Source organism: Variovorax sp. F042 (assembly GCF_057814215.1).
Genome location: NZ_JBVASX010000002.1, coordinates 163,699 through 219,007, shown reverse-complemented (window position 1 = coordinate 219,007; position 55,309 = coordinate 163,699). Strand labels below are relative to the sequence as shown.

Genomic DNA, 55,309 nt, shown 5'->3' with positions numbered 1-55,309 from the left:
GGGGCTTCGGCGCCGGTGTCGACCGCAAGAACCATGCGCCCTTCGAGGAGCGCTTCGGTTTCCCGTTGGTCGAGGCCTGGGCCATGACCGAGACCGGCGCGGCCGCCTGCATCATGGCCAACCGCGAGCCGCGCCTCGTGGGCACCAGCTGTTTCGGGCGGCAGGAAGACTTCGTCGAGATCCGCCTCATGGGTGAGGACGGCAGCGACGTCGGCGTCGATGCACCGGGCGAACTGCTGGTGCGTTCGGCCGGCAATGACCCGAAGCGCTATTTCTTCTCCGGCTACCTGAAGGACGAGGAAGCCACGCGCGAAGCCTGGGCCGATGGCTGGTTCCACACCGGCGACCTGGTGCGCCGCGACGCCGAAGGCAACTTCTTCTTCGTCGACCGCAAGAAGAACGTGATCCGCCGCAGCGGCGAGAACATCTCGGCCGTCGAGGTCGAGAGCGTGCTCAACCAGCACCCGGCGGTAAAGACCTCGGCCGTGGCAGCCACGCCCGATGCGGTACGTGGCGACGAGGTGCTGGCCTGCATCGTGGTGCGCGAAGACATCGACGCCTCGCAGCGCACGCAAGTCGCCGCCAGCATCGTCGAACACGCACTGGCCCAGCTGGCGTACTACAAGGCACCCGGCTACGTGGCCTTCGTCGATGCGCTGCCGCTCACGCCTTCGCAGAAGATCCAGCGCGGCCAGCTGCGCGAAATGGCGCAGTCGCTGCCGGGCCAGGGCCATTGCGTCGACACACGCGCCATGAAGAAGAGGCAGGCATGACGACGAAACGACGGCTCTCCTACGAAGGCGTCGCGGTCGCGGTGCCCGTGACCGTGCCCTACGTGCGCTACTCCACGCGCACCGCGCACTGGTTCATCGGCCAGGCCATCGAGGCGCTGGTCGATGCCAGCGTCGTGGCCAAGGAGCAGATCGACGGCCTGTGCCTCAGCAGCTTCTCGCTCGCGCCCGACACGGCCGTGGGTGTCACGCAGCACCTGGGCCTGTCGCCGCGCTGGCTCGACCACGTGCCCACCGGCGGCGCATCTGGCGTGATGTGCCTGCGCCGCGCGGCGCGGGCGGTGCAGGCGGGCGATGCCGACATCGTGGCTTGCGTGGGTGCCGACACCAACCACGTCGATTCTTTCCGACAGACGCTGGGCAGCTTCAGCAACTTCGCGCGCGATGCGAGCTACCCCTACGGCTCTGGCGGCCCGAACTCGATCTTCGCGTTCATCACCGCCAACTACATGCGCACCTACGGCGCGAAGCGCGAAGACTTCGGCCGCATCTGCGTCGACCAGCGCACCAACGCGCTCGGCAACCCGAACGCGATGTTCAAGAAGGGCCTGACGCTCGACGAGTACATGGCCGCGCGGCCCATCTCTGACCCGATCCACCTGTTCGACTGCGTGATGCCCTGTGCGGGCGCGGATGCCTTCCTCGTGATGAGCGAGGAGCGCGCGCGCGACCTGGGCCTGGCGCACGTGGTGATCCGCGGCGCCATCGAGCGCCATAACGCCTACGCCGAAGACCCCGTGATGGTGCAGGGCGGATGGCGGAAGGACCGCGACGACCTGTATGCGCAGGCCGGCATCCAGCCCACCGAGCTCGACTTCGTGCAGACCTACGACGACTACCCCGTCATCGTGATGATGCAGTTCGAGGACCTGGGCTTCTGCGAGAAGGGCGAGGGCCCGGCCTTCGTGCAGTCGCAGACCATGACCTTCGACGGCAGCTTTCCGAACAACACGAGCGGCGGGCAGCTCTCGGCAGGGCAGGCCGGCGCGGCGGGCGGATTCCTCGGCATGGTCGAGACGATCCGCCAGCTGACTGATCAAGCAGGCCCACGCACCGTGCCCGATGCACAGCTGGGCCTGGTCGCCGGCTTCGGCATGGTGACCTACGACCGCTGCCTGTGCACAGGCGCCGTCATCCTGGGGAGACCGGAATGATGTACCCCCACGTTTGCCGCTTCGCGGCTGCACTGCCCCCCGAGGGGGCTGCGCGCCTGCCTTGGGGCGGCCCGGCGGAGGCGCTATGACCATGCCGATGATGCGCCCCCCGCGCAAGAACCCGGTGCTGCGCACCCGGCAGATGAACCTGCCGCCCGGCGCGCGTGGCCGCGTGGCGCTCGGCCTTACGGCTGCTGCCGCCGAAGGCCGCTTCGAACTGCAGACCTGCGAGGACTGCGGCACGGTGCAGTACCCGCCGCGCGAGGTCTGCCACAAGTGCCTCTCGGCCGCCTTGCGCTGGCGCCAGCAGAGCGGCGAGGGCGAGCTGCTCGGCAGCACCACGCTGCACCACAGCAACGACCTGTTCTTCCGCGAGCGGCTGCCCTGGCGGCTGGGCCTGGTGCATCTCGATGCCGGGCCAACGCTCATGGTCCACCTGCACGGCGAAGTCGGCGATGCGCCGCAACGCGTGCGTGTCGGCGCCCGGCTCGACCGCGCGGGGCAGGCCGTTCTCATTGGTTTTCCGAATGAAGGGAGTGCCCATATGGCCGACGACAAGATGCTTCGCGAAATGACCAGTGATCCGAAGTTCCGCAAGGCGCTGGTGACAGACGGCAAGACCGAGACCGGCCAGGCCATCGTGCGCGCGCTGGTGAAGGCTGGCGCCGACATCGTCTGGGTCGGCCATGCCGAGCCCTGGAAGAAGATGGGCGACGGGCTCGACGACATCTCGGCGCTGCCGCAAGTCACGCTGGTGCCGCTCGATCTGACCAACGGCCGCCAGGTGACGGAGCTTGCGGGCTCCATCGGCGGCAAGGTCGACATCGTGATCAACAACGCCGAGGTGCACCGCACCTTCGGCATCGGAGCGCGGCGCGGCACCGACGTGGCCAAGGCCGAGATGGACATCAACTACTTCGGCCTGCTTCGTCTGGCGCAGGAGTTCGGCCCCGCGCTGAAGGGCCGCTCGGCCGACGGCGCAACCGGCGCGACGGCCTGGGTCAACCTGCTGTCGATCTACGCGCTCAGCAACTTCCCGCCGCACGGCACCTTCAGCGCCTCGAAGGCGGCGGCGCATTCGCTTGCGCAGTGCCTGCGCGCAGAGATGCGGCCAGCCGGCATCCGCGTGATCAATGTGTTCCCGGGGCCCATCGACGACGAATGGAACCAGCACACGCCACCACCCAAGCTCGCACCCACAGCGCTGGCCAACGCCATCGTGAAGGCGCTGCGCGACGGCGTGGAAGACGTCTACCCCGGTGACGTGGCGCAGGAGTGGCTGGAACGCTGGCGCGACAACCCCAAGGTGCTCGAGCGCGAGCTCGCGGCGGGCGGCTGAGACAGGAGCCATACGAATGACCACGACAACCGAACTGATGTCCGCCGCCGAAATCCTCGGCGGCCTGGTGACCGCAATGGCCAGTGGCCGCATCCGCGTGATCGACCTCACGCAGACGCTCACGCCCGAGTTCCCGCAGATCGCGCTGCCGCCCGAGATGGGCCAGTGCTGGCCCTTCCGCATCGAGGAAGTGTCGAAGTACGACGAGCGTGGCCCGGGCTGGTACTGGAACAACTTTTCCTGCGGCGAGCACACCGGCACGCACTTCGACGCGCCGATCCACTGGATCTCGGGCCGTGACCTGCCGAACAACTCGGTCGACACCATTCCCGTGCAGCACTTCGTGGCGCCGGCCTGCGTGATCGATTGTTCGGCCGATGTGCAGTCGAACGACGACTACCTGCTGAGCGTGGCCGACATCGAGCGCTACGAGGCGGCGCATGGCCGCATCCCGAAGGGCGCTTGGGTGCTGATGCGCACCGACTGGTCCAAGCGCAGCGACCCCGAGGCCTACCAGAACTTCGACGAAACGGGCCAGCACACGCCGGGCCCGAGCACAGAGGCCGTGCGCTTCCTGGTCGAGCAGCGCGACGTGCTGGGCTTCGGCTCCGAAGCCATCGGCACCGATGCGGGGCAGGGCTATCACCTGCGGCCACCGTACCCGTGCCACTACTACATGCACGGCGCGGGCCGCTACGGGCTGCAGTGCCTGAGCAACCTCGACCTGCTGCCACCGGCCGGCGCGGTGCTGATCTGCCCGCCGCTGAAGATCGAAAAGGGCAGCGGCAGCCCGCTGCGCGTGCTGGCACTGGTGGGAGCCTCGGCATGAGCGCGGCGCCCAAGGTCGCGGCCGTCACCGGCGGCAGCGCCGGCATCGGCAAGGCGATCTGCGAGGACCTGCTCGCGCAGGGCTACGAGGTGGTGTCGCTCGCGCGCCGCAAGGCCGAGATCGACCACCCGAAGCTGCACAGCATCGAGGTCGACCTGAGCGACCGCGCCGCCACGGGCGAGGCGGTGCGCGAACTGGTCGAACGCTTCGCGCCGACCACCATCGTCCACAACGCAGGCGTCATCCGCGCCGCGCTGCTGCCCGAAGTGAAGCTCGACGACCTCGACGCGCTGGTCGACCTGCACCTGGGCTGTGCCATTCAGCTCGTGCAAGGTGCGCTACCCGCGATGCGTGCGCAGCGCTTCGGCCGCGTGGTGCTGCTGTCGTCACGCTCCGCGCTGGGGCTGGCCACGCGCACCAGCTACTCGGCCACCAAGGCCGGCATGCTGGGCATGGCGCGCACCTGGGCGCTGGAGCTTGCCGCTGACGGCATCACGGTGAACGTGGTGGCGCCGGGGCCGATCCGTACCGACATGTTCTACGACGTGGTCGAGGCCGGCAGCGAGAAGGAACGAGCGCTTGCAGCCTCGGTGCCCGTCAAGCGCCTCGGCGAATCGGCCGATGTGGCACGCGCCGTGCGTTTCTTCGCCGATGCCGAGAACAGCTTCGTCACGGGCCAGGTGCTGTATGTGTGCGGCGGCACCAGCGTCGGAAGTCTCGCCCTCTGAGTTTTTTGCTTTCCTCACGTTCATCCAAAACCACCTCTGGAGCCTCGCCATGAAAGTCCTGAACCGAATTCGCACACTCGCGGCCATTGCCGCGGGCCTCGGCGCGCTGAGCGCCGCGGGCGCGTGGGCCGCCGATCTCAAGGTCGGCTTCATCACTTCGATGTCGGGGCCGGTGTCGTCGCTCGGCATTCCGTACGACAAGGGCATGAAGGCGGCAGTCGCCTACAAGTCGGAGGTCGCAGGCCGCAAGGTCCAGGTGATCCAGCTCGACGATGCGTCAGACCCGTCCACGGCCGCACGCAATGCGCGCAAGCTGATCGAGGAAGACAAGGTCGACGTCATCATCGGCACGGCCGGAGCGCCGGGCTCGCTGGCCATTGCCGGCGTGGCGCGTGAAACCAAGACCCCGCTGATCTCCATCGCCAATGCCGACTTGGCCGGCGAAGAGGGCGCATGGATGGTGACGCTGCCGCAGCCCGCGCCGCTGATGATGGGCGCGATGGTCGAGAAGATGAAGCAGGCCGGCGTGAAGACGGTGGCCTACATCGGCTACTCCGACGCCTGGGGCGACCTGGTGTACGACGCGCTCATGAAGTCGGCGCCCACGGCAGGCATCAAGGTGGTGTCGAACGAGCGTTATGCGCGCAGCGATTCGTCGGTGGCCGGCCAGGTGCTGAAGATCGTGGCGCTGCGCCCCGACGCGGTGATCACCGGTGCGTCGGGAACGCCCGGTGCGTTGCCGTACCTCGCGCTGACCGAGCGCGGCTACAAGGGAAAGATCTACGGCATGCATTCGCTGATCAACCCCGACTTCATCCGCGTTGGTGGCCCGTCGGTCGAAGGCCTGCTGGCGCCCACGGGCCCGGTGGTGGTGGCCGAGCAGCTGCCCGACAACAACCCGATGAAGAAGATCGCGATGGACTTCCGCGCTGCCTACCAGAAGGCCAACGGCGCGGCGCCCACCGACACCTTCTCGGCCTACAGCTTCGATGCGTGGCTGATCTATCTCGACGCTGCGCAACGCGCGTTGGCCAGCAAGGCTGAGCCTGGCACTCCGCAATTCCGGCTGGCGCTGCGTGATGCCATCGTGAGCACCAAGGAGCTGGTGGGCACGCATTCGGTCTACAACTTCAAGCCCACTGACCGCTATGGTTCGGATGACCGCTCGCGCGTAGTCGTGAAGCTCGAAAAGGGTCAATGGAAGCTGGTGCCCTGAGATGAAGAACAAGCTAACCCACATCCTTGGCGCAACAGCGCTTGCGCTGGCAGCTTCGCAGGCCATGGCGGCTGACCTGAAGATCGGCTTCATCAGCTCGCTCTCGGGCCCCGTGGCCGCGCTCGGGATTCCTTACGAAAAGGGCATCCGGGCCGCCATTGCCGAGCACCCGGAGATTGCCGGTCGCAAGGTACAGCTGATCGTGCTCGACGACGCTTCTGATCCCACCACAGCTGGGCGCAACGCACGCAAGCTGGTGACCGAAGACAAGGTCGACGTGCTCATCGGAACCTCCGGCGTGCCAGGCGCCATGGCCATCGCAGCGGTGGCCAAGGAACTGAACACGCCATTGATCTCGCCCACGCCGGTCACCATCGCCGGCCCCGAGGGCGCGTGGACGGTGACGGTGTCGCAGCCGTTCCCGCTCATGGTCGCTGGCGTGGTCGAGCGCATGAAGAAGTCGGGCGTGAAGACGGTGGCCTTCATCGGCTTCTCGGACGCACTGGGTGACCTGGCCTACGACTCGCTGGTGAAGAGCGCCGACGCCGCCGGCATCAAGGTGGTGGCGAACGAGCGCTATGCGCGCAGCGATTCGTCCGTGGCCGGGCAGGTTCTGAAGATTGTCGCGTCGCGGCCTGATGCAGTGTTCGCCGGCAACTCGGGCACGCCCGGAGCGCTGCCCTACATCGCGCTGGCCGAGCGTGGCTACAAGGGCAAGATCTACGGCACGCACGGCCTCATCAACGCCGACTTCGTGCGCGTGGGTGGCGCTTCCATCGAAGGCCTGCAGGTGCCGAGCGGACCGGTGCTGGTGGCCGACCAGTTGCCCGACAGCAACCCGATCAAGAAGGTGTCGATGGGCTTTCGCAACGCCTACCAGAAGGTCAATGGCGCGGTGCCGACGGATGCCTTCTCGTCGTACACCTACGACGCCTACCTGCTGCTGGCCGATGCGGCCTCGCGCACCAAGGGCGAGCCGGGCACGCCGCAGTACCGCACGGCGCTGCGCGACGCCATCGTGAGCACGAAGGAGCTGGTGGGCACGCACGGCATCTACACCTTCAAGCCCGACGACCGCTATGGCTCCGACCAGCGCGGCGTGGTCATCGTGCAGATGACAAAGGGCCAGTGGAAGCTGGTTCCGTAGTTTCCGCCGAACCACCGAGCACATCGCCATGACCATCTATCGCAACCGCCCCGATCTCGTCGCGGCGCTGGTGCAGGACGACCGGGTGCACCGCGACCTGTACCTCAGCGAGGAGCTTTTCGCGCTGGAACAGGAGAACCTGTTCGCCAACACCTGGGTCTTCCTCGGCCACGCGAGCCAGGTGCCCGAGGCCGGCGACTTCGTCACGCAGGACATTGCGGGGCGGCCGCTGCTCATGGTGCGCCAGCCCGATGGCGATGTGCACGTGCTCTACAACCGCTGCGCCCACAAGGGTACGCAACTGGTGACGGACGAGAGCGGCAACACCGGCCGGTTCTTCCGCTGCCCGTACCACGCGTGGACCTACAAGCTCGACGGCGCGCCGCTCGGGCTGCCGCTGAAGAACGGCTACGAGGGCACGCAGCTCAAGGCCTGCGAGTCGGGGCAGGGGCTCTCGGTGGTGAAGCACGTGAAGGTGTACCGCGACTTCGTGTTTGTGCGGTTGTCTGACACCGGGCCTTCGTTCGAGGACTACTTCGGCGAGGTGCTGGGCGCCATCGACAACATGGTCGACCGCTCGCCCGAAGGCAAGCTGACAGTGGGCGGAGGTGTGCTGCGCAACATCGTCCACTGCAACTGGAAGATGTACCTGGAGAACATCAACGACACGGTGCACCCGATGTCGACGCACGAGTCGGCCACCAAGGCGGCCGAGGCGCTGTGGGAAGGCCACGCGCCCACGGACCCCAAGCCAATGGCGATGGAGCAGATATTGCCCTTCGGCTCGGGCTACGAGTTCTTCGACAAGATGGGCGGGCGTGTGTTCGCCAACGGGCACAGCGTGCTGGGGGTGAACTTCAGCATCCACTCCAACTACGCGCAGCTGCCCGAGTACGAAGCCGCGATGCGCGCCGCGCACGGCGAGGCGCGGGCCACCGAGATATTGCAGCGCTCGCCGCAGAACTCGGTCTTCTATCCGAGCCTGTCGGTCAAGGGCTCGCCGCAGGCCATTCGCGTGATTCGCCCGCTGGCGGCCAACCGCACGCTGATCGAGGCCTGGAGCTTCCGTGCGGCGGGTGCGCCCGCGCTGCTGTTCGAGCGCGCCATGAGCTACAACCGCCTCGTGTTCTCGCCGATGTCGGTGGTCGCGCACGACGACGTGCACCTGTTCGAGAGCATCCAGCAGGGCCTGCGCGCCGCCGGCAACGAGTGGGTGAGCCTGCACCGCAATTACGACCCGGCCGAGACGCAGCAAACCACGGTCACCACCAACGGCACCAACGAACTGCTGATGCGCAACCAGTTCCGCGCCTGGGCGAAGTCCATGGCGGCGGGCATGGAGGCTGCGGCATGACGGACCCGCGCGATTTCGTCGCCCACGAGGCGGCGCTGCTCGACGAGCGGCGGCTCGACGACTGGTTGGCCCTGTTCGCCGAAGACGGCCACTACTGGGTGCCGCTGCTCGGTGCGGCGCAGGCCGACCCGTTCTCGCACAACTCGCTGGCCTATGAAGACCGGCTGCTGCTGCGGCTGCGCGTCGACCGCCTCAAGAACCCGCGCGCGCATTCGCAGCATCCTGCGAGCCACAGCCAACATGTACTGCAGCCCTCGCGCATCGAGCGCGAGGAGGGCGACGAGGCATGGCTGCGCACGCCGTTCCTCTACGTCGAGGCGCGCGGCGAAGACCAGATCCTGCTGAGCGGCACCGCCCGCCATCACCTTGTTCGCACCTCCACCGGCTGGCTGATCCGCGAGAAGCGCATCGACCTGCTCAACGCCCCGCGCGCGTTGCCGGCCATCCAGTTGTTCATCTGAGTTACCCACCTGTCCATTCCAACAATCCTCACCGGAGCTACGACATGAAGAGCCTGATGCAGATCCTGACGCGCGGCACCCTCGCCGCGGCGCTGACCGCCTGTGGCATAGCGAGCGCGTTCGCGGCCGACCTCAAGGTCGGCCTCAGCGTGTCGCTGTCGGGGCCGAACTCCTCGCTGGGCGTGCCCTATGCCAAGGGCATGCAGGCCGCGCTGGCCTACAAGGGCGAGGTGAACGGCCGCAAGATCCAGTTGGTCGTTCTTGATGATGGCTCCGACCCGACCACGGCCGGGCGCAACGCGCGCAAGCTGATCGAGGAAGAGAAGGTCGACGTGCTCATGGGCACATCGGGCGTGCCGGCCGCCATTGCGATGGCGCAGGTGGGCAAGGAAGCGAAGACGCCGATGATCGGCCTCACGCCCATCCTGCTCGACCCCAACGAGAACCCTTGGGTGATGACGGTGGCGCAGCCGACGCAGTTGATGATCGACGCGGTCGTCGAGCGCATGAAGCGCAACAACGTGAAGACCGTGGGCTACATCGGCTTCTCCGACGCCTGGGGCGACCTGGTCTACGACGCGCTGATGAAGGCCGCGCCCGGCGCCGGCATCAAGGTGGTGAGCAACGAGCGCTATGCGCGTGCCGACGCCTCGGTGACGGGGCAGGTGCTGAAGATCGTGGCGTTGCGGCCCGATGCGGTGATGACCGGCGGCGCCGGCACGCCGGGGGCGCTGCCGTTTCTCGCGCTGCAGGAGCGCGGCTTCAAGGGCGGCGTGTACGGCCAGCACGGCCTGATCAACCCCGACTTCGTGCGCGTGGTCGGCGCGGCCGGCCAGAACGCGCTGATGCCCACCGGCCCGGTGATCGTGGCCGAGCAATTGCCGGACAGCTACCCGACCAAGAAGATCGCGACAGACTTCCGCGCCGTGTTCCAGAAGGTCAACAACGCACCGACCAGCGACGCCTTCTCGGCCTATTCGTTCGACGGCTGGCTGGTGTTCGTCGATGCCGCCTCGCGCGCCATGAAGAAGGCGGAACCGGGCACGCCCGAGTTTCGCGTGGCACTGCGCGATGCCATCTTCAGCACGAAGGAAGTGGTGGGCACGCACGGCGTCTACACCTTCAAGCCCGGCAGTCTCTACGGCGTGGACGAACGCGCCCGCGTGATCGTCAAGCTCGACAACGGCCAATGGAAGCTCGCACCTTGAACCTCTCGCCTTTGTCTTTCCGGAGGGCCGCGCGATGACATGGGACGTGGCGCTGATTCTCCTCACCGACGGCCTGGCCAACGGGGTCGTCTATCTGCTGGCCGGGCTGGGGCTGGTGTTGATCTTTTCCGTCACGCGGGTGGTGTTCGTGCCGTTCGGCGACATCGCGGCCTTTGCGGCCCTGTCGCTCGCGGCCTTCGAAACCGACCGCGTGCCGCCGACCATCGGCATGGTCGCGGTGCTGGCCGCGCTGGCCCTGGCCACCGAGATCGGCAGCCTGCTGCGTCGCGGCGAGGCCGCGCGCATTCCGAAGGCGGTGCTGATGTGGGGCGTGCTGCCCGCCATTCCGTGCGTGCTCGCATGGCTGGCGGCGCGGCCGGGCGTGCCGGTGGCGGTGCACATCGCGGTGGCGGTGCTGCTGGTGGTGCCCATCGCGCCGCTGCTGGCGCGGGTGGTGTTCCAGCCGATCGCGGATGCATCGGTGCTGGTGCTGCTGATCGTGTCGCTGGCGCTGCATTTTTTGCTGTCGGGGCTGGGCTTGCTGTTCTTCGGGCCCGAGGGTTCGCGCACCACGCCGCTGACCAGCGCCGTGTTCACGCTGGGTGATGGCTTCACGGTCAGCGGGCAGGTGGTGTTGATGGTGGGAGCGGCCATCGTGTTGAGTGGGCTGTTCTTCCTGGTGTTCGAGCGCACGGTGGCAGGCAAGGCGCTGCGCGCCACGGCCGTGAACCGGGTGGGCGCGCGGCTGGTCGGCATACGGCCGGTGCGCACGGCGCTGCTGGCGTACGGCTGCGCCTCGCTGCTGGCGGGGCTGATCGGCGTGCTGATCGCACCGGTGACGACGATGTATTACGACTCGGGCTTCATCATCGGCCTGAAGGCTTTCGTGGCCGCGATCATCGGCGGGCTCGTGAGCTACCCGATGACGGCCATTGGCGCGCTCGCGGTTGGCGTGGTGGAGAGCTTTGCCTCGTTCTGGAGCGGCGCGCTGAAGGACGTGATCGTGTTCAGCCTGCTGATTCCGGTGCTCATGCTGCGGTCTTTCATGGCCACGCACGCCGAAGAGGAAGAAGACGAGGTGGACCAATGAATGCGAACCGCAACAAGCGCCGGGCGTGGATCGCCGGGCTCGTCGTCGTGCTGGCACTGGTGCCGGTGCTGGCGGGCAGCTTCACCGTTTCGCTGCTCAACGACATCGGCATCGGCGCGCTGGTGGCGCTGGGCCTTGTGCTGCTCACGGGCGTGGGCGGCGCCACATCGTTCGGGCAGGCGGCCTTCGTGGGCATCGCGGCCTACGCCACCGCATGGCTGACGACGACGCAAGGCATGTCGCCCTGGATCGGGCTGCTGTTCGCGCTGCTGCTCACGGGGCTGTCGGCGCTTGCCATCGGCATGCTCACGCTGCGGCTCGGCGGGCACTTTCTGCCGCTGAGCACCATCGCTTGGGGGCTGTCGATCGCGATGCTGTTCGGCAACGTCGATGCGCTCGGTCGGCACACGGGGCTGTCGAACATTCCGGCGCTGCAGGTCGCGGGCTGGTCGCTGGCTGATCCGCGTGCGATGTACTACCTGATCTGGGTGGTCGTCGGTCTGGGCTGCCTGTTCAGCTACAACCTGCTGCAGTCGCGGCCTGGACGTGCCATTCGCGGGCTGCGCGGCGGTGCGACGCTGCTGGCGAGCGTGGGGGCGGATGCGTACCGCGTGCGGCTGTCGCTGTTCGTGACGGCCGCACTGTTCGCGGGGCTGGCGGGCTGGCTCTATGCGCACATGAACCGCTTCGTGAGCCCGTCGCCCTTCGACGTGCGCGCCAGCATCGAGTACCTGCTGATGGCGGTGGCCGGCGGTCTCGGTCAGCTGGGTGGTGCGCTGGTTGGCGCCGCGCTGGTGCTGGTGCTGAAGAACGGCCTGCAAGACGTGCTGCCGATGCTCACGCAACGCGCCGGCCAGCTGGAGGCCGTGGCCTTCGCCGCGCTGTTCATCCTGCTGCTGCACTTTGCGCGCGGCGGCGTGATGGGCCTGCTGCGACGCTGGACGCGTCGTCGCGGTGCTGCGCAAGGACCGTCGCGCCACGAGGCGCCGCCGGTCGAACCGTTGCCGCATCGCACGCTGCCCGAACGCGGCTCGCAGGTGCTGTCGGTGAACGGCGCAGTCAAGCGCTTCGGCGGGCTGGTTGCGGTGAACGACGTGAGCTTCGAAGTGAAGGCCGGCGAGATCGTCGGGCTGATCGGGCCCAACGGTGCAGGCAAGTCGACCATGTTCAACCTGCTGACCTGCACGCTGCCGATGAGCGCGGGCCAGGTGCGCTTCCTGGACCACGACATCGCGGGCATGCCGCAGCGCGAGGTGGCGCGGCTGGGGTTGGCGCGCACCTTCCAGCACGTGAAGCTGCGCCCGCACATGAGCCTGCTGGACAACGTGGCGCTGGGTGCGCACTCGCGCACGCGCTCGGGCATCCTGAAGGCGGGCCTGCGGCTCGACCGCACGGAGGAAAGCCAGATCCTGCAGGAGGCCCAGCGCCAGCTCGACCGCATCGGCCTGGGCGACCGCGCGCACGAACTGGCGGGCAGCCTGCCGCTGGGCACGCAGCGCATTCTGGAAATTGCGCGCGCTCTGGCCGCCGACCCCGTGCTGCTGGTGCTCGACGAGCCGGCTGCCGGCCTGCGCCGCAAGGAAAAGATGGCACTCGGCGATTTGCTGCGCAAGCTGCGCGAGGAGGGCGTGACCATCCTCATCGTCGAACACGACATGGACTTCGTGATGAAACTGGTAGACCGGCTGGTGGTGATGAACTTCGGCTCCAAGCTCGTGGAGGGCGTGCCGTCGGCGGTGCGCGCGGACGAGCGTGTGCAGGCGGCTTACCTGGGGAGCGTTGTATGACCGCGATGCTGGAGATCGGCGATCTGCATGTGTCTTACGGGCAGGTCGAGGCGGTGCGCGGGGTGTCGCTCGACTTGCAGCCGGGCCAGATCATTTCGGTGATCGGGCCGAACGGCGCGGGCAAGACCACGCTGCTGGCCGCGGCCATGGGCCTGCTGCCCTGCAAGGGCACGCTGCGCTTCGAAGGCGAAGACCTGCAGGGATTGGACGTGGAGGCGCGCGTGGAGCGCGGCCTGTGCCTCGTGCCCGAGAAGCGCGAGCTGTTCGGCGAGCTCACCGTGCTCGACAACCTGCAGCTCGGCGCGTACGCCAAGCGGCTGCGCGGCGATGCAATGAAGAAGCGGCTGCAGTCGGTGTACGACCGCTTTCCGCGGCTGGCGGAACGGCGCTCGCAGCGCGCGGACACGCTGTCGGGTGGCGAACGGCAGATGCTGGCGGTGGGGCGCGCGCTGATGTCGGCGCCGCGCCTGCTGATGCTCGACGAGCCCAGCCTCGGGCTGGCGCCGCTGATCGTGCGCGACATTCTGACCATCGTGCGCAAGCTGCGGGAAGACGGCGTGTCGATCCTGCTGGTGGAGCAGAACGCGCGCGCCGCGCTCGAAAGCTCGGACGAGGGCTATGTGCTGGAGACGGGCGAGATTGCGCTGTCTGGCGCTTCGGCCGAGCTGGCGAGCGACCCGCGGGTGCAGGCCACCTACCTCGGCGGAGGCACGCACGATGACGAGTGACCCGCGCGCCGTACCGCCCGCCCTGCGCACGCTGCCGGCGATGCTGCGGCGGCAGGCCGGGCTGTTCGGCTCGCGTGCGTTGCTGCGGATCGCGGGGAGCGAGTGGACGCATGGTGATGCGGCGCGGGCTGCGGCTGTGCGTGCTGGGGCATTGGCGGCGGCTGGCCTGGTACGCGGCGACCGCATTGCGGTGATGTGCGGAAACCGTGTCGAGTTTCTCGAAAGCTTTCTCGGTGCAGGCTGGTTGGGGGCATCGATGGTGCCTGTCAACACGGCGTCGATGGGGCCGCAGATTGAATACTTCCTGGCGAACAGCGAGGCGAAGCTGCTGGTGATCGAGGCGGGCTTCCTGGAGCGGCTGGCCACGGCGGACTTGTCGTGCACAGCGTTGCGCGAGGTCTGGGTGGTTGGGGAAGCTGCATCCAATGCGTGGCGAGCGCCTGAAGGTGTGCGCGTCGTGGCGTATCCCGAGGGCGGGGAGCCCGTTGATCCGGCTGCGGTGCAGCCCGGCGACCCGCTCGCGATCCTCTACACCTCCGGCACCACGGGGCCGGCCAAAGGCGTGATCTGCCCGCATGCGCAGTATTTCTGGTGGGGCCTGAACAGCGCTGAAGTGCTCGGCGTCGGCGCCGACGATGTGTTGTGCACCACGCTGCCGCTCTTTCACATCAACGCGCTCAACACCTTCGCGCAGGCCGCACTGACGGGCGCACAAGTTGTGTTCGAGTCGCGCTTCTCGGCCTCGGGCTTCTGGCCGACGATGCGCTCGAGCGGGGCGACGGTGGTGTATCTGCTGGGCGCGATGGTGCCGATCCTGCTCGCGCAGCCGGAAGGCCCTGGGGAGCGCGACCACCGCGTGCGCATCGGGCTGGGGCCCGGCGTGCCGTCTGCCGCAGGCGCTGCGTTCAAGGCGCGCACTGGCGTGTCGCTGCTCGAAGGCTACGGTTCGACGGAAACCAATTTCGCCATCGCCACCACGCCCGATTCGCCGCGCGGCGGTGTCATGGGCTGGCTGCGCCCGGGCTTCCAGGCGCGCGTGGCCGATGAAGACGACGTGGCGCTGCCGCCCGGCGAAGCGGGCGAACTGCTGCTGCGTGCGGACGAGCCGTACGCCTTCGCGAGCGGCTACTTCAACATGCCGGAGAAGACGGTCGAGGCCTGGCGCAATCTCTGGTTTCACACCGGTGACCGCGTGGTGCGCGATGCCGACGGCGCATTCCGCTTTGTCGACCGCATCAAGGACGCGATCCGCCGGCGTGGCGAGAACATCTCCTCGTTCGAGGTCGAGCAGGTGCTGCTGAGCCACCCGGGCGTGGCCTCGTGCGCGGTGTACCCGGTGCGCTCCGAGTTGGCCGAAGACGAGGTGATGGCTGCGCTGGTGGCGCGCGAGGGCGTGTCGATCGATCCCGCCGAACTCGCGCGCTTTTGCGAAGGGCGCCTGCCGTACTTCGCCGTGCCGCGATACATCGACCTGCTGGCCGACCTGCCGCGCACCGAGAACGGCAAGGTGCAGAAGTTCAAGCTGCGTGAGCGCGGTGTCGGGCCGCAGACCTGGGACGGACGGCCCGCCAGGGCCTGAGGCGAATCGCATGACGAGCGCAGTGCTGCTCCCGCTTTCCGGCCGCGTGGCGTTCGTGACGGGTGCGGGGCAGGGGCTGGGAGCGGCCATCGCGCGAGGGCTGGCGGAAGCCGGGGCGCGCGCGGCCCTGGCCGACATCGAGCTTGCGAATGCCGAAGCCGTTGCGGCGGAGGTCGGCGGGCTCGCCTTGCAACTCGATGTGCGCGACGAGGCGGCATTCTCCGCTTGCTTCGACAAGGCGGTTGCACATTTCGGCGCTGTCGACGTCATGGTCAACAACGCGGCGCGCACGCCGACCACATCGCTCTGGGACATCACACCTGAAGAGTGGGACGACGTGCTCGCCGTCAACCTGCGTGGCAGCTTCTTCGGCTGTCGCATTGCCGGGCGGCACATGCGTGAGCGCGGCGCGGGGCGCATTGTCAACCTGACTTCGATGGCGGGGCAGCAGGCCAGCACGGTGACCGGCGCGCACTACGCAGCGAGCAAGGCCGGACTGCTGGCGCTGACGCGATCGTTCGCGCAGGAACTGGCGCCGCACGGCGTGACGGTGAATGCGCTGGCCCCTGCGGCGATCCGCAGCCCCGCGCTTGACGCCATGGAGCCAGCGAAGCAGTGGGCGCTGCGGGCGGGCATTCCCCTCGGCCGCTTCGGATTGCCAGAGGAGGTGGCCGCGGCGGTGGTCTATCTGGCTTCGCCGGCAGCAGCCTTCATGACGGGCACCACGCTGGACCTCAACGGCGGCCGTTTCATGCGCTGACAACCCGAGCCGGCGCACTCCGTTAAAATGATTCAGAACTAAAACATTCAGGTATGCAATCAAATTCACTCACTGGCCGCCACGCACTCGTCACGGGCGCGGCACGCGGCATCGGCGCCGAGATCGCCCGCACCCTGGCAGCCGAGGGCGCCGTCCTGACGCTGCTGGGCCGTGACCGTGAGGCGCTGCAGCGCGTGGCCGATTCGCTCGCGGGCGGCGGGCATGGCGTCGTGGCCGCCGACGTGGCGAGCCCCGAGGCTGTGCAGGCGGCATTCGCCGAGGCCCGCGCCGCGCGAGGCCCGGTCGCCGTGCTCGTCAACAACGCCGGCGCGGCCGAAAGTGCGCCCTTCCTCAAGACGTCGTTCGAGCTCTGGCAGCGGATGCTGTCGGTCAACCTCACCGGCAGCTTTCTGTGCGCGCAGGCGGCACTGCCCGACATGCTCGACACCGGCTGGGGCCGCATCCTCAACATCGCCAGCACGGCGGGGCAGAAGGGCTACGCCTACGTGGCGGCCTACACCGCGGCCAAGCATGGCGTGATCGGGCTCACGCGCTCGCTGGCGCTTGAGGTGGCGCGCAAGGGCATCACGGTGAATGCCGTGTGTCCGGGCTACACCGACACCGACATCCTGCGCAACAGCGTCGCCAATGTGGTCGGCAAGACCGGGCGCAGCGAGGCCGACGCGCTGGCGGAGTTTTCCAGCGTCAATCCGCAGAAGCGGATCGTGCAACCGTCCGAGGTGGCCGATGCCGTGCGCTGGCTGTGCGGGCCCGGTGCAGCGTCGGTCACCGGGCAGTCCATCTCGGTTTCGGGGGGAGAAGTGACATGACACGCAACAACGATGCCTCGCACGCCGCGCTGAGCGATGCGGAAGAACTGGGCCACGAAGCCCGCGCGGGCCACGAGGACCACGCGATGCTCAAGCTGTGGCTGCGCATGCTGGCCAGCACCACGCAGATCGAGGCCGAGATCCGGCGCCGGCTGCGCGAGCGCTTCGGCATCTCGCTGGCGCGCTTCGACTACATGGCGCAGCTCTACCGCTACGAGGATGGGCTCAAGATGCGCGTGCTATCGCGCTACCTGATGGTGACCGGCGGCAACGTCACGGGCCTGACGGATGAGCTCGAACGCGAAGGCATGGTGGCGCGCGCGCCCAGCCCCGACGACCGCCGCGCGTGGATCGTGAGCCTCACGCCCACGGGGCGCCGCACCTTCGAGACGATGGCGAGCGAGCACGAGCAGTGGATTCTGGAGATGTTCTCGGGGCTCGACATGAAGACGGTCAAGCAGATGCACACGCAGCTGGGCCTGCTGCGCGTGCATGTGATGCGCGGCGAGCCTTCGGGCGAGGAGGGCTGAGGATGAGCGACGACACGCACGTCGATCTGGCGGCCGCGAGCAACGAGTTCCGCAGGCCGCGGCTGATCCGGTTTTCGGATTGCGACCCGGCGGGCATCGTTTTCTATCCGCAGTACTTCGTGATGCTCAACGGGCTGATCGAGGACTGGGTCAATGAAGGCTTGGGGCTCAGCTACCACGGCCTGGTGGCGCAGCGCCGCATCGGCCTGCCGACCGTGAAGCTCGATGTCGATTTCCGCGCCGTGAGCCGCATGGGCGACCAGGTGCTCCTCGGGCTCACGGTGCAGCGGCTAGGCTCGCGTTCGATGACGCTGGCGGTGCGCTGCTTCAGCGCCGAGACGGGCGAAGTGCGCATGCAGATGACTCAGGTGATCGTGACGACTTCGCTCGAAACGCATCGCGCCGTCGCCATTCCGGACGACATGCGCGTGGCCATCCTGCGCAACGCGCCCGAACTGGGCTGATCCTTGTTCAGGGCGCGGGCTCGTTGCCGGCAGCGTCCTGCGCGCGCTTCTTCAGCCAGCCGCTGAGCTCTTTCTTGCCCTTGGCATTGGCCGTGCGCCATGCCTCGCGCGCGGCGGCAATGAAGCGTTCTTCTGCTGCATCGGGCACCTCGGAGGGGCGATCTTCCTTGTCGAGCCAGCCCAGCTCCACGTTGCAGTGCCGTTCGATCTGCCGTGCCAGGTTGTCGCCGATGGGCCGGGAACTCTTGATCTGGCTCCACATGCTGGGGGAGATTTCGATCTTCTTCGCAAACGCCTGGTCCAGCCCCTTGGCAGGCAGGCCCGCGGCAACGGCCTCTTCGAGAAAGCGGCGGTGCAGCGCGAGAGCATTGCGGCGGCGCGCGACGGTGATATTGGGCACTGTTCAAAAACAACAACAAGACAAAAAAAGATTGTCCCGGTTGTTGACGCAGTCGTAAACACTATTTACAGTTGGCCTCAATCGCGGCCCAAAGCCGTACCTTTTTTCCAACCCTTTACAGCCGACAGCGGCAATTTTTGACTCAGGAACCATCGTGAACACCGCATTGAACCTCACCAGCATTCGACCCGCCTCGGGCCGATCGCTCGTGCGCGTCTGGGCGTGTGGTGGTTTCGATGGCATGCCGTCGTTCCGACTGAATCAGCACCAGAGCCACGTGTATTCCACAAAAGCTGCAGCCAGCCTGCGCGTTGGAAAAGTCGAGGATCAGGTGCTACCGGGTGGAGGTTGCGCATAGGCGCACACCTTCCAAGCTCTCTCATGCAGAGGCCCGGACACCGCAAGGTTCCGGGCCTTTTTGTTTTTGGCTTCTTGTTTGCCATTTCGGGTGTGCCTTCACCACACCGCCAGAGCCCACCGCGTAGACGGTCTGGCGGGATGTGCAGGAATTGATCACTCCTGTGCAGCGACGTCGTACGGGGCAGCGCCCAGCGCGCTGTCCGTCGCGTGAGGACACAACCGAAATGGAAAGCGGGCCACCGCTTTTTTGAACAACACCGAACCCGAGCGGGACCGGGCCATTGCAGATGGCCCTCCCGCGGAAACCGGCCGCAAAGATTGGGCGGCGCCGGAACTCGTAACCGGACACTTTTTTGTTTTCGACCCGCGTTAGCTCAATGGATCAGAGCACTTGCCTACGAAGCAAGGGGTTGCACGTTCGAGTCGTGCACGTGGGGCCATTTCTTTCTCTGTTCAGCTGTCACACAACCAAGGAGCCATCATGCGCAAGCGCAACACCCCGATCCGGATGATCACCGTGCGCCCGGCACAACCGCGCAAGCGCATGGTGCTGGCCCTGGCCCAACGCTTCGGCATCGTGACCGATGCACGTCGCGCGAACGAACGCGCGCCGACGTCGCCGGGCCGAGAGGCACCACTCGAAGGCCTCGATCTCGACCAGCGCGTGCGCGCGGTCGGCGAGTGGTGAGTCGGCTGCTCGTCTTTTTCTCATGGTGTACGTAGCTCAACGGCAGAGCCGCGGGTTGTGGTCCCGCTGACGACGGTTCGATTCCGTTCGTGCACCCCATGGTTTCATTTCATTCAACCCCACAACCATCGCCGCAAAAGGAGGCGAGTCATGCACCCTCACGTCCTGCAACTCGATATTCAGGGCACGCCGCAAGCCTGGATTTCGCTGGAGCAGGCGGTGTTGCACTACGCGACCGGCTCGGTCGCATGGGAAGACGGCGAGCTGCCGCTGGCCACGCTGCGTGGCGGCTTCAACGTGGCGCGCGGTGTGCAGTCGCGCGTCGAAGTGGCGCCGATCATCGCGCTACGCGGTGCGTCGAAGATCAACCTCTTCGACGTGATTCCGAGCGTCACCAAGAGCAAGCTGCTGCGCCGTGACCGTCACACCTGCGCCTACTGCGCGGGCGTGTTCCACGAGCGCGACCTGCAATGCGAGCACGTGCTGCCCGAATCGCGCGGAGGCCCGTGGACCTGGACCAACCTTGTGAGCGCATGCGCGGTCTGCAACAACCGCAAGGCTGCGCGCACGCCGGAGGAAGCAGGCATGCCGCTGGTCTATCTGCCTTATGTGCCGAGCCGCTATGAGAACTTTCTGCTTGAAGGCCGCAACATTCGAGCGGACGTGCACGAGTGGCTGGCCAAGCGGCTGCCCAAGGGCTCGCGGCTTCAGTAAGGGCAGGGCTGTGACCTTGATCCATGCCCATGAAAAAAGCCCGCTGTCTTCCGGACGGCGGGCTTTTGTTTGTGCGGGGGATCGGTGGTCAGCGCCCGAAGAAGCGGTAGGCGATCAGGCCTGCGGCCGCCAATCCACCCACGACCGCGAGGATCACCTTGGTGGCACGACCGGAACCGCGCTTCGAGCGCGGCCAGTGATCTGGCCCGATCAGGTCGATGGGGACGGTGGGTTTGCCTATGTCGGACGCCTTTTCCATGGGAGGAAATATAGCTCACGCCCGAAGCGTGGTCCGAGGCAGGTCACATTCTGTGGCCTCCGAACATCGTCACTGGCCCTGGCCGCGGCCGGGCAAAAAAATACCCGCATGAGCGGGCCGAACGAGCTTTTTGGCTTCGAAGTTGATATCCCTGTGTCTCTTGTTGTTGTGATGCGTGACAGCAGGTACAAGATGCCATGCCCAATGGGTGTCTTTTGCAGGTCGGGGCCAAAGCAGGTTGCAAGTGATAGGCAAAACCGTGAAATATTCCCGTATGAACAAAGAAATCATTCTTGAAAGTTTGACGCGCGCGCTGGAGAGCTGGGTTCGCAATGCTTCTGCAGCGCAACTCTGGCACGTGCATCAAGCGGGCGGCCTCGCAGCCTCCATCGAGGCGGACGAGGAGGTCGTGCAGGTGCGCATCGTCCTCGGCGGCGCGCGAGACGCCTTGTCGGACATCGGCAAGACAGATGGGCGACTGCCCGTCACCGAGGCTTTTCTCGGTAGTTCGGCATGGGGCGCGCCGCCGGCACAAGGAAGCCCGGAGCGCGAGCAATGGTTCCTGTCGAGCGAACTGGCGCAGACACACGCACGCCAGTATCTGATGGCCGAGGTGGGTGAGCGGCGCGATCTGCTCGAGCGCTGTGTCGACGACTGGATCGCGCGGCAGGGAGCCGCTTCCTGATAGTCCGGCTCACCGGCGGTCCGCAGGTCAGCCTTGTGCTCCCTCGGACACGGCAGCCCAGGCTTCCCAGGTCGACATGCGTTGCGAATAGGCCTGCTTCGCGGCAGGCAAGCAGGCCTTTCCGAGAAAGAGTCGCAGCGGCGGTTCCTCTGCGTCGACTACAGCGAGGATCGCCGCAGTCGTGGCAACCGGATTGCCCAGCGCTCGGGTGGCGCTGAGGGCCTTGATCTTCTGGCGCAGCCCCTCGTAGACCTGCATCGGCTCAGCGCTGATGGCCGAGGCTCCTCGCCAGTCCGTGTCGTAGCCGCCGGGCTCGACGAGCGTCACCTTGATGCCGAAGGCCCCGACTTCCGATGCGAGCGTCTCCACGAGTCCCTCGACAGCCCATTTGGTTGCGTTGTAGACCCCGGCAGTGGGGAAGGTGATGACTCCCGCCACGCTCGAGGTCACCAGGATGTGCCCTCCGCCTTGCGCCCTCAGATGGGGAAGCGCTGCCTGAATGACCCAGAGAGTTCCGAAGAGGTTGGTCTCGAACTGCGCACGCGCCTGCGGTTCGCTGCTTTCCTCGATGGTGCCGAACAACGCATAGCCGGCATTGCTGGCGACGACGTCAAGTCGGCCGAAGCGGGCATCAGTGCGTTCATTGCCTTGTTCAAGCGCACGTTTGGTGCCACTCCCACTCAGTACATGCGGTAGCAGCCACAATGAAAAACGCCCGCTACCTTGTGAGTAGCGGGCGTTCCAGCGATGACGCGATGTTGGTTGGTGGGCCCTGAGTGACTCGAACACTCGACCTACGGATTAAGAGTCCGCTGCTCTACCAACTGAGCTAAGAGCCCTTGCGTTGAAAACGTTTGGTGTTTTCTGGCAAGACCACGAGTATATCCCAGAATTTCTGCCCGTCCAAAAAATTTGTAGGTCGCGGCGTTAGGATTCGCCTCTACCGACGACGGGGGCACGGCCCTCTCAACCAGGAGAACTTCGATGAGCGACGCCAACACCACGCCCCATGTCTTGATCACCGGCGCTGCAGGCGCACTGGGCCGTGCCGTGGCTCAGCACTTCATCGACCAGGGCGCGCGCCTTGCGCTGGTCGACCATCATGCAGGTCGTCTTGCGGAGGTCTTCCCGGGCCTCGACAACTCGCAGCATCTTTTGTTGGCGGGCGACGTGACTTCCGCGTCCGAGATGGCAGCCCTCGCGGAGCAGGCGCTCAAGTCTTTCGGTCGCATCGATACGCTGGTCCACATCGCAGGCGGCTTCGAGATGGGTGAGGCGACGCATGCGCTCACGCGCGCGAGCTGGGACCGGATGATGAATCTCAACGCATGGTCGTTCGTGGCGGTGACGCAGGCCGTGCTGCCCTCGATGATCGAGCGACGCGCAGGCAGCGTCATCGCCGTGACGGCGAAGGTCGCAGCGCGCGGCGTTCCGGCCATGGCCGCGTACATCGCTTCGAAGAGTGCGCTGCAGCGCCTGGTGGAAGCCATGGCCGCCGAGGCGGCACCGCATGGCGTCAACATCAACAGCGTGGCTCCGAGCGTGCTCGACACGCCGGCCAATCGGCAGGCGATGCCTGGCGCGAATCCGGCTGACTGGGTGTCGACCTCGGTCGCGGCGCAGACGATCGGCTTCCTTGCATCGCCGGGCGCCGCGGCGCTGCACGGCCAGCATCTGACGCTCGATACCTGAGCCGGAAAAAAGAAAAGGCCCTGGCGGATGCCAAGGCCTTTTCTGTATTGGTTGGTGGAGAGGATGAGGATCGAACTCACGACCTCCGCATTGCGAACGCGGCGCTCTCCCAGCTGAGCTACCCCCCCAACGCAAGGCTAATTTTAACCGGAACTCCTGTTTTGGCGCACCCTGCCGTGCCAAGATGCGCGCCTCGCGAAACACGGAGCAAAGACCGCATGGCCTCGTTCGACCCCGCCTGGCTGGAAGGCATGTACAACAACCTTGCACGGGTGAAATATCACCCCGCGTACTTCGAGCGATGGGCGCGCGAATCGGCCGCGGTGCGCGAGGCCTTGCCGGCACGGATCGATCTTCCCTACGGCCAGGGCGTGAACGAAACGCTCGACATCTTTCCCGCACCGGTGCCCGACGCGCCCGTGCTGGTCTTCATCCACGGCGGCTACTGGCGCGCCATGGACAAGAAAGACCACTCCTTCATTGCGCCTGCGTTCAATGACCGCGGCATCTGCGTGGTCCAGCCCAACTACGCGCTGTGCCCCGGTACGCCGGAGCAGCCCGTCACGGTGCCCGGCATCCTGCTGCAGATGGTGCGTGCGCTCGAATGGACCTGGCGCCACATCGCGGCCCATGGCGGCGATCCTTCGCGGATCACCGTAGCAGGCCATTCGGCCGGTGGTCACATGGCGGCGGCGCTGTTGGCTTGCGACTGGAAGGCGGTCGCACCCGATCTGCCCACGCAGCTCGTGCGCAACGCGCTGTCGATCTCGGGCCTTTACGACCTTCGCCCGCTGCAGCGCACGCCATTTCTCGAGAATGTGCTGAAGCTGACCGATGCAGACGCCCTGCGTGCCAGCCCGGCACTGTGGCGTGCGCCCAAACGCGGCCAGCTCTACGCCGTTGCTGGCGGCGGGGAGAGCGAAGAGTTCATCCGCCACAACGCGATGATCCGCGAGGCGTGGGGTCGCAACACCGTGCCGGTGTGCGAGGTGCTACCGGGGCTCAACCACTTCGATGTGGTCGACGCGCTCGCCGATCCGGCTCACACCCTGCACCGGCACGCGGTGCAGTTGCTGGAAGCCTGACCGGTGCCCCGGGGGCGGGGGCTTACATCAGCAGGTGCTCGCCCGCGTTGTCGCCACCCAGCGTGACGTAGTTGACCTTGCGGATGTCCATCAGCGCGCGGCCGCCCGCGTAGCTGATCGAGCTCTGCACGTCCTGCTCCATTTCGACCAGCGTTTCGGCCAGCTTGCCCTTGATGGGTTCGAGGATGCGCTTGCCCTCGACGTGCTTGTACTCGCCCTTGTTGAAGTCGCTGGCGGAGCCGTAGTACTCCTTGAACAGCACGCCGTCGACCTCGACCGTCTTGCCCGGCGACTCCTCGTGCCCCGCGAACAGCGAGCCGATCATCACCATCGACGCGCCGAAGCGCACGCTCTTGGCAATGTCTCCGTGGTCGCGGATGCCGCCGTCGGCAATGATCGGCTTGGTCGCCACGCGCGCGCACCACTTGAGCGCCGACAGCTGCCAGCCGCCGGTGCCGAAGCCGGTCTTGAGCTTGGTGATGCAGACCTTGCCCGGGCCGATGCCGACCTTGGTCGCATCAGCTCCCCAGTTCTCGAGGTCGATCACCGCTTCGGGCGTGCCGACATTGCCGGCAATCACGAAGGTCTTGGGCAGCTTTTCCTTCAGGTAGCCGATCATGTTCTTCACACTGTCGGCGTGGCCGTGTGCGATGTCGATCGTGACGTACTCGGGCACGAGGCCCTGTGCCACGAGTTGGTCGACGGTGTCGTAGTCGGCCTTCTTCACACCCAACGAGATGGAAGCGAACACGCCCTTGCCCTGCATCTCCTTGACGAACTTGACGTTGTCGAGGTCGAAGCGGTGCATCACGTAGAAGTAGCCGTTCTGCGCCAGCCACAGGCAGATCGACTCGTCGACCACCGTCTTCATGTTGGCGGGCACCACCGGCAGGCGGAAGCTGCGCTCGCCCAGCGTGACGCTGGTGTCGCACTCGGAACGGCTCTCCACGCGGCACTTGCGCGGGAGCAGAAGGATGTTGTCGTAATCGAAAATTTGCATGACCAGGCTCCTGAAAGGAATCGTTGAAAGAAACGAATGAGCGCTTGGTCCGGCCGGCTTTCGCGGTGCGTTCTGCAAGGAAAACGCCCACAAAAAACCGGGCGCAAGAAACTTGGGCCCGGTGATTGATTTTACGCGGTCTCGCAAAGGCAGGTCTTCCGGTTCTTCATATAACCCGCATACGCCGTGGTTTCTACAATCGCATGATGTTGTTTAACGATCCTGCGGCTGACGCCCACCCCCCAGCGCTGCCGCTGCTCCAGAACCTGAACGCGGAGCAACTCGCCGCGGTCACGCTGCCAGAGGGCAACGCGCTGATCCTGGCCGGCGCCGGTTCCGGCAAGACGCGCGTGCTCACCACCCGCATCGCCTGGCTGCTGCAGACGGGCCAGGTCTCCGCCGGCGGCATCCTCGCCGTGACCTTCACCAACAAGGCCGCGAAAGAAATGATGACGCGGCTGACGGCGATGCTGCCCGTCAACGTGCGCGGCATGTGGATCGGCACCTTCCACGGCCTGTGCAACCGCCTGCTGCGCGCGCACTGGAAGCTGGCCAACCTGCCGTCGACCTTCCAGATCCTCGACACGCAAGACCAGCTCTCGGCCATCAAGCGCCTGATGAAGCAGTTCAACGTCGACGACGAGCGCTTCCCTGCCAAGCAGACGCAGTGGTTCATCGCCGGTGCCAAGGAAGACGGCCTGCGCCCCGGCGACGTAGAAGTGCGCAGCGACGACGACCGCAAGAAGGTAGAGCTCTATCGCCTCTACGAAGAACAATGCCAGCGCGAAGGCGTGGTCGACTTCGGCGAGCTCATGCTGCGCAGCTACGAACTGCTGCGCGACAACGACCCGGTGCGCGAGCACTACCAGCGGCGCTTCCGCCACATCCTGATCGACGAGTTCCAGGACACCAACCGCCTGCAGTACGCGTGGATCAAGATGCTCACCGGCAACACCGTCGCGGGCCAGTTCACACCGAGCGAGAACAGCAGCGTGATCGCCGTGGGCGACGACGACCAGAGCATCTACGCCTTCCGCGGCGCGCGCGTGGGCAACATGACCGACTTCGTGCGCGAGTTCGACGTGCGCCACCAGATCAAGCTGGAGCAGAACTACCGCAGCTACAGCAACATCCTCGACTCGGCCAACGAGCTCATCAGCCACAACAAGAAGCGCCTGGGCAAGAACCTGCGCACCGACCAGGGCCCGGGCGAGCCGGTGCGCGTGTACGAGTCGCCCACCGACCTCGCCGAAGCCCAGTGGATGGTCGAGGAAATGCGCCAGCTCGCGCGCGACGGCTACGAGCGCAAGGAAATGGCCGTGCTCTACCGTAGCAACGCGCAGAGCCGGGTGATCGAAACGGCGCTCTTCAATGCCTCGGTGCCGTACCGCGTGTACGGTGGCCTGCGCTTCTTCGAGCGCGCCGAAATCAAGCACGCGCTGGCCTATCTGCGCCTGCTGGAGAACAAGGACGACGACACCAGCTTCCTGCGCGTCGTCAACTTCCCGCCGCGCGGCATTGGCGCACGCACGCTCGAAACCCTGCAGGACGCGGCGCGCGCGGCCGGGCGCTCGCTGCACGATGCGGTGAGCGTCGTCGGCGGCAAGGCCGGCGCCAACCTCACGGGTTTCGTTGCCAAGATCGACGTGCTGCGCGAGCAGACCCAAGGCGTGAGCCTGCGCGAGATCATCGAGCTGGTGCTCGACCACAGCGGCCTCGTCGAGCACTACAAGGCCGACCGGGAAGGCGTCGACCGCCTCGAGAACTTGGACGAACTCGTGAACGCGGCCGAGAGCTTCGTCACGCAGGAAGGCTTCGGCCGCGACGCCGTGGCGCTGCCGGTCGACGAGCTGCGCCAGTCGCCCGCGAGCCAGGGCATCGACCCGAGCCGTCCGGTGCTCGACGAGCCGCTCGCGCCCGACGCCGAGACCGGCGAAACGCTGAGCCCGCTGGCCGCTTTCCTCACGCACGCCGCGCTCGAATCGGGCGACAACCAGGCGCAGGCCGGGCAGGACGCGGTGCAACTGATGACCGTGCACGCCGCCAAGGGCCTGGAGTTCGACTGCGTATTCATCACCGGCATGGAAGAGGGCCTGTTCCCGCACGAGAACTCGATGAGCGATTTCGAGAGCCTCGAGGAAGAACGCCGCCTGATGTACGTGGCGATCACGCGCGCCCGCAAGCGCCTGTACCTGAGCCATTCGCAGACGCGCATGCTGCACGGCCAGACGCGCTACAACGTCAAGAGTCGCTTCTTCGACGAGTTGCCCGAAGGCGCGCTGAAGTGGCTCACGCCCAAGAACCAGGGCTTCACTCCATCGGCCTTCGGCTATGGCGGAGGCTACGCGAGCACGCGCGGCGGTGGAGGCGGCTACAGCGGTGGTGGCTATGGAGGCGGCGGCAGCAGCCGCGACAAGGACACCTTCGCCAGCCCACCCGTGCCGCCGCAGAAGACAGCGCCTTCACACGGCCTGCGCTCGGGCATGCAGGTGTTCCACAACAAGTTCGGCGAAGGCACGGTGACCGCGCTCGAAGGTACGGGCGACGACGCACGCGCACAGGTCAAGTTCGCGCGGCATGGCGTGAAGTGGCTGGCGTTGTCGGTGGCCAAGCTCACGCCGATCTGAGCTTTGCGGCGCCGCTTGCAGCGGCGGCGCTCAGTCCGGATTGAAAGTGTCGCGGAAGGTGAACCAGTTCGACGCCTGCGCCATGGCGGCGAGCGTCAGCACCGTGCCGACCATCAGGATGTTGCCGATGGCCATTGCGCCGGTGTCCGAGCCCAGAGAGCCCACGCCGATCACGATGGTGCCAACCAGCGCCGCCGCCAGCAGGCCAAGCACCAGCACGCCGCACCACGCGAGCCAGTACAGCGCATAGGCGCCGAAATTTCGGAACATCGCCACCAGGCTGAAGAAAATGCTCTTCACCGGCTCCACCCGGTGCCAATGAACCAGCGCGGGGGCATGCCACATCGCCGCGACCAGCGGCAGCGCGAGGCACATCTGAAGCAGATTCGCCATCTGGAAGCGGCTGCTTTCCAGCACTTCCTTGGTCGGGGTTTCGCCTAGCAGGTAGCTGCGCATGAACTGGCCGCCATCGACCAGTGCCGTCAGGAACACGGTCAGGAAGCAATACACCGCCGAGATCACGCCAAGTACAGCCAGAGCGCGCCATTCCGTTCGCATGGCACGGGCCACCGACAGGAACATGAGCGCGCCGGTCGGCTTCTTCACGCCACCCGCTTCCCCAGGAAGATCGGTGTTGGTCGCCGAGGCGTCGGCCACCGACGCCGCGACCATGAAGCCCAGCGTGGAGAACGGCAGCAGCACGAACGGAATGAATCTGCCGATCAGCGGCAGCTGCGAAATGCTCGTGATCAGCGCCATGAACATCAGGAACAGCGAGACAAAGGCCAGCGGCTGCCGCCAGAAGTTCTTGAGTCCGAGGCGGACCCATTCGACGCCGGTTCGCGCCGGCACGAGGTTGAGTTTCATGTGTAGAGGTCAGGCAGCCAGCAGCGGCTCGAGGGCCTGTGCCATGGCGTGCGGGTGGGTGGCGCGGTCGCGCAGCACGCGTTCGAAGTGCGTGGGGTCATGGGGCTTGAGCATGCTCGCCTCGCGCGGCAGATGGAAGTCCCAGAGCCGGGAAATCCAGAAGCGCAGCGCCGCGGCGCGCAGCATCGCGGGCAGCAGGGCGCGCTCGGCGGCGTTCAGCTTTCGCACGGTTTCGTAGGCCGACAGCAGCGCATCGGCGCGTTCGGCATCGTGCCGGCCGGTCGGCAGGTCGATGGCCCAGTCGTTCAGGCACACGGCCAGATCGAACAGCCAGGTGTCGGTGCCGGCGAAGTAGAAGTCGAACACGCCGGTCAGGCGCGGTGCGGCGCCGGCGTCGCCACCGGTCGCGAACATCACGTTGTCGCGGAACATGTCGGCATGCACCGGGCCGCGCGGCAGGGCCGTATAGGCCGAAGACTCGGCGACGTGGTTCTGGTAGGCCAGTTCGGCACGAAGCAGGGCGGCTTGCGATTCCTCGATGTACGGCAGCACCACCGGCACCGTCTCGTTCCACCAGTGCAGGCCGCGCAGGTTCGGCTGGATGCGGGGGTAGTCGCGCCCCGCGAGGTGCATGCGTGCCAGCATCGCGCCCAGTTCGGCGCAATGTGCCGTGCCGGGGGCCAGTTCGCTGTGGCCCGAGAGCTTCTGCACCACCGCAGCAGGCTTGCCGGCCACGATGTGCAACAGGTCGCACGCGGCTTCGGCGGGCACGGGGGGCTGGTTCTTCCTGGGCTTCTCGGCGGCGGCGGGCTCGGCTGCCGCCACGGGCGCGGGAACAGGCAGGCCGGCAGCCGCCAGGTGCTTCATCAGACAAAGGTAGTACGGGAGCTGCTCGGCACTCAGGCGCTCGAACAGCGTCAACACGAACTCGCCGGACTCGGTGGTCGCGAAGTAGTTGGTGTTCTCGATGCCGCCCTCGATGCCGCGCAGTTCGCGCAGCGGGCCCAGGCCCAGGCGTTGGACGAGCGCGTCTGCCTCGCCGAAACTGACTTCGGTGAAAACTGCCATCGCGGTACTCAGCGCCGCGTTGCCGCTGCAAAAACTAGGACGAAAGAACGCACGGTCAGAACTTCATCACGTTCCAGACGCGGGGGCCGTTGGCGCCCGTTTCGGACGAACCCTGGCGTCCCGTGTACGCGTCGGCGGGCAGCACTTCGTAGCCCGGCACGTTGGCCTTGGGCGTGACGTTGATGCTCTGCGTGCGGCCGCCGTAGCGGACTTCGTCGACCGAGGCACCGCTGTCCTCGGTATGGATGTTCTCGACCTTCTGGTTGCGTCGGCCTTCGGCTTTGTCCTGCTCCTGATTTGGTAGCGATGCGGCCGGGGCCGCCGCGGGGGCGGCTGCGGGCTGCTGCGCCTGTACGGCGGCAAAGGGGGCTGCGAAAGCCAGCGCCAGCAGGATGCGGCGGGCGACCAGGAGTGTGGAGCTAGGCATGCCTTGATTGTAGGCTCGCCCCCGGTTCCGGGGCGTCGGTTGACACCTCGTGCCGTCGTGGCTTCGGACGCCGTCGCGGGCACGGCAAAATGGCCCGATGACCGACAAGAAAACGCTGCTGCTCGTCGATGGCTCGAGCTATCTCTACCGCGCCTTCCACGCGATGCCCGATCTGCGGGCCGTGCCCGGCGATCCCAAGAGCCCGGCGACCGGCGCCATCCGGGGAATGATCAACATGATGACTGCGCTGCGGCGCGAGGTGCGCGCCGACTACGCAGCCTGCATCTTCGACGCTCCCGGCAAGACCTTCCGCGACGACTGGTACCCCGAGTACAAGGCCAACCGCTCGCCGATGCCTGACGACCTGCGCAGCCAGATCGACCCCATCCACGAAGTGGTGAAGCTGCTCGGCTGGCCCGTGCTCAGCGTGCCCGACGTGGAAGCCGACGACGTCATCGGCACGCTCGCAAAGGTCGCCGCCGCTCAGGGCGTCGAGGTGATCGTGTCCAGCGGCGACAAGGACCTGAGCCAGCTGGTCGACGAGCACATCACCATCATCGACACGATGAACGGCAAGAAGCGCGACGTGGCGGGTGTGACGTCCGAGTTCGGCGTACCGCCGAACCTGATGATCGACTACCAGACGCTGGTCGGCGACACGGTCGACAACGTGCCAGGCGTCCCGAAGGTCGGCCCCAAGACTGCCGCCAAATGGCTGCTCGAATATGGCTCGCTCGATGCATTGATCGAACGCGCCGCCGAAGTGAAGGGCGCCGCGGGCGAGAACCTGCGCCAGGCCATCGACAAGCTGCCGCTGAGCAAACGCCTCGTCACCATTCGCACCGACTGCGACCTCGACGGCCACGTTACCGGCCTGCCGTCGCTCGAAGGGCTGCCCGTCGGCGCGCCGCAGACGGCCGAACTGAAACCCTTCTACGAAAAGTTCGGCTTCAAGAGCCTGGTCAAGTCGCTCGAAGCGCAGGAAGTGCCGCCCGAGCTGATCGAAGAGAGCATCAAGAAGAAGGCTGCCTCCAAGGCCGACAGCGACCAGGGCGGCCTGTTCGACGAGCCCTCCGAGCTCGAAGCGCAGGAGGCCGCCGCGCCCGCGAGCAATCTCAAGTACGACACGATCACGAACTGGGCGCAGTTCGACGCCTGGCTCGCAAAGCTCGAAGCTGCCGACCTCGCAGCCATCGACACCGAGACCACCTCGCTCGACGAGATGGTCGCGCAGATCGTCGGCGTGAGCTTCAGCGTCACGCCCGGCGAAGCGGCCTACATCCCGCTCACGCACAACTACCCCGATGCGCCCGAGCAGTTGCCCATCGACGAGGTGCTCGCGAAGCTCAAGCCCTGGCTGGAGAACGGTGCCAAGAAAAAGCTCGGCCAGCACATCAAGTACGACCGCCATGTGTTCGCCAACCATGGCATCGAGGTGCAGGGCTACGCGCACGACACCATGCTGCAGAGCTACGTGCTCGAAGTGCACAAGCCACACGGTCTTTCCAGCCTGGCCGAGCGCCATCTGGGACGCAGCGGCATCTCGTACGAAGACCTGTGCGGCAAGGGCGCGCACCAGATCCCGTTCAGCCAGGTCGACATCGCCAAGGCGGCGGAGTATTCGTGCGAGGACAGCGACCAGACGCTCGACGTGCACAACACGCTGTGGCCGCGCCTCGAAGCCGACGAAAAACTGCGCTTCATCTACCAGCTCGAAATGGATTCGAGCGAGGCGCTCTACCGCGTCGAGCGCAACGGCGTGCTGATCGACGCCCCTACGCTTGCCACGCAAAGCCATGAGCTCGGCAAGCGCATCATGGAGCTGGAGCAGGAGGCCTACGACATCGCCGGCCAGCCCTTCAACCTCGGTTCGCCCAAGCAGATCGGCGAAATCTTCTTCACCAAGCTGGGCCTGCCCGTGGTCAAGAAAACGCCGAGCGGTGCACCCAGCACCGACGAAGAGGTGCTCGAGAAACTGGCCGAAGACTATCCGCTGCCGGCCAAGATCCTCGAACACCGCGGCCTGTCGAAGCTCAAGGGCACCTACACCGACAAGCTCGGCCAGCTCGCCAACCCGCGCACCGGCCGCGTGCACACGCACTATGCGCAGGCCGTGGCCGTCACGGGCCGCCTCAGCAGCAACGACCCCAACCTGCAGAACATTCCGATCCGAACGCCCGAAGGCCGCCGCGTGCGCGAGGCCTTCGTGGCACCGGCGGGCAGCGTGATTGCCAGTGCCGACTACTCGCAGATCGAACTGCGCATCATGGCCCACATTAGCGGCGACGAATCGCTGCTGCGTGCGTTCACCGAAGGCATCGACGTGCACCGCGCGACGGCCGCCGAGGTGTTCGGCTCCACGCCCGACCAGGTGTCGAGCGAGCAGCGCCGCTATGCCAAGGTCATCAACTTCGGCCTGATCTACGGCATGAGCAGCTTCGGCCTTGCGCGCAACCTCGGCATCGAGACCAAGGCCGCGGCCTCGTACATCGAGCGCTACTTTGCGCGCTACCCGGGCGTGAAGGCCTACATGGACGAGACCAAGGCGCTCGCCAAGGAGCAGGGCTACGTCGAGACCGTGTTCGGCCGCCGCCTCTATCTGCCCGAGATCAATTCGCCCAACGGCCCGCGACGCGGCGGCGCCGAGCGCGCGGCCATCAACGCGCCGATGCAGGGCACGGCCGCCGACCTGATCAAGCTCAGCATGGTCAAGGTACAGAACGTGCTTGACGAGGAGAAGCGCGGCACCCGGATGATCATGCAGGTGCACGACGAACTGGTGTTCGAAGTGCCCGAGGCCGAGATCGAATGGGTGCGCACCGAAATCCCTCGTCTCATGGCCGGCGTGGCCGCGCTGAAAGTGCCGCTGCTGGCCGAGATCGGTGTCGGTCCCAATTGGGACAAGGCGCATTGATAAATAAAAAGACGAGACAACCAACCGAGAAGAACGCACGAACATGACTCAATTTCCGCACCGCAAACTTCTGCTCGCCGCTGTCTGCGCGGCCTGCTTCGGCACCGCCTTCGCCGCACCCGACGCGCAAGTCGCTTCGCTCGCCGCCAAGGAAAAGCCCGCGCTGCTCGACACGCTGAAGGAGCTGGTCTCCATCGAGTCGGGCAGCCGCGACCTCGACGGACTCGAGAAAATCTCCGACCTCATCGCCGCGAAGTTCAAGGCGCTGGGCGGCCAGGTCGAGCTGATCGACCCGAGCGCCGAGGCCTACCGCATGGAAGACACGCCCGAGAAAATGGGCCGCGTGGTGCGCGCCACCTTCAAGGGCACGGGCAAGAAGAAGATCTTGCTGATCGCGCACATGGACACGGTCTACACCGTAGGCATGCTCAACAAGCAGCCGTTCCGCATCGACGGCGACAAGGCCTACGGCCTGGGCATTGCCGACGACAAGCAGGGCGTGGCCGTCATCACGCACATCGTGTCGATGCTGCAGGCAATGAAGTTCAAGGAATACGGCACGCTCACCGTGCTGATCAACGGCGACGAGGAAATCAGCTCGCCCGGCGCACGCGCGCTCATCACGCGCATGGGCAGCGAGCACGATGCGGTGCTGTCCTTCGAAGGCGCCTACGTCAAGGAAGACAAGCTCTCGCTCGCCACGGCGGGCATTGCATCGGTCACGCTGCATGTCACGGGCAAGGCCTCGCATGCGGGATCGGCGCCCGAGCTGGGCGTGAACGCGCTGTACGAGCTTTCGCACCAGATCCTGCAGATGCGCGACCTGTCCGACCCGGCCACCGGCCTGAAGATGAACTGGACCATCTCCAAGTCGGGCAGCAACCGCAACGTGATTCCGGCCAGCGCCACCGCGGGCGCCGACGTGCGCGTGCTGAAGGTCAGCGACTACGACCGCATCGAGCAGCAGGTGAACGAGCGCGTGAAGAAACAGCTGATTCCCGAGGCCAAGGTCGAGATGAACTTCGAGCGCCGCCGTCCGCCGCTGGAAGCCACCGACGCTTCGCGCGCCATGGCCCGCCACGCGCAGCAGATCTACAAGGACGAGCTCGGCCTGCCGCTGGGCGCTGACGACAAGGCCGCCGGCGGCGGTACCGACGCGGCCTTCGCGGCACTGAAGACCAAGGCGCCCGTCATCGAACGCTTCGGCCTGCAGGGCTTCGGCGCGCACTCGGCCGATGCCGAGTACGTGCTGGTCAACTCCATCGAACCGCGGCTGTACCTCGGCACCCGCATGGTCATGGACATCGCACGAGGCAAGACCGCTTCGGGCAACTGACCCGCCGTTCGCGATGCGCCTTCGCCACATCGAGGTCTTCAACGCGATCATGCTCACTGGAAGCGTGAGCGCGGCGGCGCGGCTCATCAACATCACGCAGCCGGCGGTGAGCCGCACGCTGCAGCATGCCGAGCTGCAGCTGGGCTTTCCGCTGTTCCAGCGCGCCAAGGGCCGGCTCACACCGACCACAGAAGCGCTCACGCTGTATCCGCACATCGAGCGGCTGTTCGCGCAGCTCGACGAGGTGCAGCGGCTTGCTTCCAACCTGCGCACCGCGGGCGACACGGGCGAGCTGCGCATCCTCAGCGTGCTGGCGTTGAGCTACGACATCCTGCCGCGCGCGCTCAAGGCCTTTCGCGAAAAGCATCCGGGCTATGCAATTACCGTCGAGTCGCTGCACTCGCCGCAGATCATGTCGGCGCTGCTGCTGCAGGAAGCCGACGTGGGCTTTGCCTTCAGCCCCGCGGTGCATCCCTCGCTCACGCAGGAGACGCTGGCCGACAGCCGCATGGTGTGCATTGCGCCCAAGGGCATGCTGCCGCGCGCGCTGGTGCGCAACGGTTCGGTGGCGCTGCACGATCTCGTCAACCGTCCGGTGATCGGCCTCGACAGCCGCGACCCCGTCGGCACCAGCCTGAGCCAGGCCTGCCGGCAGGCGGGCGTGGGCTTCCAGCAGGCGGTGGTCACGGTGCAGACCTATCACGCGGCACTGGCCATGGCGCACCACGGCATCGGCGTGGCGCTGGTCGACGGTTGCACGGCGCGATCGGCGGACCGCGCGAAGGTCGAGGTGCTGACGTTGGAGCCGCACATTCCGGTGCCGATTCGCGCGCTGCGTTTTGCGGCGCGGCCCGATTCGGTGGCGGTGCGCGGCATCACGCGCTGCATGCAGCAGGCGATCCAAGAGGCGCTCTAAGAGAAATACGCCTGCAGCGCCAGGTCGGTCGTGGCCCTGGCGTGCGCGACGACATCCGGGCCGAGGCCCGTGCCCTGGATTGAGAAGAAGTTCAGGTCCTTCAGCCCGATGGTGCCCAGGATGGTCGTCAGGTACGGCGTCAGGAAATCCGGCTGCCGTGCATGTTCCCCGGAAAATCTCCCGCCCGAAGCCACGGCGATGAAGACCGGGCGGTCGCGCAGCGTGCCCACCTTGCCCGCGGCGCCCACATTGAACGTACGGCGTGCTCGAACGACATGATCGATCCAGGCCTTCAGCGCAGAGGGCACGCTCAGGTTGTGCATGGGCGTTCCGATGACCACGACGTCCGAGTTCTCCAGTTCCCGGATCAATTCTTCGGATGCGGAAATCGAACCTTCCTGATTTATTTCTGCCGTGGACGAATGCTGGGCGAGCGCGTAATTCGCGTCGATATGCCTCAGGGCGCCGCCGCCAATTTCTCGTTTGACCAATACGGCATCGGGCGACTTCTTCAGCAGAAGATCGACGATTTTTCGGGAAAGCCTGAAGCTCTCGGAGGCTTGCCCGCGGGAGCTGCAATTGACGTGCAGGATTTTCATGATTGATATGGCCGCAAGGGAGAAGCGTCAATCCTAGAATTTGCATGGCCTACACTCCAGAGCCAAGAATGGAGCTAGTGATTGATCCATGATCGCCAAGAAGACCAGCCCCGTATCGCCCCTGGACCCCGCAGCGGCCGAGCCCTACTACAGGCAGATCTACGAGCGGTTTCGCAATGCCATCTCCAGCGGATTGCTCAAGCCCGGCGACCGGATACCCGCCGCCCGCGCACTGGCCAAGGAATTGGGCCTGGCAAGAGGAACGATCGAAGCCGCGTACTCCTTGCTGGTCGCCGAGGGATACATCCAGGCACGTGGCCAGGCCGGGACCATCGTGGCGCCGGGCCTCAAGCCGCAAACGCCCGTGGCAATTCCGGAGCCTCCGCTCGACAAGAGAATTTCTTCGATCGGTTTCCGGCCGGATTCGATTCTTCCGTTTCAAATGGGGCTGCCCGCCCTCGACGAATTCCCCCGAAAGATATGGGCCCGCCTGGGTGCGCGCTGCGTGCGTGCCATGCAGCCATCCGACATGGCGCATCCCTCCATCTACGGGCTGCCAAAGCTGCGTGCCGAAATCGCCGCGTATCTGCAGGTGTCGCGTGGCATCAACTGCGCTGCATCGCAGGTGTTCGTGACCTCGGGATACCGCCACACCATCGAGCTGATCGGCCTCGCCTTGCTGAAGGCGGGAGACCGCGTCTGGCTCGAAGACCCGGGCTACCCGCCCACGCGGGAGCTGCTCGCGCACATGCAAATCGCGGCTGTCCCGGTGCATGTAGACCAGGAGGGCATGGTCGTTTCCGAGGGCATCAAGTCGGCGCCGCGCGCGTGTGCAGCCGTGGTTACGCCGGCGCACCAGAGCCCGCTGGGCGTTTCCCTGTCCTTGCCCCGGCGCCAGGCGCTGCTCGACTGGGCCGGACGGCACAACGCGTGGATCGTCGAGGACGACTACGACGGCGAATACCGCTATGTCAGCCGCCCTTTGCCTGCGCTGAAGAGCCTGGACCGCGACGGACGCGTGCTCTATGCGGGCACCTTCAGCAAGGTGCTTTTCCCGAGCATCCGGCTGGCCTATCTCGTCGTGCCGGAGTCGCAGGTCGAGCGCTTCGAGCAGATCATCCAGACCTTCGCCGGGGGCAGCCCCGAACTGACGCAAGCCATCGTCACCGCCTTCATCACGGAGGGGCACTTCGCGCGGCATATCCAGCGGATGCGCAGGCTCTATGCCGAGCGTCGCGAGGCGACCAGCGCGGGCTTGCAGAGCGTGCTCGGGCAGCACGTGCGAATCGACGCGCAACCCGGTGGCATGCATCTCATCTTGCGGTTGCAAGGCCGGCAATCGGATCGCGAGCTCGTGGCGCGCATGCGGGAAGAGGGCCTGTACGCGGAGGCATTGTCAGACTGGACGAAGGAGGGCCAGGGCGCTTCGGCCCTGCTCGTCAACTTCACGAACATCGATTCCCGGCGCACCGCCGAGAAGCTCGGAAAGCGCATCCTGAGCCTGATGTGATCTGGAAGATCATGGCCCAGTATCGAATGCCATTCATGGATCTTCTGGGCTAGACCAAGATTCGACACCATGGAGTCCTTTCCAACCAGCACACACAAGGACTCTTCATGAGCAATCGCATCGACTACGCAAAGATTTCGCCCGAGGTCTACAAGGCTTTCGGAGGGGTGTACATGGCCGTCCAGAAAAGCGGCCTGCCCAAGCAACTGGTCGATCTCGTCTACCTACGGGTTTCGCAGATCAACGGCTGCGCCTATTGCATCGACATGCATTCGCGCGACCTGCTCAAGTCCGGCCTGGCGGTCGACAAGCTCGTGCTGGTTCCGGTGTGGCACGACGCGGGCGAAGTCTTCAGCCGCCGCGAACAGGTCGCGCTCGCCTGGGCAGAAACCGTGACGCGCGTCGCTGAAACCGGCGTTCCCGATGCGGACTACGAAGCCGCTGCCGCCGAGTTCAGCGACAAGGAACTGGCCGACCTCACCTACGCGATCGGCCTGATGAACGCCTTCAACCGCTTCGGCATCACGTTCCGCTCGACGCCCGCTGCCACTGCCGCCGCTGCCAAGGCCTGAACGCCATGGCATGGGCATTACTCGGCGTTGCCGGCGTTCTTGAAATCGTCTTCGCCTTTGCGATGAAGTCGTCCGAGGGTTTCACGCGGCTGGTGCCCGCGCTCTTCACGGTCGCTGCCGGCCTGTCGAGCGTGGTGCTTCTCTCGCTCTCGCTGCGGACATTGCCGATGGGGACGGGCTACGCGGTGTGGACCGGCATCGGCGCCGCGGGCACCGCGATCGTGGGCATGGTGGTGCTGGGCGATTCGGCCGCGCCGATGCGGCTGTTGTGCATTGCGCTCATCCTGGCCGGCTTGATCGGGCTCAAGCTGGTCACCACCAGCTGAGAAGGAAGCAGATTGCGCTCAGGCCTGCAAGGCCTGCCCGATCTTTAGCGCCGAGCCGAAGGCCAGCGTGAAGCCCAGTGCGCCGTGGCCCGTGTTGAACAGCATGTTCGACGGCGCGCTCTCCAGACGGCCGATGATCGGCAATCCTTTCGGCGTGGCGGGCCGCATGCCTGTCCACGGGTGCAGTTCCTCGAGCCGGCTTGCATGCGGGAAGAGGGCACGCGTCGCCGTTGCCAGCGTCTCGATGCGCGTCGCAGGAATGCTTGCATCGTGCCCCACCAGCTCGGCCATGCCCGCCACGCGCAGGCGCGAGCCGATGCGCGCGAACACCACCTTGCGTGCGCTGTCGGTCACGTTCACGTGCGGCGCGGCGCCGGGTGACGGATCGACCTCCACGGTAATGCTGTAGCCCTTGAGCGGATACACCGGTAGATAGGCCCCCAGCGCACGGCCCAGCTTGTGCGAGGCAGAGCCCAGCGCCATCACGAAGGCATCGGCTTCCACGTCGCCTTCGCTGGTGTGCACGGCCGCGATGCGGTTCTCGCTGCGCGCAAAGCCATGCACGTCGGCGCCGAGCATGAAGCGCACGCCGCGCGCGCTCAATGCCCGCATGAGCTCGGTGCACACCTTGAGGCAATCGGCCGCGCATTCGCTCGGCGTGTGCACGGCGCCCGCCATCTGGCCGCGGTAGCTGGCAAGCGCGGGCTCGATGGCGATGCATTCGTCAGGCGTTACCAGGCGCTGTTCGCTACCCATGGCGCGCTGCAGTTCGAGCTGCGCGCGCGCACCTTCGAGCGAAGCCGAGCTGGCATACAGCACCAGCTTGCCGGTGGCCGAGAAATCGCAATCGGGTGCGATATCGGCGCGCATCGCCTCGAACTCTGTACGACTCGATGCGGCCAGCGCCAGCAGCTTCGCCGTCGTGTCGCGCGAAATCTGTGCGTTGCAGGCTGCGAGAAAGGCCATGCCCCAGCGCCATTGCAGCGGGTCGAGTTGCGGGCGCAGCTTGAGCGGCGATGTGGGCGACAGCAACAGCTTGGGCAACTGCTTCCAGATCGACGGGTCGGCCAGCGGCTGCACGTACGAGTAGCTGAGCTGCGCGCCATTGCCGCCGCTTGCGCCCGCGCCAGGGGCGGCGCGGTCGATCACGGTGACCTGATGGCCCTGGCGTTCGAGCTGCCAGGCGGTGGCCAGGCCCACGATGCCGGCACCGAGCACACACACATGCATGGAGGCAACTTTCCGGAGATTGAGAACTTGAGCCGTGACTGTAGGCGCGCGCGGCTCCGGCCGGAAATGCCAAAAGAACCCCCGCCCATAACCTTTGGGCATGGGCCGGCTTTCAATTGGAATTGTTGTTTTGTTTCGCTGCTTCTTAAACTGGCCGCATGTTCAGTTCAACCGAATGAAGGCTCGCATGAAACTCCCCGTCCTCATGGCTTCCATGGCCGCAACGGTGCTCTTCAGCGCCACTGGCGCGCAGGCTGCCGACACGCTGGCCAAGATCGCCGAGTCCGGCAAGATCACGCTCTCGTATCGCGAGTCGTCGGTGCCTTTCAGCTATCTCGACGGCCCCAACAAGCCGATCGGGTTCTCGGTCGAACTCTCCAACGCCGTGGTCGAGGCGGTGAAGAAAAAACTGAACAAGCCCAACCTGCAGGTCGCGCTCATGCCCGTCACCTCGCAGAACCGTATTCCGCTGATCACCAACGGCACGGTTGACCTGGAGTGCGGCTCCACCACCAACAACACCGCGCGCGGCAAGGACGTGGCCTTTGCCATCAACCACTTCTACACCGGCACGCGCTTGCTGGTGAAGAAGTCTTCGAAGATCAAGAACTACGCCGACCTCGCGAAGAAGACCGTGGCCAGCACCACCGGCACCACCAATGCATTGGTAATGCGCAAGTACAACACCGAGAAGAATCTCGGCATGGACATCGTGCTCGGCAAGGACCACGCCGATTCGTTCCTGCTGGTCGAGAGCGACCGCGCCGTGGCCTTCGCCATGGACGACATCCTGCTGTTCGGCCTGATCGCCAACGCCAAGACGCCGGCCGACTTCGAGGTGGTGGGCGATTCCCTGCAGGTCGAGCCCTATGCCTGCATGCTGCCCAAGGACGACCCGGCCTTCAAGAAGCTGGTCGACGACACCTTCGCCGGCCTGATGAAGAGCGGCGAGTTCGAGAAGCTCTACAACAAGTGGTTCATGCAGCCGATCCCGCCGAAGAACGTGCCGCTGAACCTGCCGATGAGCCCGCAGCTGAAAGAGAACCTGAAAGCTCTCAGCGACAAGCCCGCGACCTGATCCAGGCGCGACGAGAAGATAAGAAAAGGACATGGCAGTGACGCAGGTGGTCGGCATTCTTGGAGGCATGGGCCCCGCGGCGGGCGCCGACTTCGTACGGCTCTTCGTGCTGGCCTGCGCGCAGCAGATGCGTGCGCGCGGCGAGCCGGTGCGCGACCAGTCCTTTCCTGAACACTGGCTCGCGCAGGTGCCGGTGCCCGACCGTACCGACGCGCTGGCTTCGGCGGAACAGGGCGCACACCAGCCGCTGGAGCCGATGCTGCAGGCGCTGGGCCGGCTGGCCGCGCTCGGCAGCCGGGCCGTGGCCATCGCCTGCAATACCGCGCATGCATGGCACGCCAACCTGCAGGAGCGCTTTCCGCAGGTCGAACTGCTGCACATGGCGCGCGAAACCGCGCAACAGCTGGCCGGGCAGGGCACGACCAGCGTCGCGCTGATGGCTACCGAAGGCACCTACCGCGTGCGCCTCTACGAACAGGCGCTGGCCGAAGCGGGCCTGGGCTGCCACGTGCCGACGCCGGCGGAGCGCCACACCATCACGCGCGGCATCTTCGACGGCGTGAAGGCCGGCAACATGCAGCTCGCCGAGCAATGCTTTTCCGATGTGGCACTGCGGCTGGCCGAGCGCCATGGCCCCGTCACCATCATCATGGGCTGTACCGAAGTGCCGCTGGGTCTGCAGGGTTCGGCCGCGGTGGCGGGCCTCGACCTCGTCGACCCCGCGCAGGTGCTGGCCGCGGCGCTGGCCCGGCGGGCCTACCAACCCCACTGAAACCAGGGGACATAGAGGCGGGAGTCGATTTCGCCTACATTGCGGCGTGCGTTTTTTGATAGCGCAACGCCCCTTGTCCGACGATCCAACTGGAGCCCTTCCCATGCCCCTCGACGACAGCCGTTCAGACTTCGATTCGCTTCGCCCCGGCGAGAGCACCGAGCAGGGCGCCACGCGCCGCACTGCACTCAAGGCCGCCATCGGCGTGGGCTATGCCGCCGCCGTGCTGCCGGTGGCCGCGCAGACTGCCATCAGCACCTCGGCCGAAGGCCTGAAGGCCGGCCCGATCAAGTACACCGTCAACGGCTTCGATGTGCCCGCCTACGCTGCGGCACCCGCCGGAAAGACCGGCCTGCCGGTGATTCTTGTGATCCAGGAAATCTTCGGCGTGCACGAGTACATCGCCGACACCTGCCGCCGCTTCGCCCAGCTCGGCTACCTGGCCATCGCGCCGGAGCTGTATGCGCGCCAGGGTGACCCGCGCGGCTACACCGACATTCCCAAACTGCAGGCCGACATCGTCAGCAAGGTGCCCGACGCACAGGTGCTGGCCGACCTCGACGGCGCGCTGGCCTATGCCAAGGCCAACGGCGGCGACACCAGCAAGGCCGGCATCACCGGCTTCTGCTGGGGCGGGCGCATCGTGTGGCTGTATGCCGCCACCGGCAAGGTCAAGGCGGGCGTGGCGTGGTACGGCCGGCTGGTCGGGCAGCCCAGCGAACTGACGCCGAAGCACCCCATCGACATCGCCGCCAGCCTGCAGGCGCCGGTGCTTGGCCTGTACGGCGGAAAAGACCAGGGGATCCCCCTTGACACGGTTGATAAGATGAAAGCAGCTCTGGCCACTGGAACCCCGGCGGCCAAGGCGTCGAGCTTCGTCGTGTACCCCGAAGCAGGCCACGCATTCCATGCCGACTACCGCCCCAGCTATGTCAAGAGCGCGGCGGACGACGGCTGGCAACGTGCCACGGCCTGGTTCAAAGCCAATGGCGTCGCCTGAACGCGGCGCCCTGTAGCCACCCCCGCCGAAGGCCGTCGAATGACGGCCTTTTCTCTTTTTATGAACGGACAACGGCCTTGTTGAAACAGTTTCAGCGGCCGCTCCTCTTGCGCAAGCAGCTATGAATTTGATAGTCATCATCGCGGCGACCCTGGTTGCCGGTATCGGAAGCGTCTGGCTCGCGGCCCTCCTGCTGAAGGTGGGCGTGCGCAGCGGCTCGGGCGGCGTGAACCCGCAGCATCTGCTGAGCCTGGCAGCTGGCGCGCTGCTTGCCACGGCGTTCATGCATCTGCTGCCCGAAGCCTTCGAGAGCCGCATCGAGCCCGCGCTGCTGTTCGCGGTGCTGTTGTTCGGGCTGGTGTTCTTCTTCCTGCTCGACAAGGCCGAGCTGTGGCACCACGGGCACGAACATCACCATGGCGACGAGAAAGACGGGCACGAGGGGCACGACCATGACCACGGGCACTCGCATGGCCACACGCACGACCACGGCCCCCGAACCGGTGGCTGGGCCGTGCTCACAGGCGACAGCGTGCACTGCTTCGGCGACGGCATCCTGATCGCCTCGGCCTTCACCGCCGACCTGCGCCTGGGCCTGGTTGCCGCCATCGCGGTGCTGGCGCACGAAATTCCGCACCACATCGGCGACCTCGTCGTGCTGCGCCAGAGCTCCGCCAACCAGCGCGCGGCGCTGGTGAAGGTGTCGCTCGCCGGCACCATGACCGCGCTGGGCGGCATCGCGGGCTGGTGGCTGGTCGACCAGCTGCACAGCTGGCTGCCGTACTTCCTGGTGCTGGCCGGCAGCAGTTTTGTCTACGTGGCGTTGGCCGACCTGATTCCGCAGCTGCAGAAGCGCCTGCCGGCACGCCAGACCGCCGCGCAGATCCTGTGGCTGGCCGCGGGCATCGTGCTGGTCACGCTAGTGAGCCGGCTGGCGCATGGCGAGCATGGGCACGACCACGGCCACGACGACCCGGGCCACGGGGAGCACGGCCACGTGCACAAGGACTGACGGTCGGTCAGCCGGTTAGCGAATCCCGCGGGAAACTTTCCGACACCGACGCTGCGCGCCGGATGAACCGGAACGGCCGAAACAGGCGCACCATAGGGGGTCTGTCAGAAATCAGCCGAGGAACCGATCATGAACACCATCGACGCCACCGCGCGATCCGCCTCGCCCGCCGAAGACGATGAGGACGACACGCCCGCCGATGACTTCGAGGAGCAGGACAGCGACGTGTCCGACGACCTGTCGGAGGAAACGGGCATCGATCTCACCGATGCGAGCGAACTCGATGCCGACAACGTGCCGGCCGACGAAGAGTTCGACCGCGTGATGAACGCTCCGGACTGAGCCTGCTCAAGCCATTCAGGCAGTCTCGCGCCGCGTGATCACCTGTCCGTTGCGCACCCCGCAGTGCGACCCATCGCGCCAGGTCACGGCGCCATTCACGATCACCGCATCGATGCCCTCTGCCGGCTGCATCGGCGTTTCGTAGTTCGCGGTGTCGCGCACCGTCGCGGCGTTGAAGATCACCACGTCGGCATGGTGGCCCGGCTTCAGCGTGCCGCGCTCGTGCAGGCCGAAGTTGCGCGCCGTGAGCCCCGTCATCTTCCACACCGCCGTCTCCAGAGGGAACAGGCCGATGTCGCGGCTGTAGTGGCCCAGCACTCGCGGAAAGGTGCCCCACAGGCGCGGATGCGGCTTCTCGCCCAGCGGAATGCCGTCCGAGCCGATCATGGTCTCGTCGAACGCGAGGATGCGCTGCACGTCGTCCTCGTCCATCATGAAATAGATCGCGCTGCCGGGCTGCAGCCGCCTGGCCGCCTCTTCGCCTGACACGCCCCATTCGGCTGCAATGTCTTTCAGGTCGCGGCCTGCGCATTCAGGGTGCGGCACGCTCGATGCGATGAGCACGCGGCCTTCCATCATTCCGCGGTCGGTGCGGATCATGGTGGAGCCGGCCGTGTAGGGGTAGCAGTCGAGCCCGATGCACTGGTGCCGCATCGCTTCCTTGATGAAAGGCAGCGTGACTTTCGTCTTGCCGAAGTTCTGCGTGTTCTGCACCTTGTGGTGCGACACCACGACCGGAATGTCGAGCGCGCGGCCGATGTGGAAGGTTTCTTCCAGCGACTCCATCACGCGGTCGCTCTCGTCGCGCATGTGGGTCACGTACAGCGCCTTGCGCGATGTGAGCGGGCGGCCGACTTCGATGATCTCCTCGGTCGTCGCCTTCACGGCCGGCGGATAGAAAGTGCCGGTCGACAGACCGATGGCGCCGGCCTGCATCGCCTCTTCGACCAGCGCTTGCATGGCCGCGATCTCGATGTCGTTCGCGGGCCGGTCGAGGTCGGCCATGACCACGGCGCGCAAGGTCGAATGGCCCACCATCGCCGCCACGTTCACCGATGAGGGCATGGCGCGCAGCGCATCGAGGTACGTAGCGAAGGTGGTGAAGCGGCCTTCCGCCGGCGAGTCGAGCAGGCTCAGCGGCATCGGCAGGTCCATGTCGGCGCGCAGCGGTGCGGCGCTGATGCCGCAGTTGCCTGCCACCACCGTGGTCACGCCCTGCGACACCTTGAACGGCATCTGCGCCTGCGACAGCACGGCCTGGTCGTCGTGCGTGTGCGAGTCGATGAAGCCGGGCGCGACGATGCGGCCGGTGGCGTCGAGCGTCTGTTCGGCCGTGTGGCCCGCGAGCTTGCCGATGGCGGCGATGCGGCCGTTCACGATGCCGACGTCGGCGTCGAAGCGCGGCGCCTTGGTGCCGTCGATGACGGTGCCGCCGCGGATCAGCAGGTCGTAGTGGGGAGGTTTTTCGGACACGGAAAGATCCTTTCTTTCTTCTTCAGCGGAAATGGCAGGCAACCCAGTGGCTGCCGTTCGCGGACGACGGCCGCTCGCTCAGCTCGGGCGTCTTCTCCTTGCACACGGCCTGCGCCATCGGGCAACGCGTGTGGAAGCGGCAGCCCGAAGGCGGGTTGGCGGGGCTCGGCGGATCGCCCTGCAGCAGCATGCGGCGTGCGGGCGTGCGTGGGTTGGGCACGGGCACGGCCGACAGAAGAATCTCGGTGTACGGATGCAGCGGCGAAGAGAACAGCGTGTCGCGGTCGGCAATCTCCACGATGTGCCCGAGGTACATCACTGCCACGCGATGGCTGATGTGCCGCACCACCGCAAGGTCGTGCGCCACGAAGAGATACGCGATACCGAACTCGGCCTGCAGGTCCATCAGCAGGTTGACCACCTGCGCCTGCACCGACACGTCGAGCGCCGACACCGGCTCGTCGCACACGATCAGCTTCGGGTTCAGTGCCAATGCACGCGCAATGCCCAGCCGTTGTCGCTGTCCGCCCGAGAACTCGTGCGGAAACTTCTTTGCCGCCTCGGGCCGCAGCCCAACGCGCGAGAACAGCCACTGCACGCGCTCGCGCCGTTCCGCTGCCATGCCCATGCCGAAGTTTCGCAGCGGCTCGGCCACGATGTCTCCGGCTGTGAGGCGCGGGTTCAGCGAGGCATACGGGTCCTGAAAAATAATCTGCAGCTGCCGCCGGCGCATGCGCATGTCCTCGGCGGACAGCGTCAGCAGCTCCTCGCCTTCGAGCTCCACCGAGCCCGAGGTCGGCTCGACCAGCCGCATGACCGACTTGGCCGTGGTCGTCTTGCCGCAGCCCGATTCGCCGACCAGCGACAGCGTTTCGCCGCGTGCAACAGAGAACGACACGCCATCGACCGCCTGGATCGAAGGCCTGGCCGGCCGCAGCCAGCGCTTGGGCGAGATGTAGTGCTTGCGCAGGTTGCGCACCTGCAGCAGTGGCGTTGCAGCGGTCGTCGTCATGCAGCCATCTCCTCGGTACCTGCCCAGTGTTCTTCGACTGCAAAGCACGCCACCACATGGTCGCCGCCTTGCTGCACGAGCTGCGGCGTCTCGGCGCGGCAGCGTTCGCGCGCATGGCTGCAGCGCGCCGCAAAGGCGCAGCCGCGCCCCAGTTCGTGTGCGGCCGGCACCAGCCCCGGAATCTCGGTGAGCCGCGTGCTCGCAGTGTTCATCGCGGGCATCGAGGCCATCAGAGCACGCGTGTAGGGGTGCAGCGGGCGGTCGAACAGGTCGATCACGTCTGCCTCTTCCACCTTCTTGCCGGCATACATCACGACCACGCGGTCGCAGCTTTCGGCCACCACGCCCAGGTCGTGCGTGATCATCACCACGCCCATGCCCAGCTCCTTCTGCAGGCGCTTGATGAGGTCGAGGATCTGCGCCTGGATCGTCACGTCGAGCGCCGTCGTCGGCTCGTCGGCGATCAGCACCTCGGGGTTGCAGGCCAGGGCCAGCGCGATCATCACGCGCTGGCGCATGCCGCCCGAGAGCTGATGCGGGTACTCGTTCACGCGCCGCTCGGGCTCGGGGATCTGCACCACGCGCAGCATCTCGACCGCGCGCTTCATCGCGTCTGCACGGCTGGCCTTCTGGTGCAGCTGCACGGTCTCGGCGATCTGCCGGCCCACGGTGAGCACCGGGTTCAGCGATGTCATCGGCTCCTGGAAGATCATCGAGATGCGGTTGCCGCGAATCTGCCGCATCTCGCGTTCGCTGAGCTGCATCAGGTCGGTGCCGCGCAGCCGCACCGCGCCCATGTGGCGTCCGGGCGGTGTCGGCACCAGCCGCAGGATCGACAGCGCCGTCACGCTCTTGCCGCAGCCCGATTCGCCGACCACGCCGAGCGTGCGGCCCGCGCGCACCGTGTACGAAACCCCGTCGACCGAGCGCACCACGCCGGCCAGCGTGTGGAAATGCGTGCGCAGGTTGTCGACTTCGAGCAGAGGCTCGCCGGGGGCGAGGGCGGTGTGGGACATGGTGATCGTCATGACATGTCCTTCACAGCTGCCGTGCCAGGCGCGGGTCCAGCGCATCGCGCAGACCGTCGCCCAGCAGGTTGATCGCCAGCACCGTCGCCGCCAGCAGCAGCCCCGGGTACAGGATGATGTGGAACGCCACCGTCACGAAGTTGCGCCCCTCGGCCATCATGTTGCCCCAGCTCGGCGTCTGCGAAGGCACGCCCACGCCGAGGAATGAGAGCGCGGCCTCGGTCAGCACGGCGGCCGCCGCCACGAAGGTGGCCTGCACCACCAACGGCGCCACGATGTTCGGCAGCACGTGGCGCACCAGGATCACCGGCAGCCGCGTGCCTACCGCGTGTGCTGCCTCCACGAACAACTGCTCGCGCAGCGTGAGCGCGAGCGATCGCACCAGCCGCACCACGCGCGGAATCTCGGGCACCGTGATGGCGATGATCACCGTCGTCAGGCTGGCGCGCGTCACCGCCATGAGCGCGATGGCCAGCAGGATGCCGGGAATGGCCATGAGCCCGTCCATCACCCGCATGATCGGCCCGTCCGCCCAGCGCACGAAGCCCGACACCAGTCCGAGCGCAATGCCGAAGAAGGTGGCCAGCACCGCGACCGCGGCGCCCACGATCATCGACACGCGCCCGCCCCACACGGCGCGGCTGAATACGTCGCGGCCCAGCGCATCGGTGCCGAACCAGTGCTCGCCGGAGGGCGGCTGCATGCGCGCGAGCGGGTCGATGTCCTGCGGATCGTGCGTGGCGATCCACGGCGCGGCGATGGAGAGAATGGCCACCGCAATCAGCAGCAGCGCACCGATGATCAGCGTCGGGTGCTTGCGCACCCAGCGCCAGCGCGGCGGCACGAAAGGGGCTTCGTCGTCGGCCGCGGCGTCGGGTGTCTGGATGGTGTTCAAGGGAAGGACCGTGGACATTGCGTGGGGTTCTTCTTCATCAGTACTGGATGCGCGGGTCGAACAGGCGGTAGCTCAGGTCGATCAGCAGGTTGATCAGCACATACACCCCCGCCGAGAGCAGCAGCACGCTCTGGATCACCGGGTAGTCGTGTCGCTGCACTGAATCGATCACGAGCCGGCCCACGCCCGGAATGGCGAACACCGTTTCGGTGACGACCACGCCGCCGATCAGCAGCGCGATGCCCGCGCCGACGGTGGTGGCGATGGGAATGGCCGCGTTGCGCAGCGCATGCCCCAGCACCGGCAGCACGCCCAGGCCCTTGGCGCGCGCGGTGCGGATGTAGTCCTCGTGCAGCACTTCGAGCACGGTGGCGCGCGTCATGCGCGTCACCAGAGCGATGTACACCAGCGCCAGGTTCACGCAGGGCAGCACCAGCGACCGCAGCCACTCGCCCGGACCCTCGGCAAAGTGCACATAGCCCTGCACCGGAAACCACGGCAGCTGGACCGCGAAGCTGTAGACCAGCAGGTAGCCCACCAGGAACACCGGCACCGAGAAGGCCAGCACCGCGAACAGCATCACCAGCCGGTCGATCCAGCTGCCCGCGCGATGCGCCGCGAGCGTGCCCAGCGGCACCGACACCACCAGCGTGATGAGCATGGTCAGCGCGGCGATCGACACCGTCGGCTCCAGCCGCTGCCCCAGCAGCTGCGCCACCGGCATCTGCGTGAATATCGAGGTGCCGAGGTCGCCGGTGAACAGCTTGCCGACCCACAGCGCGAACTGCTGCCACAGCGGCAGGTTCAGGCCGAGCGCGGCGCGCAGCTTCTCGATGTCCTCGGTGGTTGCAAGGTCGCCCGCGATGAGCGCGGCCGGGTCGCCCGGCGACAGGTGGATCAGCAGGAACACCACCACGGCCACCACCGCCATGACGGGGAGCGTCGAGAGAAAGCGTCGAACGATGTAGCCCATGGCGATGCCTTGTGCTGGCGCTTCGTCTTACTTGTCGAGTACCCAGACCGTCGGCAGGCCGGCCCAGAGTTTGTCCAGCCCCTTGAGGCTGGCGCGCGCGGCGAACGCGGCCGAATACTGGCCCGCGTTGATGTACGGCACGGCTTCGTAGGCGCGGCGCTGGAAGGCGTCGAGCAGCTCCTTGCGCTTGGCCGGCACAGTCTCTTTCAGCCACGCGGTGCGCAGCTCGTCGAGCGGCTTGTCGCAGGGCCAGCCGGGCAGCGTGTTGCCGCACGCCGCGCCCAGGTAGGCGTTGGCGATTGGCGAGTTGGCGTCGAATTCGCCGGCCACGGTGACGTACATGTTCCAGCCGCCCGCGTCGGCCGCGTCGCGCTTGGCACGGCGCGCGCCGATGGAGGCCCAGTCCATGCTCTGCGCGTCGACGTTCAGGCCGATGCTTTTCATGGTCTGCGCGGCCATAAGTGCCTCTGCGTTGAGATAGGGCACGTCGCTGGGCACCATCAGCACCACCTTCTCGCCCTTGTAGCCGGAGGCTGCGAGCAGCTGCTTGGCCTTGGCCACGTCGGCCTTGCGGTAGGGGTCGGCGCCGGCGGCCGTGTCGTTGGGGCTGCCGCAGATGAAGTAGGTGGCGCAGTAGGCCATGCGCATGTCCAGCGGGAAGCCCATGGCCGCCACGAAGCGTTCCTGGCTCACGGCCTGCAGCAGTGCCTGGCGCACCTTCGGGTTGTCGAAGGGCGGATGCAGCTGGTTCATCACCAGGAAGCCCTGGTAGGTGCCGAAGGCGCCGATCTTCACACTGGTGTCGGTGCGCAGCGGCGCGATGTAGTCGGGAGGCAGTTGTTCGATGAGGTCGACTTCGCCGCGCTTCAGGGCGGCCACTGCGCTGTTGGCGTCGGGCAGGTAGAGCCATTCGACGCGATCGAAGCTGCTCTTCTTGCTGCCCGACAGGCCGCTCGGCGGCTCGCTGCGCGCCACGTAGTTGGGGTTGCGCACGAACACCGTCTTGTTGCCCGGCACCCACTCGTCGCGCTTGAAGATGAAGGGGCCTGAACCAAGCACCTCGGTCAGCGGCGCGGTGGCCGGCATCTTGGCCAGCCGCTCGGGCAGGATCACCGGCGGAAAGCCCGAGGGCTTGGCCAGTGCCTCGAGCACCATGCCGAAGGGCTCGTTGAGCGTGAGCGTGAAGCTGCGCGCATCGGTTGCCTTCCACTCGGCGCCGCTCGCCACCATCGCGCGGCCCAGGCTGTCGCGCGCGGCCCAGCGCTGCAGCGAGGCGATGGCGTCGGCCGAGGTGACGGCGCTGCCGTCGGAGAACTTGAGGCCCGGGCGCAGCGTGAAGCTCCACTGCTTGCCGTCCTTCGAGGTCGTGTACTTGTCGACCATCTGCGGCTGGGGCTTGCCGCTCGCATCCTGCGCGAACAGCGTGTCGTAGACCATGTAGCCGAAGTTGCGAGAGATGTACGCCGTGGTGAAGGTCGGGTCGAGGATCTTCAGGTCGGCGTGCGCCACCACCTTCAGCGTCTTGGGAGGCGGCGTCTGGGCGAACGCCGGGAGAGAAAGCACCAGGGCAGCGAGGGCGGCAAGCGTTCGTCGTTTCATCGTCGGTTCTCCGGTCGGGGGCGAAGGAAAGAAAAAGAGGAGGTCAGGCGGCGACACCGATCGGCCACTTGGGCAGGCGGGCCTTGCGGTACGGCAGCGTGTTCAGGTCGAGCGTCACGGCGCCCGGTGCGCCCGCGTAGATGACGTGCTTCGCCACCTTGGAGTACGACGCATAGAAGTGCTGCGACGACTTCACGACGATGATCTTCTTCGCGGCGAGGTCGCAGCCCAGCTGCGTGAACAGGTCGGTGCCCATTGCCTGGTTGCGCAGCGTGATCAGCACGATCTCGATGCCGTTCGCCTCGATCAGCGCGCTGTCGCCCATCAGCGTGGGCGTGCCTGCCAGGCCCGTCATCACCAGGTCGTGCTTCAGCGCCTTCACGGTGCAGTCGAGGTCCAGCGGATCGCCAGAGAGCGGGCTGATCTTGCCGCCGATGCGCATCTGCAGCCTGGCGCCCACTCCTGCGTCGAATGCGATGCGCACCGCGATCGGGTCCCACAGCGGGCCCAGCGCCGCGTTGTTGATGCCGCGCTCGACCATGCGGCGCAGGATGAAGGTGGAGTCGCTTGCCGCGCCGCCGCCGGGGTTGTCCGCACCGTCGGACAGCACCACCGGGCCGCCGTCGAAGGCCAGTGCTTCGTCGAGCGAGGCATCGATGCTCGGGTAGTTCACCGTGAGGCCGTCGCGCATGGCGATGACTTCGTCGGCGAGCTGGCGCGCAAGAGCGTCGGCCTGGGCCTGGTTGCCGTCTGTGTAGACCAGCACCTTGGTGCCCATCTCGGGCACGTCGCCCCAAGAGAAGCCGTGCGTGAGCGAGACCGACAGCACGCCGTTCTTGCCCTCGAGCGACTGCATGCGCTCGACGAAGCCGCGCGCCGGCTGGCGCGAGGTGTGGACCGTGACGATCATGTCGCAGTCGACCACCGCGGCCACCGGCTTGACCTTGCCTTCGACCATGGCGGCGCAGATGTCCACCAGCTCCAGCCCGCGTTCGAGCACGTCGGTGTGCGGGTACTCCTTGAACGAGATCATCAGGTCGGAGTTCTTCACCATCGCGGGCGTGAGGTGGTTGTGCGGGTCGAGCTCCGCGCCGATCACCACGCCGGGCCCGACGATCTGCCGCACGCGCGCCAGCAGGTCACCTTCGCAGTCGTCGTAGCCGTCGGCCACCATCGCGCCATGCAGGCCGAGCAGCACCATGTCGACCGGCAGCACCGCGCGCAGGTCGGCCAGCAGTTCGTCGCGCAGCGTCTCGTAGGCGTGGCGCGTGGTGGTGCCGCTGGGCTGTGCGCCGGCCACCATGCCTTCGAAGAGCGTCCAGCCCTTGTCGGCGCCGCGCATGCGTGCGGCCCACAGCGGGCCCGAGAACAGCGTCATCGCTTCGGGGTGCTTGCCGGCGGGGAAGTAGCCGCGGTCCTTGAAGGAGGCGAGGCCGGTCGGCATCGGGCCGAAGGTGTTGGTTTCGGTGGCGAGGGAGGCACTGAAAACGCGCATGGTGATGTCTCGTGGAGTGGGATGTTTTTCTGTGTGTGGCTGCGCTCAGGCCGTGGCTGTGCGCAGCCGCTGCGGGCCCAGCATCTCGGCCGTAAGCCCGAAGGAGGCGATGCGCTCGGGCAGCGGCAGTCCACGTGCCAGCGCGGCGCAGGCCTCGCCCATGGCCGCCGAGGTCTGGATGCCGTAGCCGCCTTGCGCCGCCACCCAGAAGAAGCCGGGCACGCCGGGCTCGAAGCCGCCTACGAGGTCGCCGTCGGCCACGAAGGAGCGCAGGCCGGCCCAGGTGCGCGTGGGGCGGCGGATGGCGAGCGTGGTCGCTTCCTCGATGCGGTGCATGGCGATGGCGATGTCCATCTCCTCGGGCTGTATGTCCTGCGGCTCGACCGGGTCGGCATTGGCCGGCGAGCCGAGCAGCATGCCGGCGTCGGGCTTGATGTACCAGCCCTCGTCTGCGCCGAACACCATGGGCCAGTGCGCGACGCTCTGGCCTTCGGGCGGCGCGAAGATGAAGGCCGAGCGCCGGCGCGGCTCGATGCCCAGCGGAGGCACGCCCGCCATGCGTGCGACGGTGTCGACCCATGCGCCCGCCGCGTTGAGCACCACGGGCGCCTCGTACACGGCGCCGCCGGCCTCCACGCGCCAGCGCTCGCCCACGCGTTCGATGGCCGTCACGCCGGCATCGCACACCAGCTTGCCGCCGGCGCGCCGCATGCCGCGCAGGTAGCCCTGGTGGATGGCGTGCACGTCCATGTCGGACGCATCGGGTTCGTATACCGCGCCCATCACCTGCTCGGGGCGCAGCGCCGGCACCATCTCGCGGGCCTGCTCGCCGCTCAGGCGCGAGGCGCCGGTGTCCATGGCGCGCAGCACCTCCCAGTGGGCTTCGAGCTCGGCCATGTGATCGGCACTCGCGACCATCATCGCGCCGCGCGGCGTGAGCAGCGGGTGCTCCGAGAAGCCTTCGGGCGGATGTTCGAGGAAGGCGCGGCTCGCCATGGTGAGGGCGCGCACCTGCGGCGTGCCGTAGCTTTCCATGAAGAGGGCGGCGGAGCGGCCGGTGGAGTGGTAGCCCGGCTGCGACTCGCGTTCGAGAAGGATCACGCTGGCATGCGGTGCGAGCCAATGGGCCACCGAAGCCCCGGCGATGCCGCCGCCGATCACGAGGAAATCTGCCACGACGGGCGTTGGGGTGCTGGAAGTCATCGGCAAAAAGTGTAGGTAGAAATTTGCGGATACGCAAATTGATTTGGTGGCACCAAGGGGAAACCATGGTGCACCGCTTCGGTGAAATTTGCGTCAACGCAATTTGCGTATACGCAACTTCCGCGCCCGCGTCACGCGGGTTGGCATGGATGGCGCACTGCCCGGCTGGCAGAATCCACTTGCATCACAAGAGAAAGCCAAGCGTGAATCCACACACAGGGACCAGGACGGCAACGAAGCCGAAGGACGAGCCGCCCACGCTGGACCGCACCACTTTCGGTCATCGCCTGCGCAGCGCGCGCAAGCGTTTCGGCTGGACGCTGGCACAGCTGGCCGAGCGCTCGGGCGTGTCGATCACCACCATCTCGCGCGCCGAGCGCGGGCAGCTCGCGTTGGGTTATGAAAACTTCACCGCGCTGGGCCGTGCGCTCGAGATGGACATGAACGCGATGTTCGCGGGCGCAGGCGTCAAGCCCGCGCAGCTCGACGGGCCGGTGGTCACGCGCGCAGGCAAGGGCGTGGTGTACCGGGGGCTGTCGATTGCCTACGAGTTCCTCGGCACCACGGCGGCGGGCAAGCAGATGAGCCCCATCGTCGGCACGGTGCATGCGCGGCGCATCCACGGGCCGGAAGACTTCGTGCGGCACGCGGGCGAAGAGTTCGCCTATGTGCTGTCGGGCGAGATCGAGGTGCACTTCGACAACGGCGAAGTGCTGCACATGGCGCGCGGCGATTCGCTGTACTTCGACAGCCGCCTCGGCCATGCGTACATCAGCGTGAGCCGGCAGCTCGCGCGGATCGTGGGCATGACCATTGGCGAGAGCCGGCACATGCAGTCCGCGCGCGAGGGAGAGGCGCGCAAGGCGCCGGTGCCGGCCAAGCCTGCGGCACCCAAGACCGTGAAGGCCAAGGCGCCAGCAAGCAGAAAGGGCGCCTAGCCCCTCAGGAGAAATACGCGGGGTAGTCCGTGCCGTCCAGGCCCGGCACTACCGCCTTCAGCGGGTCGTTGCCATTGCCCTGCAGCTGGTCCGCCGCATAGTCGGTAACGCAACCCGCCAGCAACTGCCGCGGGTCTTCGAGGATCACGCGCATGCGGGTGTTGAGCGCATGCCAGTCCTCCGGTCCGCCGATGGCGGGCATCTCGCTGACTTCGGTGGTGTCGGGCTGCAGCACCGGCCGGCCGCCGCGCCCGGGGGCGAAGCGCGGGTATCCCTCGTACATCATCGGCCCCAGGTCGCTCATGGCCCGCGTGGCCCACCAGAGCTTGCGCATCGGCGCCTCGTGGGCAGACACGGCCGGCAGGTCGACGGGGTAGGTGAAGGTGGGCGCCGGTGCATGCGGTGCGATGTACACGCGCTCCAGCGGCAGCGCATGGTGCGACGAGGCGAGGATCATCGAGCACACGGCGTTGGTGCTCCAGGTAACGCCCGCGGTGGGGCGGCCCTGCCTGCCCACGATCAGCACCATTGCGTTCGCCCAGTCGATGCGGTGGCGCTCGAACCATGCGATCACGCGGTGCCCGGTGTCCAGGCCGACAAGGAAGAAGGTGGCGATCATCACCTTGTTCATCGGCACGCTCGCGCCGATGGCATCGCCCGTGGCTTCGAGGTAGTGCGTGCGCAGGTCGGCGGCGGTGAGGGTCTCTGGGTGGGCGAGGGCACGCGCGATGTAGCGCTCTGTGACTTCGCAGGCGTAGTGCACCATGTTCGCGATGGCCGTCTCGCGGCCCCGATAGGCGGGCACCGCAATGTCGTCGCGCCAGAGCGCCACACTGTTCGCTTCGCGCGCGGCCACGGTGGCGGCGAGCAGGCGTTCGGTTTCGCTGCGCCACAGCGTGCCTTCGGGGTCGAGCTCGCGCAGTCGCACCAGCGAGGCCAGCGCTGGGCCGAGGTGCGACACCGCCGCCAGTTCCTTGAAGCCGCGCGTCGTGAGCCGGTAGCCCTCGACCTCGGGTGGCCTGCCCCTGCCGGGAAACAGGATGAAGTCGGCCGCCGTGGCAACGATCAGTGCCGCGTCGGGCGCGGCCTCGGCGGTGGCGTGCGTCATCTTCGTGCCGATGCTGTCGGCGCACGCGGTGTAGGTCTCGAAGAGGCGCAGGAATTCGGGGCTCTGGAAATTCGGGTTTGCCGTCATGGTGGCTCCTGTCTATGCGCCGAG

The 55,309-nt window shown here is 66.6% G+C and carries 55 protein-coding genes and 4 tRNA genes (2 of these 59 running past the window's edge); 38 read left to right on the top strand and 21 right to left on the bottom strand.

The features are described from left to right. From ACZYSP_RS09515 to ACZYSP_RS09430, 18 genes are all read left to right on the top strand, one after another. Nucleotides 1–773: the end of an AMP-binding protein gene (locus ACZYSP_RS09515; protein ID WP_489013948.1), read on the top strand. The gene continues 853 nt to the left of window position 1, outside the view; the window shows 773 of its 1,626 coding nt (coding positions 854–1,626); the start codon falls outside the window, past its left edge; its stop codon occupies nt 771–773. Next, nucleotides 770–1,945 (top strand): thiolase family protein, encoded by a 1,176-nt coding sequence (locus ACZYSP_RS09510; protein WP_489013946.1) that lies wholly within the window; start codon nt 770–772, stop codon nt 1,943–1,945. Before ACZYSP_RS09515 ends, ACZYSP_RS09510 begins: the two co-directional genes overlap by 4 nt. Before the next feature lie 85 nt (nt 1,946–2,030). Continuing rightward, nucleotides 2,031–3,284: an SDR family NAD(P)-dependent oxidoreductase gene (locus ACZYSP_RS09505; RefSeq protein ID WP_093049747.1), complete on the top strand. Its 1,254-nt coding sequence runs from the start codon at nt 2,031–2,033 to the stop codon at nt 3,282–3,284. Nucleotides 3,285–3,300: 16 nt separating this feature from the next. Beyond that, complete coding sequence (locus ACZYSP_RS09500) at nt 3,301–4,113, top strand: cyclase family protein (protein ID WP_093049750.1); 813 nt, start codon at nt 3,301–3,303, stop codon at nt 4,111–4,113. Next, on the top strand, nt 4,110–4,841 hold the full coding sequence (locus tag ACZYSP_RS09495; RefSeq protein WP_489013943.1) for an SDR family oxidoreductase: 732 nt from the start codon (nt 4,110–4,112) through the stop codon (nt 4,839–4,841). Before ACZYSP_RS09500 ends, ACZYSP_RS09495 begins: the two co-directional genes overlap by 4 nt. 49 nt (nt 4,842–4,890) lie before the next feature. After that, the gene (locus ACZYSP_RS09490; protein WP_097199744.1) at nt 4,891–6,057 is read left to right on the top strand and encodes an ABC transporter substrate-binding protein; all 1,167 of its coding nucleotides are present in this window, start codon (nt 4,891–4,893) and stop codon (nt 6,055–6,057) included. A gap of 1 nt (nt 6,058) precedes the next feature. Beyond that, nucleotides 6,059–7,204, top strand: a complete 1,146-nt coding sequence (locus ACZYSP_RS09485) for an ABC transporter substrate-binding protein (protein WP_489013941.1) — start codon at nt 6,059–6,061, stop codon at nt 7,202–7,204. A gap of 28 nt (nt 7,205–7,232) precedes the next feature. After that, nucleotides 7,233–8,558, top strand: coding sequence for an aromatic ring-hydroxylating dioxygenase subunit alpha (locus ACZYSP_RS09480; RefSeq protein WP_489013939.1), 1,326 nt, complete (start codon nt 7,233–7,235; stop codon nt 8,556–8,558). Next, the gene (locus ACZYSP_RS09475; protein WP_489013937.1) at nt 8,555–9,019 is read left to right on the top strand and encodes an aromatic-ring-hydroxylating dioxygenase subunit beta; all 465 of its coding nucleotides are present in this window, start codon (nt 8,555–8,557) and stop codon (nt 9,017–9,019) included. The genes ACZYSP_RS09480 and ACZYSP_RS09475 overlap by 4 nt, the downstream gene beginning before the upstream one ends. Nucleotides 9,020–9,063: 44 nt before the next feature. Further along, nucleotides 9,064–10,227 (top strand): ABC transporter substrate-binding protein, encoded by a 1,164-nt coding sequence (locus tag ACZYSP_RS09470; protein WP_093049770.1) that lies wholly within the window; start codon nt 9,064–9,066, stop codon nt 10,225–10,227. Between the two features lie 34 nt (nt 10,228–10,261). Continuing rightward, a complete protein-coding gene (locus ACZYSP_RS09465) occupies nt 10,262–11,317 on the top strand; it encodes a branched-chain amino acid ABC transporter permease (protein WP_489013935.1) in 1,056 nt (351 codons plus the stop codon). After that, nucleotides 11,314–13,104 carry a branched-chain amino acid ABC transporter ATP-binding protein/permease gene (locus ACZYSP_RS09460; protein ID WP_489013933.1) on the top strand — a complete coding sequence of 597 codons (1,791 nt, stop codon included), beginning with the start codon at nt 11,314–11,316 and terminating at the stop codon, nt 13,102–13,104. Before ACZYSP_RS09465 ends, ACZYSP_RS09460 begins: the two co-directional genes overlap by 4 nt. Further along, complete coding sequence (locus ACZYSP_RS09455; protein ID WP_007831224.1) at nt 13,101–13,832, top strand: ABC transporter ATP-binding protein; 732 nt, start codon at nt 13,101–13,103, stop codon at nt 13,830–13,832. The genes ACZYSP_RS09460 and ACZYSP_RS09455 overlap by 4 nt, the downstream gene beginning before the upstream one ends. After that, complete coding sequence (locus ACZYSP_RS09450; protein ID WP_489013930.1) at nt 13,822–15,411, top strand: ATP-dependent acyl-CoA ligase; 1,590 nt, start codon at nt 13,822–13,824, stop codon at nt 15,409–15,411. The genes ACZYSP_RS09455 and ACZYSP_RS09450 overlap by 11 nt, the downstream gene beginning before the upstream one ends. Before the next feature lie 10 nt (nt 15,412–15,421). Next, entirely contained in the window at nt 15,422–16,171 is a 750-nt protein-coding gene (locus ACZYSP_RS09445; RefSeq protein WP_307615798.1) for an SDR family NAD(P)-dependent oxidoreductase, read from the top strand. Between the two features lie 53 nt (nt 16,172–16,224). Further along, entirely contained in the window at nt 16,225–17,001 is a 777-nt protein-coding gene (locus ACZYSP_RS09440) for an SDR family NAD(P)-dependent oxidoreductase (RefSeq protein ID WP_489013928.1), read from the top strand. Beyond that, on the top strand, nt 16,998–17,531 hold the full coding sequence (locus ACZYSP_RS09435; RefSeq protein WP_093049788.1) for a MarR family winged helix-turn-helix transcriptional regulator: 534 nt from the start codon (nt 16,998–17,000) through the stop codon (nt 17,529–17,531). The genes ACZYSP_RS09440 and ACZYSP_RS09435 overlap by 4 nt, the downstream gene beginning before the upstream one ends. A gap of 2 nt (nt 17,532–17,533) precedes the next feature. Then, complete coding sequence (locus tag ACZYSP_RS09430; RefSeq protein WP_426391873.1) at nt 17,534–17,995, top strand: acyl-CoA thioesterase; 462 nt, start codon at nt 17,534–17,536, stop codon at nt 17,993–17,995. Between the two features lie 7 nt (nt 17,996–18,002). Here ACZYSP_RS09430 and ACZYSP_RS09425 read toward each other — a convergent pair whose 3' ends face one another. Next, nucleotides 18,003–18,395, bottom strand: coding sequence for a hypothetical protein (locus tag ACZYSP_RS09425; RefSeq protein ID WP_489013925.1), 393 nt, complete (start codon nt 18,393–18,395; stop codon nt 18,003–18,005). A 723-nt stretch (nt 18,396–19,118) separates the two neighbouring features. Between ACZYSP_RS09425 and ACZYSP_RS09420 the strand changes: the two genes are divergently transcribed. From ACZYSP_RS09420 to ACZYSP_RS09405, 4 genes are all read left to right on the top strand, one after another. After that, nucleotides 19,119–19,195: transfer RNA gene (locus ACZYSP_RS09420), tRNA-Arg, on the top strand. Nucleotides 19,196–19,236: 41 nt separating this feature from the next. After that, entirely contained in the window at nt 19,237–19,443 is a 207-nt protein-coding gene (locus ACZYSP_RS09415; RefSeq protein ID WP_093172028.1) for a short-chain dehydrogenase, read from the top strand. Between the two features lie 25 nt (nt 19,444–19,468). After that, nucleotides 19,469–19,542, top strand: a tRNA-His gene (locus ACZYSP_RS09410). Between the two features lie 51 nt (nt 19,543–19,593). Further along, entirely contained in the window at nt 19,594–20,157 is a 564-nt protein-coding gene (locus tag ACZYSP_RS09405) for an HNH endonuclease (protein ID WP_489013923.1), read from the top strand. A gap of 88 nt (nt 20,158–20,245) precedes the next feature. Here ACZYSP_RS09405 and ACZYSP_RS09400 read toward each other — a convergent pair whose 3' ends face one another. Then, nucleotides 20,246–20,416: a hypothetical protein gene (locus tag ACZYSP_RS09400; protein WP_176928697.1), complete on the bottom strand. Its 171-nt coding sequence runs from the start codon at nt 20,414–20,416 to the stop codon at nt 20,246–20,248. Between the two features lie 274 nt (nt 20,417–20,690). Between ACZYSP_RS09400 and ACZYSP_RS09395 the strand changes: the two genes are divergently transcribed. Continuing rightward, complete coding sequence (locus ACZYSP_RS09395) at nt 20,691–21,101, top strand: hypothetical protein (protein ID WP_354338528.1); 411 nt, start codon at nt 20,691–20,693, stop codon at nt 21,099–21,101. Nucleotides 21,102–21,128: 27 nt separating this feature from the next. Here the strand turns inward: ACZYSP_RS09395 and ACZYSP_RS09390 are convergent, their stop codons facing one another. Both ACZYSP_RS09390 and ACZYSP_RS09385 read right to left on the bottom strand, forming a co-directional pair. Continuing rightward, the gene (locus tag ACZYSP_RS09390; RefSeq protein ID WP_489013920.1) at nt 21,129–21,806 is read right to left on the bottom strand and encodes an SDR family NAD(P)-dependent oxidoreductase; all 678 of its coding nucleotides are present in this window, start codon (nt 21,804–21,806) and stop codon (nt 21,129–21,131) included. A gap of 58 nt (nt 21,807–21,864) precedes the next feature. Further along, nucleotides 21,865–21,940 (bottom strand) — tRNA-Lys (locus ACZYSP_RS09385). 145 nt (nt 21,941–22,085) lie between these two features. Between ACZYSP_RS09385 and ACZYSP_RS09380 the strand changes: the two genes are divergently transcribed. Further along, nucleotides 22,086–22,793: an SDR family NAD(P)-dependent oxidoreductase gene (locus tag ACZYSP_RS09380; RefSeq protein WP_489013918.1), complete on the top strand. Its 708-nt coding sequence runs from the start codon at nt 22,086–22,088 to the stop codon at nt 22,791–22,793. Nucleotides 22,794–22,845: 52 nt separating this feature from the next. Here ACZYSP_RS09380 and ACZYSP_RS09375 read toward each other — a convergent pair. Next, nucleotides 22,846–22,921, bottom strand: a tRNA-Ala gene (locus tag ACZYSP_RS09375). Between the two features lie 90 nt (nt 22,922–23,011). On the opposite strand from ACZYSP_RS09375, the gene ACZYSP_RS09370 reads away from it, so the two are divergent. After that, nucleotides 23,012–23,878, top strand: a complete 867-nt coding sequence (locus tag ACZYSP_RS09370; protein WP_489013916.1) for an alpha/beta hydrolase — start codon at nt 23,012–23,014, stop codon at nt 23,876–23,878. Between the two features lie 22 nt (nt 23,879–23,900). Here the strand turns inward: ACZYSP_RS09370 and ACZYSP_RS09365 are convergent, their stop codons facing one another. Continuing rightward, nucleotides 23,901–24,878, bottom strand: a complete 978-nt coding sequence (locus tag ACZYSP_RS09365; RefSeq protein ID WP_093075435.1) for a GMP reductase — start codon at nt 24,876–24,878, stop codon at nt 23,901–23,903. A 206-nt stretch (nt 24,879–25,084) separates the two neighbouring features. On the opposite strand from ACZYSP_RS09365, the gene ACZYSP_RS09360 reads away from it, so the two are divergent. Further along, entirely contained in the window at nt 25,085–27,505 is a 2,421-nt protein-coding gene (locus ACZYSP_RS09360; protein ID WP_489013914.1) for a UvrD-helicase domain-containing protein, read from the top strand. 30 nt (nt 27,506–27,535) lie between these two features. Here the strand turns inward: ACZYSP_RS09360 and ACZYSP_RS09355 are convergent, their stop codons facing one another. The 3 genes from ACZYSP_RS09355 to ACZYSP_RS09345 are packed head-to-tail and all read right to left on the bottom strand — an operon-like array spanning nt 27,536 to nt 29,867. Further along, the gene (locus ACZYSP_RS09355; protein WP_093172013.1) at nt 27,536–28,372 is read right to left on the bottom strand and encodes a BPSS1780 family membrane protein; all 837 of its coding nucleotides are present in this window, start codon (nt 28,370–28,372) and stop codon (nt 27,536–27,538) included. Nucleotides 28,373–28,381: 9 nt separating this feature from the next. Continuing rightward, nucleotides 28,382–29,440, bottom strand: a complete 1,059-nt coding sequence (locus tag ACZYSP_RS09350) for a homoserine kinase (RefSeq protein ID WP_489013911.1) — start codon at nt 29,438–29,440, stop codon at nt 28,382–28,384. 55 nt (nt 29,441–29,495) lie between these two features. Beyond that, a complete protein-coding gene (locus ACZYSP_RS09345) occupies nt 29,496–29,867 on the bottom strand; it encodes a hypothetical protein (protein ID WP_093049875.1) in 372 nt (123 codons plus the stop codon). 97 nt (nt 29,868–29,964) lie between these two features. Between ACZYSP_RS09345 and polA the strand changes: the two genes are divergently transcribed. Genes polA through ACZYSP_RS09330 form a run of 3 tightly spaced genes read left to right on the top strand, consistent with a single transcriptional unit; the run spans nt 29,965 to nt 35,033 of the window. Then, entirely contained in the window at nt 29,965–32,781 is a 2,817-nt protein-coding gene (gene polA / locus ACZYSP_RS09340) for a DNA polymerase I (RefSeq protein WP_093172009.1), read from the top strand. A 43-nt stretch (nt 32,782–32,824) separates the two neighbouring features. Beyond that, entirely contained in the window at nt 32,825–34,117 is a 1,293-nt protein-coding gene (locus ACZYSP_RS09335; RefSeq protein ID WP_093075423.1) for a M20/M25/M40 family metallo-hydrolase, read from the top strand. A gap of 13 nt (nt 34,118–34,130) precedes the next feature. Continuing rightward, complete coding sequence (locus ACZYSP_RS09330; RefSeq protein ID WP_093049884.1) at nt 34,131–35,033, top strand: LysR family transcriptional regulator; 903 nt, start codon at nt 34,131–34,133, stop codon at nt 35,031–35,033. On the opposite strand, the gene ACZYSP_RS09325 is transcribed toward ACZYSP_RS09330, so the two are convergent. After that, the gene (locus tag ACZYSP_RS09325; RefSeq protein WP_489013908.1) at nt 35,030–35,632 is read right to left on the bottom strand and encodes an FMN-dependent NADH-azoreductase; all 603 of its coding nucleotides are present in this window, start codon (nt 35,630–35,632) and stop codon (nt 35,030–35,032) included. The two genes, ACZYSP_RS09330 and ACZYSP_RS09325, sit on opposite strands and share 4 nt — an antisense overlap. A gap of 88 nt (nt 35,633–35,720) precedes the next feature. Here ACZYSP_RS09325 and pdxR point away from each other — a divergent pair, with 88 nt between their 5' ends. The 3 genes from pdxR (at nt 35,721) to ACZYSP_RS09310 (ending at nt 38,040) form a co-directional block, all read left to right on the top strand. Continuing rightward, on the top strand, nt 35,721–37,142 hold the full coding sequence (gene pdxR / locus ACZYSP_RS09320) for a MocR-like pyridoxine biosynthesis transcription factor PdxR (RefSeq protein ID WP_489013906.1): 1,422 nt from the start codon (nt 35,721–35,723) through the stop codon (nt 37,140–37,142). A 107-nt stretch (nt 37,143–37,249) separates the two neighbouring features. Next, nucleotides 37,250–37,714, top strand: coding sequence for a carboxymuconolactone decarboxylase family protein (locus tag ACZYSP_RS09315; protein WP_258350582.1), 465 nt, complete (start codon nt 37,250–37,252; stop codon nt 37,712–37,714). A gap of 5 nt (nt 37,715–37,719) precedes the next feature. Next, a complete protein-coding gene (locus ACZYSP_RS09310) occupies nt 37,720–38,040 on the top strand; it encodes a DMT family transporter (protein WP_489013904.1) in 321 nt (106 codons plus the stop codon). An 18-nt stretch (nt 38,041–38,058) separates the two neighbouring features. Here ACZYSP_RS09310 and ACZYSP_RS09305 read toward each other — a convergent pair whose 3' ends face one another. Then, nucleotides 38,059–39,270, bottom strand: coding sequence for a D-amino acid dehydrogenase (locus ACZYSP_RS09305; protein WP_489013902.1), 1,212 nt, complete (start codon nt 39,268–39,270; stop codon nt 38,059–38,061). 187 nt (nt 39,271–39,457) lie between these two features. Here ACZYSP_RS09305 and ACZYSP_RS09300 point away from each other — a divergent pair, with 187 nt between their 5' ends. The 5 genes from ACZYSP_RS09300 (at nt 39,458) to ACZYSP_RS09280 (ending at nt 43,474) form a co-directional block, all read left to right on the top strand. Then, the gene (locus ACZYSP_RS09300; protein WP_093075407.1) at nt 39,458–40,348 is read left to right on the top strand and encodes a transporter substrate-binding domain-containing protein; all 891 of its coding nucleotides are present in this window, start codon (nt 39,458–39,460) and stop codon (nt 40,346–40,348) included. A 31-nt stretch (nt 40,349–40,379) separates the two neighbouring features. Then, nucleotides 40,380–41,120, top strand: coding sequence for an aspartate/glutamate racemase family protein (locus ACZYSP_RS09295; RefSeq protein ID WP_093049902.1), 741 nt, complete (start codon nt 40,380–40,382; stop codon nt 41,118–41,120). A 103-nt stretch (nt 41,121–41,223) separates the two neighbouring features. After that, on the top strand, nt 41,224–42,120 hold the full coding sequence (locus ACZYSP_RS09290) for a dienelactone hydrolase family protein (protein WP_093075402.1): 897 nt from the start codon (nt 41,224–41,226) through the stop codon (nt 42,118–42,120). Between the two features lie 121 nt (nt 42,121–42,241). Continuing rightward, nucleotides 42,242–43,132, top strand: coding sequence for a ZIP family metal transporter (locus ACZYSP_RS09285; RefSeq protein WP_097199726.1), 891 nt, complete (start codon nt 42,242–42,244; stop codon nt 43,130–43,132). Nucleotides 43,133–43,261: 129 nt separating this feature from the next. Then, nucleotides 43,262–43,474 (top strand): hypothetical protein, encoded by a 213-nt coding sequence (locus ACZYSP_RS09280; protein ID WP_093049911.1) that lies wholly within the window; start codon nt 43,262–43,264, stop codon nt 43,472–43,474. A 15-nt stretch (nt 43,475–43,489) separates the two neighbouring features. Here ACZYSP_RS09280 and ACZYSP_RS09275 read toward each other — a convergent pair whose 3' ends face one another. The 8 genes from ACZYSP_RS09275 to ACZYSP_RS09240 are packed head-to-tail and all read right to left on the bottom strand — an operon-like array spanning nt 43,490 to nt 53,152. Further along, nucleotides 43,490–44,947 (bottom strand): N-acyl-D-amino-acid deacylase family protein, encoded by a 1,458-nt coding sequence (locus ACZYSP_RS09275; RefSeq protein WP_489013899.1) that lies wholly within the window; start codon nt 44,945–44,947, stop codon nt 43,490–43,492. A 22-nt stretch (nt 44,948–44,969) separates the two neighbouring features. Then, nucleotides 44,970–45,959, bottom strand: a complete 990-nt coding sequence (locus ACZYSP_RS09270; protein WP_093049917.1) for an ABC transporter ATP-binding protein — start codon at nt 45,957–45,959, stop codon at nt 44,970–44,972. After that, nucleotides 45,956–46,987 (bottom strand): ABC transporter ATP-binding protein, encoded by a 1,032-nt coding sequence (locus tag ACZYSP_RS09265; RefSeq protein ID WP_093075396.1) that lies wholly within the window; start codon nt 46,985–46,987, stop codon nt 45,956–45,958. The genes ACZYSP_RS09270 and ACZYSP_RS09265 overlap by 4 nt, the downstream gene beginning before the upstream one ends. A 10-nt stretch (nt 46,988–46,997) precedes the next feature. Then, a complete protein-coding gene (locus ACZYSP_RS09260) occupies nt 46,998–47,900 on the bottom strand; it encodes an ABC transporter permease (RefSeq protein ID WP_093075394.1) in 903 nt (300 codons plus the stop codon). Between the two features lie 19 nt (nt 47,901–47,919). Further along, a complete protein-coding gene (locus tag ACZYSP_RS09255; RefSeq protein ID WP_093049926.1) occupies nt 47,920–48,855 on the bottom strand; it encodes an ABC transporter permease in 936 nt (311 codons plus the stop codon). Between the two features lie 27 nt (nt 48,856–48,882). Beyond that, on the bottom strand, nt 48,883–50,454 hold the full coding sequence (locus ACZYSP_RS09250) for an ABC transporter substrate-binding protein (RefSeq protein WP_258350572.1): 1,572 nt from the start codon (nt 50,452–50,454) through the stop codon (nt 48,883–48,885). A gap of 43 nt (nt 50,455–50,497) precedes the next feature. Next, complete coding sequence (locus ACZYSP_RS09245) at nt 50,498–51,949, bottom strand: M81 family metallopeptidase (RefSeq protein WP_489013895.1); 1,452 nt, start codon at nt 51,947–51,949, stop codon at nt 50,498–50,500. Between the two features lie 45 nt (nt 51,950–51,994). Next, on the bottom strand, nt 51,995–53,152 hold the full coding sequence (locus ACZYSP_RS09240; RefSeq protein ID WP_489013893.1) for an NAD(P)/FAD-dependent oxidoreductase: 1,158 nt from the start codon (nt 53,150–53,152) through the stop codon (nt 51,995–51,997). A gap of 203 nt (nt 53,153–53,355) precedes the next feature. Between ACZYSP_RS09240 and ACZYSP_RS09235 the strand changes: the two genes are divergently transcribed. Further along, a complete protein-coding gene (locus tag ACZYSP_RS09235) occupies nt 53,356–54,090 on the top strand; it encodes a helix-turn-helix domain-containing protein (RefSeq protein ID WP_354338495.1) in 735 nt (244 codons plus the stop codon). Nucleotides 54,091–54,094: 4 nt separating this feature from the next. Here the strand turns inward: ACZYSP_RS09235 and ACZYSP_RS09230 are convergent, their stop codons facing one another. Together ACZYSP_RS09230 and ACZYSP_RS09225 are read right to left on the bottom strand one after the other, a co-directional pair. After that, a complete protein-coding gene (locus tag ACZYSP_RS09230; protein WP_489013890.1) occupies nt 54,095–55,285 on the bottom strand; it encodes a DUF5624 domain-containing protein in 1,191 nt (396 codons plus the stop codon). Between the two features lie 12 nt (nt 55,286–55,297). Beyond that, nucleotides 55,298–55,309, bottom strand: partial view of a hypothetical protein gene (locus tag ACZYSP_RS09225; protein ID WP_489013888.1) — the end only. Its footprint extends 1,065 nt past the window's final position; only the last 12 of its 1,077 coding nucleotides appear in the window; the start codon falls outside the window, past its right edge; its stop codon occupies nt 55,298–55,300.

Coding starts and splice junctions, on each gene's coding strand:
- ACZYSP_RS09430 (WP_426391873.1), top strand. CDS start 17,534: ATGAGCGACGACACGCACGTCGATCTGGCGGCCGCGAGCAACGAGTTC.
- ACZYSP_RS09240 (WP_489013893.1), bottom strand. CDS start 53,152: ATGACTTCCAGCACCCCAACGCCCGTCGTGGCAGATTTCCTCGTGATC.
- ACZYSP_RS09270 (WP_093049917.1), bottom strand. CDS start 45,959: ATGACGACGACCGCTGCAACGCCACTGCTGCAGGTGCGCAACCTGCGC.
- ACZYSP_RS09315 (WP_258350582.1), top strand. CDS start 37,250: ATGAGCAATCGCATCGACTACGCAAAGATTTCGCCCGAGGTCTACAAG.
- ACZYSP_RS09280 (WP_093049911.1), top strand. CDS start 43,262: ATGAACACCATCGACGCCACCGCGCGATCCGCCTCGCCCGCCGAAGAC.
- ACZYSP_RS09415 (WP_093172028.1), top strand. CDS start 19,237: ATGCGCAAGCGCAACACCCCGATCCGGATGATCACCGTGCGCCCGGCA.
- ACZYSP_RS09230 (WP_489013890.1), bottom strand. CDS start 55,285: ATGACGGCAAACCCGAATTTCCAGAGCCCCGAATTCCTGCGCCTCTTC.
- ACZYSP_RS09355 (WP_093172013.1), bottom strand. CDS start 28,372: ATGAAACTCAACCTCGTGCCGGCGCGAACCGGCGTCGAATGGGTCCGC.
- polA (WP_093172009.1), top strand. CDS start 29,965: ATGACCGACAAGAAAACGCTGCTGCTCGTCGATGGCTCGAGCTATCTC.
- ACZYSP_RS09245 (WP_489013895.1), bottom strand. CDS start 51,949: ATGCGCGTTTTCAGTGCCTCCCTCGCCACCGAAACCAACACCTTCGGC.
- ACZYSP_RS09510 (WP_489013946.1), top strand. CDS start 770: ATGACGACGAAACGACGGCTCTCCTACGAAGGCGTCGCGGTCGCGGTG.
- ACZYSP_RS09475 (WP_489013937.1), top strand. CDS start 8,555: ATGACGGACCCGCGCGATTTCGTCGCCCACGAGGCGGCGCTGCTCGAC.
- ACZYSP_RS09310 (WP_489013904.1), top strand. CDS start 37,720: ATGGCATGGGCATTACTCGGCGTTGCCGGCGTTCTTGAAATCGTCTTC.
- ACZYSP_RS09290 (WP_093075402.1), top strand. CDS start 41,224: ATGCCCCTCGACGACAGCCGTTCAGACTTCGATTCGCTTCGCCCCGGC.
- ACZYSP_RS09325 (WP_489013908.1), bottom strand. CDS start 35,632: ATGAAAATCCTGCACGTCAATTGCAGCTCCCGCGGGCAAGCCTCCGAG.
- ACZYSP_RS09285 (WP_097199726.1), top strand. CDS start 42,242: ATGAATTTGATAGTCATCATCGCGGCGACCCTGGTTGCCGGTATCGGA.
- ACZYSP_RS09460 (WP_489013933.1), top strand. CDS start 11,314: ATGAATGCGAACCGCAACAAGCGCCGGGCGTGGATCGCCGGGCTCGTC.
- ACZYSP_RS09360 (WP_489013914.1), top strand. CDS start 25,085: ATGTTGTTTAACGATCCTGCGGCTGACGCCCACCCCCCAGCGCTGCCG.
- ACZYSP_RS09380 (WP_489013918.1), top strand. CDS start 22,086: ATGAGCGACGCCAACACCACGCCCCATGTCTTGATCACCGGCGCTGCA.
- ACZYSP_RS09295 (WP_093049902.1), top strand. CDS start 40,380: ATGGCAGTGACGCAGGTGGTCGGCATTCTTGGAGGCATGGGCCCCGCG.
- ACZYSP_RS09305 (WP_489013902.1), bottom strand. CDS start 39,270: ATGCATGTGTGTGTGCTCGGTGCCGGCATCGTGGGCCTGGCCACCGCC.
- ACZYSP_RS09435 (WP_093049788.1), top strand. CDS start 16,998: ATGACACGCAACAACGATGCCTCGCACGCCGCGCTGAGCGATGCGGAA.
- ACZYSP_RS09330 (WP_093049884.1), top strand. CDS start 34,131: ATGCGCCTTCGCCACATCGAGGTCTTCAACGCGATCATGCTCACTGGA.
- ACZYSP_RS09440 (WP_489013928.1), top strand. CDS start 16,225: ATGCAATCAAATTCACTCACTGGCCGCCACGCACTCGTCACGGGCGCG.
- ACZYSP_RS09485 (WP_489013941.1), top strand. CDS start 6,059: ATGAAGAACAAGCTAACCCACATCCTTGGCGCAACAGCGCTTGCGCTG.
- ACZYSP_RS09400 (WP_176928697.1), bottom strand. CDS start 20,416: ATGGAAAAGGCGTCCGACATAGGCAAACCCACCGTCCCCATCGACCTG.
- ACZYSP_RS09500 (WP_093049750.1), top strand. CDS start 3,301: ATGACCACGACAACCGAACTGATGTCCGCCGCCGAAATCCTCGGCGGC.
- ACZYSP_RS09480 (WP_489013939.1), top strand. CDS start 7,233: ATGACCATCTATCGCAACCGCCCCGATCTCGTCGCGGCGCTGGTGCAG.
- ACZYSP_RS09445 (WP_307615798.1), top strand. CDS start 15,422: ATGACGAGCGCAGTGCTGCTCCCGCTTTCCGGCCGCGTGGCGTTCGTG.
- ACZYSP_RS09250 (WP_258350572.1), bottom strand. CDS start 50,454: ATGAAACGACGAACGCTTGCCGCCCTCGCTGCCCTGGTGCTTTCTCTC.
- ACZYSP_RS09300 (WP_093075407.1), top strand. CDS start 39,458: ATGAAACTCCCCGTCCTCATGGCTTCCATGGCCGCAACGGTGCTCTTC.
- ACZYSP_RS09350 (WP_489013911.1), bottom strand. CDS start 29,440: ATGGCAGTTTTCACCGAAGTCAGTTTCGGCGAGGCAGACGCGCTCGTC.
- ACZYSP_RS09450 (WP_489013930.1), top strand. CDS start 13,822: ATGACGAGTGACCCGCGCGCCGTACCGCCCGCCCTGCGCACGCTGCCG.
- ACZYSP_RS09335 (WP_093075423.1), top strand. CDS start 32,825: ATGACTCAATTTCCGCACCGCAAACTTCTGCTCGCCGCTGTCTGCGCG.
- ACZYSP_RS09255 (WP_093049926.1), bottom strand. CDS start 48,855: ATGGGCTACATCGTTCGACGCTTTCTCTCGACGCTCCCCGTCATGGCG.
- ACZYSP_RS09505 (WP_093049747.1), top strand. CDS start 2,031: ATGACCATGCCGATGATGCGCCCCCCGCGCAAGAACCCGGTGCTGCGC.
- ACZYSP_RS09395 (WP_354338528.1), top strand. CDS start 20,691: ATGAACAAAGAAATCATTCTTGAAAGTTTGACGCGCGCGCTGGAGAGC.
- ACZYSP_RS09470 (WP_093049770.1), top strand. CDS start 9,064: ATGAAGAGCCTGATGCAGATCCTGACGCGCGGCACCCTCGCCGCGGCG.
- ACZYSP_RS09490 (WP_097199744.1), top strand. CDS start 4,891: ATGAAAGTCCTGAACCGAATTCGCACACTCGCGGCCATTGCCGCGGGC.
- pdxR (WP_489013906.1), top strand. CDS start 35,721: ATGATCGCCAAGAAGACCAGCCCCGTATCGCCCCTGGACCCCGCAGCG.
- ACZYSP_RS09265 (WP_093075396.1), bottom strand. CDS start 46,987: ATGACGATCACCATGTCCCACACCGCCCTCGCCCCCGGCGAGCCTCTG.
- ACZYSP_RS09370 (WP_489013916.1), top strand. CDS start 23,012: ATGGCCTCGTTCGACCCCGCCTGGCTGGAAGGCATGTACAACAACCTT.
- ACZYSP_RS09405 (WP_489013923.1), top strand. CDS start 19,594: ATGCACCCTCACGTCCTGCAACTCGATATTCAGGGCACGCCGCAAGCC.
- ACZYSP_RS09365 (WP_093075435.1), bottom strand. CDS start 24,878: ATGCAAATTTTCGATTACGACAACATCCTTCTGCTCCCGCGCAAGTGC.
- ACZYSP_RS09465 (WP_489013935.1), top strand. CDS start 10,262: ATGACATGGGACGTGGCGCTGATTCTCCTCACCGACGGCCTGGCCAAC.
- ACZYSP_RS09260 (WP_093075394.1), bottom strand. CDS start 47,900: ATGTCCACGGTCCTTCCCTTGAACACCATCCAGACACCCGACGCCGCG.
- ACZYSP_RS09495 (WP_489013943.1), top strand. CDS start 4,110: ATGAGCGCGGCGCCCAAGGTCGCGGCCGTCACCGGCGGCAGCGCCGGC.
- ACZYSP_RS09345 (WP_093049875.1), bottom strand. CDS start 29,867: ATGCCTAGCTCCACACTCCTGGTCGCCCGCCGCATCCTGCTGGCGCTG.
- ACZYSP_RS09455 (WP_007831224.1), top strand. CDS start 13,101: ATGACCGCGATGCTGGAGATCGGCGATCTGCATGTGTCTTACGGGCAG.